The 42,720-nt window shown below is 55.7% G+C and carries 26 protein-coding genes and 1 riboswitch; of the genes, 8 read left to right on the top strand and 18 right to left on the bottom strand.

Features of this window, described 5'->3' with window-relative positions; translation table 11 throughout:
- Window positions 1–117: 117 nt before the first annotated feature.
- The 7 genes from O3675_RS08695 to O3675_RS08665 all read right to left on the bottom strand — a co-directional run bounded on the left by O3675_RS08695 (window position 118) and on the right by O3675_RS08665 (window position 5,392).
- Entirely contained in the window at window positions 118–774 is a 657-nt protein-coding gene (locus O3675_RS08695; RefSeq protein WP_371572076.1) for a hypothetical protein, read from the bottom strand.
- 74 nt (window positions 775–848) lie between these two features.
- The gene (locus O3675_RS08690) at window positions 849–1,538 is read right to left on the bottom strand and encodes a hypothetical protein (protein WP_371572074.1); all 690 of its coding nucleotides are present in this window, start codon (window positions 1,536–1,538) and stop codon (window positions 849–851) included.
- Between the two features lie 89 nt (window positions 1,539–1,627).
- On the bottom strand, window positions 1,628–2,290 hold the full coding sequence (locus O3675_RS08685) for a hypothetical protein (protein ID WP_371572072.1): 663 nt from the start codon (window positions 2,288–2,290) through the stop codon (window positions 1,628–1,630).
- Between the two features lie 169 nt (window positions 2,291–2,459).
- Entirely contained in the window at window positions 2,460–3,119 is a 660-nt protein-coding gene (locus O3675_RS08680) for a hypothetical protein (RefSeq protein ID WP_294639573.1), read from the bottom strand.
- A gap of 214 nt (window positions 3,120–3,333) precedes the next feature.
- On the bottom strand, window positions 3,334–3,780 hold the full coding sequence (locus O3675_RS08675; protein WP_371572070.1) for a DUF4190 domain-containing protein: 447 nt from the start codon (window positions 3,778–3,780) through the stop codon (window positions 3,334–3,336).
- A 297-nt stretch (window positions 3,781–4,077) separates the two neighbouring features.
- A complete protein-coding gene (locus O3675_RS08670) occupies window positions 4,078–4,737 on the bottom strand; it encodes a hypothetical protein (RefSeq protein ID WP_371572069.1) in 660 nt (219 codons plus the stop codon).
- 172 nt (window positions 4,738–4,909) lie between these two features.
- On the bottom strand, window positions 4,910–5,392 hold the full coding sequence (locus O3675_RS08665; RefSeq protein WP_371572068.1) for a DUF4190 domain-containing protein: 483 nt from the start codon (window positions 5,390–5,392) through the stop codon (window positions 4,910–4,912).
- Between the two features lie 301 nt (window positions 5,393–5,693).
- Between O3675_RS08665 and O3675_RS08660 the strand changes: the two genes are divergently transcribed.
- From O3675_RS08660 to O3675_RS08650, 3 genes are all read left to right on the top strand, one after another.
- The gene (locus tag O3675_RS08660; RefSeq protein ID WP_371572067.1) at window positions 5,694–5,978 is read left to right on the top strand and encodes a pyrophosphorylase; all 285 of its coding nucleotides are present in this window, start codon (window positions 5,694–5,696) and stop codon (window positions 5,976–5,978) included.
- A 178-nt stretch (window positions 5,979–6,156) separates the two neighbouring features.
- Complete coding sequence (locus O3675_RS08655) at window positions 6,157–12,423, top strand: DUF6531 domain-containing protein (RefSeq protein WP_371572066.1); 6,267 nt, start codon at window positions 6,157–6,159, stop codon at window positions 12,421–12,423.
- Window positions 12,423–12,809: a hypothetical protein gene (locus tag O3675_RS08650; protein ID WP_371572065.1), complete on the top strand. Its 387-nt coding sequence runs from the start codon at window positions 12,423–12,425 to the stop codon at window positions 12,807–12,809. Before O3675_RS08655 ends, O3675_RS08650 begins: the two co-directional genes overlap by 1 nt.
- Before the next feature lie 112 nt (window positions 12,810–12,921).
- Here the strand turns inward: O3675_RS08650 and O3675_RS08645 are convergent, their stop codons facing one another.
- The 6 genes from O3675_RS08645 to O3675_RS08620 all read right to left on the bottom strand — a co-directional run bounded on the left by O3675_RS08645 (window position 12,922) and on the right by O3675_RS08620 (window position 25,823).
- Window positions 12,922–14,946, bottom strand: a complete 2,025-nt coding sequence (locus tag O3675_RS08645; RefSeq protein ID WP_371572063.1) for a serine/threonine-protein kinase — start codon at window positions 14,944–14,946, stop codon at window positions 12,922–12,924.
- Window positions 14,947–15,063: 117 nt separating this feature from the next.
- Window positions 15,064–19,452 carry an FtsK/SpoIIIE domain-containing protein gene (locus O3675_RS08640; RefSeq protein WP_371572061.1) on the bottom strand — a complete coding sequence of 1,463 codons (4,389 nt, stop codon included), beginning with the start codon at window positions 19,450–19,452 and terminating at the stop codon, window positions 15,064–15,066.
- A gap of 118 nt (window positions 19,453–19,570) precedes the next feature.
- Window positions 19,571–20,848 carry a molecular chaperone Hsp90 gene (locus tag O3675_RS08635; protein WP_246823847.1) on the bottom strand — a complete coding sequence of 426 codons (1,278 nt, stop codon included), beginning with the start codon at window positions 20,846–20,848 and terminating at the stop codon, window positions 19,571–19,573.
- A 149-nt stretch (window positions 20,849–20,997) separates the two neighbouring features.
- A complete protein-coding gene (locus O3675_RS08630) occupies window positions 20,998–24,021 on the bottom strand; it encodes a chitinase (RefSeq protein ID WP_371572059.1) in 3,024 nt (1,007 codons plus the stop codon).
- Window positions 24,022–24,362: 341 nt separating this feature from the next.
- Entirely contained in the window at window positions 24,363–25,265 is a 903-nt protein-coding gene (locus O3675_RS08625; RefSeq protein ID WP_371572057.1) for a hypothetical protein, read from the bottom strand.
- Window positions 25,266–25,292: 27 nt separating this feature from the next.
- Window positions 25,293–25,823 carry a hypothetical protein gene (locus O3675_RS08620; protein ID WP_371572055.1) on the bottom strand — a complete coding sequence of 177 codons (531 nt, stop codon included), beginning with the start codon at window positions 25,821–25,823 and terminating at the stop codon, window positions 25,293–25,295.
- A 369-nt stretch (window positions 25,824–26,192) separates the two neighbouring features.
- On the opposite strand from O3675_RS08620, the gene O3675_RS08615 reads away from it, so the two are divergent.
- The 3 genes from O3675_RS08615 to O3675_RS08605 all read left to right on the top strand — a co-directional run bounded on the left by O3675_RS08615 (window position 26,193) and on the right by O3675_RS08605 (window position 28,234).
- On the top strand, window positions 26,193–26,855 hold the full coding sequence (locus O3675_RS08615; protein WP_371572053.1) for a hypothetical protein: 663 nt from the start codon (window positions 26,193–26,195) through the stop codon (window positions 26,853–26,855).
- A 237-nt stretch (window positions 26,856–27,092) separates the two neighbouring features.
- Complete coding sequence (locus O3675_RS08610) at window positions 27,093–27,332, top strand: transcriptional initiation protein Tat (protein WP_371572051.1); 240 nt, start codon at window positions 27,093–27,095, stop codon at window positions 27,330–27,332.
- Window positions 27,333–27,520: 188 nt separating this feature from the next.
- A complete protein-coding gene (locus O3675_RS08605) occupies window positions 27,521–28,234 on the top strand; it encodes a DUF6318 family protein (protein WP_371572049.1) in 714 nt (237 codons plus the stop codon).
- A 113-nt stretch (window positions 28,235–28,347) separates the two neighbouring features.
- On the opposite strand, the gene O3675_RS08600 is transcribed toward O3675_RS08605, so the two are convergent.
- Window positions 28,348–29,823: a glycoside-pentoside-hexuronide (GPH):cation symporter gene (locus tag O3675_RS08600; RefSeq protein WP_314361288.1), complete on the bottom strand. Its 1,476-nt coding sequence runs from the start codon at window positions 29,821–29,823 to the stop codon at window positions 28,348–28,350.
- Window positions 29,824–30,150: 327 nt separating this feature from the next.
- Here O3675_RS08600 and O3675_RS08595 point away from each other — a divergent pair, with 327 nt between their 5' ends.
- On the top strand, window positions 30,151–33,231 hold the full coding sequence (locus O3675_RS08595; RefSeq protein WP_371572047.1) for a glycoside hydrolase family 2 TIM barrel-domain containing protein: 3,081 nt from the start codon (window positions 30,151–30,153) through the stop codon (window positions 33,229–33,231).
- Window positions 33,232–33,379: 148 nt separating this feature from the next.
- Here the strand turns inward: O3675_RS08595 and O3675_RS08590 are convergent, their stop codons facing one another.
- The 4 genes from O3675_RS08590 to O3675_RS08575 form a co-directional block, all read right to left on the bottom strand.
- A complete protein-coding gene (locus tag O3675_RS08590; RefSeq protein WP_005507319.1) occupies window positions 33,380–35,362 on the bottom strand; it encodes a M13 family metallopeptidase in 1,983 nt (660 codons plus the stop codon).
- A 107-nt stretch (window positions 35,363–35,469) separates the two neighbouring features.
- The gene (locus tag O3675_RS08585; protein ID WP_371572045.1) at window positions 35,470–36,909 is read right to left on the bottom strand and encodes an MFS transporter; all 1,440 of its coding nucleotides are present in this window, start codon (window positions 36,907–36,909) and stop codon (window positions 35,470–35,472) included.
- A 527-nt stretch (window positions 36,910–37,436) separates the two neighbouring features.
- On the bottom strand, window positions 37,437–39,764 hold the full coding sequence (gene metE, locus O3675_RS08580) for a 5-methyltetrahydropteroyltriglutamate--homocysteine S-methyltransferase (protein WP_371572043.1): 2,328 nt from the start codon (window positions 39,762–39,764) through the stop codon (window positions 37,437–37,439).
- A 147-nt stretch (window positions 39,765–39,911) separates the two neighbouring features.
- Window positions 39,912–40,817, bottom strand: a complete 906-nt coding sequence (locus O3675_RS08575; RefSeq protein ID WP_371572041.1) for a methylenetetrahydrofolate reductase — start codon at window positions 40,815–40,817, stop codon at window positions 39,912–39,914.
- Between the two features lie 117 nt (window positions 40,818–40,934).
- A riboswitch (SAM riboswitch) is annotated at window positions 40,935–41,051 on the bottom strand.
- A gap of 347 nt (window positions 41,052–41,398) precedes the next feature.
- Between O3675_RS08575 and O3675_RS08570 the strand changes: the two genes are divergently transcribed.
- Window positions 41,399–42,720: ATP-binding cassette domain-containing protein (locus tag O3675_RS08570; RefSeq protein WP_371572039.1), on the top strand; the 1,322-nt coding region annotated here is incomplete at its 3' end.

Here is a 42,720-nt window from a genome sequence, read left to right as displayed (position 1 = left end):
TCAGGCCCTGCAGGAGGCCGCGTAGCGGCTAGTATTTAATGCGTCCAAGTTTCGGGGCGCAGTTCACTCTCGGCTGCGGGGGCTTTCCTGTGCTTGGTTCTCGGGGTTGATGCGGTGCTACATATCGACGTCAGCGAGGCCAGTGACCTTCTCCCGGCCCCTGAAATAAGGAATGGTCATATAGCCATTGTCCAGCTTATCTACCTGAGCTACATCAGTGGGATTATTCATGTCAGGCCAACGTTCTTGCTCAATCCTGAACCGTACGATTGCCATGAGCCGGTAATTCTTGTGAGTCAGGGGACCAAAAGCAGCAATCTGCTCACCTGATCGGGTGTAAAACCCCACCGTATCCTGGTCTTCAACATTCAGCGTTTCGTAATACACGACGCTGTCTATCGCATTAATGGGATAGCGGGTCGGGTTGGCTGACCAGACGCGCTGCTCAATACCCTCGGGGGAGAACTTCACGTAAGCGACAAAAACATAGCGGGCATAAAGATAGCAGAAAAATAAAAAAATAGTAATTGCTACATTCAACCAGATATTCACATTTTCACTTTGAATATTCGCTATAACAGAAAGACAAGGGAACACCGGAATGAATAGACAGAGTAACGTCTCAGCGCGAGTTACTCGCTTAATGTAAATTCCCTGTGCTTCTTTTTTCTTATCTTGGCGTCGATTAATCTCATACCTAATAATGATGTAGACAACAGAGATAAAGGACAGCACGAAAATAATTCCGGAGAAAATAATCAGGAAAATACGCATGGTGGGTTCTCGTTTCGTGTGGTTGGTGAATGGGGTTCGGTGTTTGGGTCTATCGTATCGGCTGCCGTGCGGCGCTACATCTTGATATCCGCTAGGCCGGTGATTTTGTTGCGTCGTCTGTACAGCTTCCTGAACAGGGGTCGGGTCCACTCGAGGCTATCCCACGTATCAACATACGCCAGATCCTGCGAGTCCCGCAGGTCAGGCCAGCGCTCAAACTCGAGCCGGAACCGTACGATTGCCAGCAGTCGGTGGTTCCTTCCAACGGGGTCTAGCTTGGCGATTTGCTTGCCTTTCTTGGTGTAGAAGGTGGCGCTGTCGGTCGCTTCCCCATCCCAATCCTCCACCTCCGCCGTACCTTGGAAGTAGAAAACCTGGTCGATAGCCCTAATCGGGTAGGGGGTCACGGTAGCGAACGGTGAGAGCTTCTGCTCCACAGTGTCGGGCGTGATTTTCGTGTACACCAGGTGAACGTGCAGAAGGTGGTAGAGGAAGACCAGCAGCAGGATGAACATCAGGAGGTTGAAGAGGATGCCGAGCTCTGCCTGCGTGTAGAGGTAGAACGCGAAGAAACCTGCCGGGAGTATAGGTGTGAGAAGGCTTATGAGTGCTTCACGGCGGGGCACGCGCGTAATGTAGATGCCTTCGTCGCGTAGCTGCCTGTCCTGGCGCAGGTGCCTATTATGCAGGACAACGACAATGATGGCGCCGATGATTGATGCGAGGGTGCAGGTGCCCCAGAGCAGAAGGAAAAAGGTGTGCATGATGCGTGCTCCTCTTTCGCGGTGGTGGTGGTGTTCGCGCCGGTTGTGGCTCTTCGGATGCAGGGGGTAGCCGGCGCTTATTGGGAGGGTTACATGTGGACGTCGGCAAGGCCAGTAACCTTCCCCAAATTTTCAAAGTAGCGCATCGTCTTCCCGGCACAATCCAAACGGTCCACCTGCGCCACATCATCCGGGTTGTCCATGTCAGGCCAACGTTCGTTCTCAATCCTGAACCGTACAATCGCCAGAAGTCGGTAATTTTTATGAGGCATCGGGCTAAACAGGGCAATCTGGGTGCCTGACTTGGCGTAGAACCCCACCATGTCATCGTCTTCATAATTCGATGCCTTGTAGAACACGACGCGGTTGATCGCGTTGAAGGGGTAGCGGGTCGGGTTGGAGAACCAGATACGTTGCTCGATGCCCTCGGCGGAGGTCTTCACGTAGGCGACATGCACATAGCGCAAGTATGCGGCAAATGGTACTGATACTAACAAGGCCGTTATGTCAATCGTTATCCTTGCTGATTCAGGGTCAAAAAATATATGACCTGCAAACATAAGGCACGGAAAAACGGGGGTAAATATCGTCATGAGAGCTTCGAGCCGCGTAACCCGTCGGATATAAATACCCTCACGTAGCCGTTGCTTATCTTTCCAGCGCTGCACCTCGTAATTGATGATGACGTAAAACGTCGCAACTGTTGTGAACGTAGCAAAGATACCCCAGAAGATAATCAGGAAAGTGCGCATGGCGGGTTCTCGTTTCGTGTGGTTGGTGAATAGGAAGGGTATGCACCCCACCCAAATTAGGCGGCGGTGCCTACGTGCTGAGGATACCAGCGCATGAGCCCCGAAAGCCCCGGGGTAGCACGGGGGTGAGCCGCGCATCCCCGGGAGCTTTCAGCCCGCAAACCGGGGGCTACATATCGACGTCAGCAAGACCCGAAATCTCTTGATTATTCATGAAATACGGAATGACTTCATAACGGTTATCCAGCTGGTTCACCTTATCCACGTCAGCCGGATTATCCAGGTCAGGCCAGCGACCATACTCAATCCTGAACCGAGTAATGACCAAGAGATAGTACTCATCATAATTCGGGTTCAACGGGTTAATACGTGCACGCGACTTAGTGAGGAACCACATCCGGCTTGGGGTATCTTCATCCTTGGACTCGCTATAAACAACGCTATCAATCGCGCCGATGGGGCAGATCCTCGACCCGCGAACGGGGGTGTGCATATTAATACCCTCAGAAGAAATCTTCATGTACGTGGCGTTGACGTGCCACAGGTAGAACAAGAGGAAAGCAGTCATGAAGATGTAAATACCCTCTGCATAGGGGTTAGTCTCGGGGCCATTGAGCGACAAAAAATAGCGGATAATCGGGAAGCCCGGGATAAAGACAATAACGTACACCAGTAGCGCTCGCAGACGACTAATGTAGATGCCTTCACGCTTCTTCTTCTCGTCGCGGCGTCGATTGATGATGTAAGCGGCAAGGGTAAAAATCGTGAAAATAGTTGTGATGATGGAGCATACGCCCCAAAAGGTAATAGCAGATTCTTGAGACATCATTTTAGCTATTCGCTCCTTCAATCAGGTAGGAGTTGGTAATGGTAGTGGAGTGCGCATCAAGGATGCGCTGCAGGTGCTCTGGGGCATACTTGTGGCCAGGTACATGGCGCCTCCAGAAGATATGGTTGAGGGGCGCTCGCAGGCACGGCGGCTACCGCGTGAACGAACGCCCCCTCCATCAGCGACGGCTAATCATGGAACCAAATAAACCGGTTTACTTATCCATCTCGTAGACCCAGCCGCCAGCATTGCAGTAACGCTTGCCGTCCTTCTCAATGATGTAGTAGCCGGGCTCGTGGTTCTCGCACTTCTGGATAACCTCGCGGGCCTCTCGGTTAGACTTTTCAAGGTTCGCGGCACGAATCTGGAAGAAAGCAAATGTAGCAATGTACGCCACCAGAACCAGGGCAAGAGCAGTAATAGCCATGCCCTTACCCTTGCCGGTGCCATTCTTGACCATGACCAGAGCAATCACCGCGAAAACAATGGTCGGGATGGTTAGGAACGAACCAATGACAAAGATGCCGGTCAGGGCGGAAATGATACCCAGGACCAGTGCGGTTACTGCCGCCCACTTCTTCTTTTTCGGTGCTTCGGCGGGTGCCTGCTGGGTGAATTGCGGCTGCTGCGGTGCGGCCGGCTGCGGGGTGTTTTCAGACATGAAAGTCCTCGTTTCGTATGTGGTTGGTGAATATCCGGAAGTGCACCACCTGCAGGTGGCGTACCTTTCCCAAGGATACTCTATGTGCATGAAAGCTCTGACAAGTAGAAATGTCGAGCACTTTGATGGTCTATGGGTTAGATGGCTAAAAAGTTAACTCGGCGCAAGGCTCGGGTGAAGACTGGGCGACCATTCACCGGCGGGTGGTGACGGCGCTCAGGTGAGTAACCGCTGGTATGCAGAAAGCCCCTGGGCTGAGAGATGGTCTCTCAGTCCAGGGGCTTTCTCTATGCGGTGCTACATATCAACGTCGGCGAGGCCGGTGACTTTCTCTTTTTCCCTGAAGTACGGGACTGTTTCAGGGCCACTATCTAGAGCATCCACTCGAGCAATATCACTCGGATTATTCATATCAGGCCAGCGGTCATTATCAATCCTGAACCGCACAATCGCCATCAGACGATAATTCTTGTGAATAATCGGGCAGAAGGCGGCAATGAGTTTTCCGGATTTACTGTAGAAAGACACAAGATCCTGGTCGTCTGTAGAGGTTGCCTCGTAGTATTCAATGCCGTCAATAGCATTAAAGGGATAGACGGTCGTGCGTGCTGACCACATGCGCTGCTCGACGCCTTCAGGGGAAATCTTCACATAGGCAATGTGTACGTACCAGGCATACATCATGAGCCCGATTGACAGAAATATCCCAAGGAGTTCATAAAAGGCACCTGGAGACCCCTCGTCTATAAGATGAGCAAAGAGATAGAGGCACGGGAATCCAGGGGTAAATATTGTTAGAAGAGCCTCTGCCTGATTGACTCGTCGGATGTACGCGCCTTGGCGGCGGCGCTCCATATCCTTCCATCGCTGAATCTCGTAATTGATGATGATGTAGAGCGTCCCGGTTACCGAGATGAAAGCCAGGATACCCCAGATAATAATCAGGAAAATGCGCATGGTGGGTTCTCGTTTCGTGTGGTTGGTGAATAGGAAGAGCACGTGCCCCACCCAAACTAGGCGGCGGCGCCTCCAGAAGATACGGTTGAGGGGCGCCCGCAGGTGCGGCGACTGCCGCACACGCGAACGCCCCCACCCGTCACATCATCGGTCAATAACCGAGACGGTCGGTCTACTTGTCGTCGTCTACAGGGTAGAGCCAGCCGCCGTATGCGCAGTAGCGCTTACCGTCCTTCTCGGTGTAGTAGGCGCCAACAAATTCCTTGCTCTCACACTTCTGGATTGCTTCCTGGGCTCGTTGCTTAAGCCTTGCATCCCTCTGAGCGCGCACATTGTTACCCAGAACGAAGGTGACCATCGCAACCGCTACCAGTACGAGCGAAATGATAGCCATGACCTTGCCCTTGCCGGTGCCGCGCTTGACCATGACCAGGGCAATAATTGCGAAAATAACGGTCGGGATTGCGGTAAATGCGCCCAGGATAATGAAGCCGGTCAGGGCGGAGATAATGCCCAGGACTAGTGCGGTTACTGCCGCCCACTTCTTCTTTTTCGGTGCTTCGACGGGTGCGCCGTGGGCAGGCTGTGCGGCGGGTGCCTGCTGGATGAATTGCGGCTGCTGCGGTGCAGCCGGCTGCGGGGTGTTTTCAGACATGAAAGTCCTCATTTCGTATGTGGTTGGTGAATATCCGGAAGCGCACCACCCGAAGGTGGCGTACCTTTCCCAAGGATACCGTAGCGAGAGAAAACCCTTGATGAGAGTAGATAAATGTATATGCACGCACTGCTGTGCAATGTCTACTATGAGAAATTTTTCTCACAACAGGGCGCAGAGGGTGCGCTTTGCCGCGAAATAGTGTAATGTTCGAAGTGGTGCAAAGCACTAACGGTGCGTATTTGATATTCGCGTATCTAATGCACATCTTCCGGCAACTCAACGACGAAAGAGGAACATCGTGTCCGATCGCGTACTCTCATCGCAGGCAGCCAAGGATGCCATTACTGCTCTCCAGAACATCATCAATGGCGGTCTGCAGAACGAAATCAACAACCTCAACCAGCAGGGTAACCAGCTGAAGGACCCCAACAACTGGGACGGCCCCCTGGCTGAGCGTTTCCGCAATGACACCTGGCCCAGCGTAGAAAACACCCTGCGTAACCTGACTCAGGAACTGACCGACCTGCGCGAGCAGCTCAACCAGATTTCTACCGATATCTTCCAGGCAGGTGGCGGCTCCTAAGCCTTCCCTGGTAAACGCCGTTTACCGCCCCGCCCCCCGGCTACGGGGCGGTGAGCGGTAGGCGGCGTTTTCTGCTAATTGGCTTGAGTACACGTTATTCCCAGGCATGGCAGCATGCCTGCTTAGACTTGTTTAATCACCACACTTCCGTACTAACCACACCGAAAGACAACAGAGCATGAATCTGAATACTGAAGAAGTCAAGTACGATGATGCTACGTCGGATGCCCTTGCTGGCGCTTGTCGCACCGTTGCACAGAATATTGACAGTGCACTACCCCCTCTTAAGAACTCGCTGACGACTGCTTTGGAGGACTTCGTAGGTCACTACGCCGATATTGCGGCGGCAAATATTGATACCACCATTAGCGATGGTCGTGATATCGCCAATGTCTTCCGCCAGCTGGCTGATGTGGTGGACCGTCTTAAAGAGGCCGCCCAAAAAGAAAAACGAAACCGTGAACTCATGCGTGAGTACGAGAAGAAATATGACGATAACTGGGGCGGTTTCCGCAAGTGGTGGGATAGTATTTTTGGAGAAGGGGCCCCGAGTCCCGAGTCGTACATTCCGGATACTACGATTGACACCACTTCCCCAGGCCAGCGTGAGAGCACTGGGACTCGTTCGGGGGGCATGACTGTTTCTTCGGCGCGACCTTCGACCGTGCGTGCTCTCTCTAATACTTTGGCAAACCTTGGTACTAGCTTTGATGCTGAGCCGGGTAAGCTCCGCAGTCTTGCTTCTGAGTTTGCGGCTAAGTGCCAGTGGGGAACCATTGATGCTGAAAATCTTATTAGCACGTTTGAAGCGTGGAATAAGTCGAACGCTAATGATAAGACTTGGCTGGGTATCGTAGCCGATACCTTTGAGCAGTACGGTAGCTCGGGTCAGATTATTACCGTTGCCAATTCGACTCTGGAAGGTGCAATCAGCGCAGCCGGTGTTAGCACTGAACGTCACGAGTTGAAAGTTCCGGCCCCTGCTGTTGTGGGTAAGTCTACTACCAGCGGTTATGTGAATGACCCCGTGAATGTTGCAACCGGTAACTTCATTGAAGAAGAGACCGATATGGCATTCTCGGGTGCGGTTTCTGCTTGCTCTGTAACTCGTATGTACAACAGTGTGGCTGTGTTCGGTCAGCACGCTGTATCCGGTGTGTTCGGTGCTGGTTGGTCCTCAAATATTGAGAGCCGTGTGCAGCTGAATGCTGAGAATGCTGTCTGGACGATGGCTGACGGTCGTGAGGTTACCTTCGACCGAATGATTCGTGAGGACGGCACCCACGGCTATGCTCGTGCTCCCCGTGAAGCATGGTGGCTTGAAGAACTACCCCTCACCCAGCTGATGGGTGAAGAGGGTTCTATTGCTGACCCCTCCCTGCGCTATATTTTGCACGCTACGGGCTATGAAGCTTCGTCCCTGCTGCGTATCTCCGACAACTCTGGAACTCAGCACATTTTTAGCCTCACCGGTGTTTACCTGGGTATGAGCGCTGGAGCAGGTACTGCTGTCGCGTACCTGCGCGATGAAGAGGGTCGTGTCGGTGCTATCGTGCATCAGCGCGGTGCACGTATCGACGTGGAGTACACCGAGGACGGCCTTGTCGGCGCTATCCATTCTTCTCGCGGCCAGTCGGTGTGTTATGAGTACGTCACTCTTGATGGTCGTACCCATCTGTGCGCTGTGCACGGTGACGCCGGTACCCGCCGTTATGAACATGACGCTGCCGGTCTGATTCACCGTGTGGTAGCTAGTGCCGGCACTGTTGAGGTGACGAACTACTACGACCCGACCGGCCGCATTACCGAACAGGACACCGAATACGGTCGTCGTGTTCGCTACCGCTATCTGCCGAACGGCATTACTGACGTTGCGAATGAGGATGCCTCCTACACGAACCTGTGGATTAGTGACCAGTACGCACGCCTGACCGCTATTGTTGATGCGGAAGGTGGGCGTAGTAGCTATGCCTACGATGACTTTGGCAACCGTGTGAGTGTGGTAGACCGCGATGGTTCTCGCATTACCCGCTACAGCGATGAGCGCGGCCGTATTATTCGTGAGGTCACCGATGAGGGCGCTGAAACCCTCTTTGCTTATGACGAGCAAGACCGCGTAGTCTCCGTGGCAATGAGCGCTATTGAGACGGATCCGCGCGCTCGCCGTGCCGCCCGTTTGGCTCGCCGTGCCCGCCTGGAGGCTGAGGCTCAGGGCAACACCCTCGATGAGGCTACTTCGGGGCAGGAGTCTGCCCAGAGCCCTGCCGTAAGCCCCATGACTACGGTGACTTACGAGTACGCCAACGATTTTGAGCGTAACCCTTCTTCCATGACCGACGGCAACGGTCATGTGACCCGTTTTGAGTGGGCTGACGGCCTGCTACAGCGTGTGGTGAGCCCTGAGGGTGTTACTGTCTCCTTGGAGTATGACGATTTTGGTCTGTTGACCGGTATTCGTAACGCTGAGCAGCAGCTGACCCGTTGTGAGTACTCTGCTGCGGGCCACCTGGTGAAGATTGTTTCTGCTCTTGGGCTGGAGACTGAGTTCACCTATGATTCTGCCGGTCACATGGTGTGCCGTCAGGATCCGGATGGTTCCCGCTGGCGTTTTGAGTACGCTGCTGGCGGTCGCCTGGTGGCATCGGTGGATCCCGCTGGTGCCCGTACCGAGTACGAGTACGGTCCGAGCGGTGACATTGTTGCCGTGGTCGACCCGCTGGGCCGCCGTATGGAGCGTTCCTTTGATACGAACGGCAATATTGACCGCATTACCCTGCCGGGTGGCGCGCAGTTCAACTACGCCTACGATGGTTTAATGCGCCTGGTCCGCACCATTGACCCCGCCGGTGGCGTGTGGACTCGCGAGTATGATGCCGCAAGCACCCTGACCGCGTTGATTGACCCGACCGGCGTGAGTGTACGTACTTCCGTCGATTCCTCGCGCAAGACCTTCACCACTAACGATGGTGTTGACCGCGTGCGTATCTCGTGTGACCACCTGGGCCGCCCGGTACGCAGCGAGGTTCTCTCTGAGGATTCTGGCCCGCAGGTTAGTGCAGATGCTGACGACCCGACTGTCTCTACGATGGTTTATGACGGCGCGGGTAACCCCGTGCAGGTACTGGACGCTGAGGGCGGTCTGAGCCGCTACGAGTACAACGGCTCGAACCAGATGGTGCGCATGATTTCCCCCGCGGGTCGTGCGACCGAGTACAGCTACGATGTGTGCGGTCGACTGGCTGCAACCTATGAGGCTGCCGGTACTCCTGAGCAGTCCGTGACTCGCTACGAGTACGACGCTGATTCCCGTCTGATTCGCCAGGTGTACGGTGACGGCTCTGAGGCGCGCGTTCGCTATGATGCATGCGGTCGTGTGCTGTCCATTACCGGTTCCGGTGTGGCTTCTCCGGTGTTCTACACCTGGGATTCTTGTGGCCGCGTGAAGAGCATTCGCGATAACAAGTGGGGTACTCGTTCGTTCACTTATGATGCCGCTTCTCAGGTGGTTGCGGTGACTAATGGTGCTGGTGGCGTGACCCATTACCGTTATGACGAGGCGGGTAACGTTATCTCCGTGATGGACCCTGCCGGTCGTATTACCAGCTACGAGTATGACCTGATGGGCAATGTTCTGGCGGCAACCAATCCGCTGGGTGTGCGCACTACCTCTACCTATGATGCTGCCGGTCGTCTGCTGACCAGCACTGACGGTAATGGTGCTGTACATTCCTTCGGTTATGACCGTGACGGTGTTCCCTGCTCCCATTCGGTGAATGGCTCTCTGTTGTACCGTATGGAGCGTGATTCTGCGCGCCGTACGATGACGACTTATGATCACGCGGGCGTTGATGCGTTTGGTGCTCCCGTAGTGACGGTTGAGTCTTATGACCGTTTGGGTCGTCTGGTTCGTCAGCGCCGTGAGTTTGGTGCTCAGATTCCGGAGTCTTTCCGCACCGCGTACATGGACGAGACTGGCGGCTATGAGCTGTCCTACGATTACGATGCTGATGGTCTGCGTACTGAGTTTGTGCACCCTCTGGGTTCGAGCGCTTATGTGTATGATGCTGCTGGCCGCATGGTCAAGCAGACTGACATTACCGCGTACCGTCTGGATGGAACCGCCGTTACCTCTGAGTCTCGCGTGGAGTCTTCTTTCGAGTACAACGCGGTAGATGCGCTGGTGCGTGCGCAGGTGTCTGATTTGGCGGGTACTTGGGTTCGTGAGTTTGGTTACCGTGGTGCGCACATGACCTCTGTGACCGAGCAGCCCGCTGAGGCAGACTCTTCTGAGGCTCTGCACACTGAGATTATTCGTGATGATTTGGGTCGTATTAGCGGTGTGGATTCGCCTGCTGGTCTGGTCATGTACACCTACACTGACGCGCAGATGCTCTCTTCTGCCGTTCGCGGTACTGAGACTCTGCGTTGGACCTATGATGCTGCTGGCGCGCTGGTGTGTGTTGAGTACTTTGATAGCGCCCAGCCGCAGAATGCTTGGGTGAAGGTGCTGGTCACTGATGAGGGTGCCCGCGTTCGTGCAGTATGCGTCTACGGCGTGCAGGATGAGGCGAAGTCTGGCTCCCAGTCGGCTGAGTTTGCCTCTGCTGTTGAGGACGCTCAGGCGTGGCTTCCGCAGTGCCCGGAGTCCGTGGAACTTGAGGGCGTCACTTTGGTGCCGGTTTCGACGAGCGTGTTCTCGTATGACGGTAATGATTCGCGTCTTCTGCAGGTTTCTTCGGATGGTTCCGGCTCGTCCCTGACCTATGGTGCGGCCGGGTTCGTGAACTCGGTGGCGTCGTGGGGCTCTGCTGAGGATTCGGCTGTGTCCTTCTCCCTGCTGTGTGCTTCTACTGATGGTCGTGTGCTTGCCGCCGGTGGTGCGCCTGCTGGTGCACCTGAATTTGGCGTACCCTCAACCGGCGCTCGTACTAATGCTGGTTCTGTGGCTGGTTTTGATGCTTCGGTGATGCACCCGCTGGTGTGGGATGAGAATTCGTTTGTTCCGCGTGTGCTGGGTGTGGCTGGCTCGTCGATGCCTTCTGTGGGTTCGTTGGTTCCTGGTGCTGGTTCTGGTGCCGGTCTGTTGGACCCGTACGGTTGGGCTTCTTTGGGTGTTGTGGCGCCTGCTGTGCCTTCTGCTCAGGGCGCTTCTGCTACTGGTGGTGTACCTGTGTTGCCGGATTCGCTGGTTGGTGTGTCTGCGGCTTCGGGCGTGGTGCTGGGTTCTTCTGGTTTTGAGGTGTTGGGTGCCCGCGTGGTGGATTCGCGTGTGGCTCGTTTTACTGCGCCTGATCCTTTGGTTGCGCCTGTGGGTGCTGGTTGGGGTGCTGATCCGTTCTCGCTGGTGGGTGGTAACCCGGTTTCTTTGGTGGATCCGTGGGGTTTGTCGCCGGTGTCGGTGGAGGAGTTCGAGAAACAGAAGGCTGTTGCCGCCTCTGTAAGGAATGTCTTGGAGTACGTGGCTGGCGGTGCCATGGTTATTGCTGGTGCTGTGATTGGTGCTGTTGGTGCTGGTTTGGGTCCTCTGGGCGGTGCAGTACTTGGTGCCGCATCAGGTGCTTTAATGGGTGCTGGCATGTCGGTGCTCGAGCAGAAAGTTAAGGGTGAGCCAGTAGATTGGTCAAAGGCTGGTATGGAAGCTGCTAAGGGAGCTGTCAGCGGTGCTGTCGCTGGTGCCGTTACCGGCGGTTTGGCTAGCTTGAAAAAAATTGCTGATACTGCATCAAAGATGACAAAGCTAGAGAAAGCTGCTGAAGCTGCTAAGGCTACTAGGAACGCCAAGAAGGCTGCTGAAGCAGGTGCTCTTGCGTCGAAATGGCATAAGGTAAAGACTGCTGTAGCTACGCAAAGCAGGAACCTGGGTGCTGGTATGAAGGAATCAAAGATTGCAGAAGATATGGTGAGAGAGACGCTGTCCGGCGGTGCTAATAACGTGACGGCATATTACCAGGATGATACTGTGAAGGATAAGAATTTGGCAGGTGCTGTCGGAATGTTTATTTCTGGTGCTGCAGCTTCTGCAGTTGGTGCCAATATTAGTGGATCTATTAAGAGCCGTATGCGGGTTTCGGGGTATAGTGGAGATATAGCTCGAGTGGGTGCCCGAGGTCGTGCTACGGATGTGGCATATGGTGCCATCGCGGATACGATCGGTGGTCTTGGTAAGAATTCACTTCAGTACTATACTGATAATACCCTCTTGGGTAAGCCTTTGGAAGAAAAAGAGTATCGGAAAAAACTCATTGTAGGCGCTATTAAAGATTCTTCAAAGTCTTCGATAAAGGGAACTGTGAAGATGGATGCAGATGTTGCTGGAAGATATCGAAATAGAATTGTTTATCCTATGTATCAGGCTGCAGAAGCGGCTCGGAATCCTGCAGGTGCGGTGGATAAATTACTTAGCAATATGTTTTTAAACAGTGTTGTTGTGAAAGCGATTAAATAATGTTCTCCTGGTTAAAAAAGAAGTTCAATCCAGAATTAAGATTTTTCATTAGTCTTGTTCTGGGCATGGGGTTATTGTTTACATATATACACTACACTGACCACTTCGAAGATAAAAATTGGTACGCCATATGTACTGTAAGCGTAGCTAAAATTGAAGCTATTGGAGGTCAGGCATCAAACTACACTGTATTCTCTCCCAGGGGTGTTTTTGAGACAAGTGAATGTGGTGTTGTTAAAATGTATGACGCTCCAGATGGCAAAACTATTCGGGAGTATGTTTCCCAAATTCAGGCGGGAAAGAAATATAAAATGTATAAAACATTAGATACAAGAAATGATACCGTGAATTTCAATACTATTCGCCTCGAGGAAATAAAAGAATAACCACCGTTCAGTCAATAAATCATCGTATAGAGAAAGCCCTTGGGCTTGAGAGATGACCTCTCAGCCCAGGGGCTTTCTGCATGCCGGTGGCAGCTAGCCTAGAGCGCCACCGTTAACGGGTGATAATCGCGAAGTCGCTACTGGACAGGTTCGTGAAATTACCAATCTGCGCATTCAGGCGGCACTTAGACGTCACCGACAGCGCCGTCACCACCCGCTGATCCTCAGACACCAACACATGCCCCGAACAACCATCCGAAAAACTAATCATCTGAGCATCCGGAGAAATCGCCTGAACCAGCGTCGAAAACTCACCCGTACGCGGCAAAACCATCAACGGATTCAACTCATCCGCACCACTGGGCCACACCGGAACCACCGTCACCGGCAAAACACTCTGATTCACCACACGAGAAGGAACCCGCAACTCAATCGACCGCAAACGCTGAATCGGGTACGCCGTCGAACGAACCTCCCTGTCAGAAATAGCCTTCGACGTCTCAGAATCAATACGGTTCACCCACTCCTCAAAAGCACGCGAATCCTTAAACTCAGCAGACACATTCGCCCGAACCTGCACCACACCATTAGCCGGGATGCTCACCCCAGACAGATTCCACGAACACGGAACATCCACCGCAGTCACACTCGACTGATTCTTCGCCACACCAGAAGACGCCTGACCGGCATCCCACGTCACCGAAGCACACGAACCACCCTCAACACCGGGAAGCACCTGCAAAATATCGCCCCGAAGAGCCGACTTCTGCGAGGAAAACTCAAACGTCAGGCGGGCGCTCTTATCCCGCGGGTTATACGTACCCTCAATACGGGTACCCAAACCACTCGGCAAAGACGCCGAACTACGGCTCGAAGCAGACCACGACTCAGCCGTCTTAGACGAACCCTTACCGCCGCTCAAACCCACAAAAGCGAGCACACCCACAAGAATCAAAGAACCCAGGATGGCGCCCCACACCAGCGGGCGGCGCAACGGCGAACGGGCAGGCTCCTCTTCCTCAACAACCTCATCAGGAACATATACCGGCTGCTCCACCACAAAAGGAGCGCGGATAACCGTCTCATTCTGCGCCTGACCCAGTGACGGCATACCCGCACCATACAGCTCCGTAACATTCTGCCCAGGCACCGCAGAAACCGCAGGCCCAGCACCGTGAACCACCGTAGGCGTGTACCCCACAGCACCCGAAGACACCTCAACCCAGCGAGGAAGCACCGTATCAGCCGCGAAACCCTCAGCCAAAAGACGCAGCTTAGCGGCAGCCTCAGCTGCCCCAGGACGCTGAACCGGGTTCTCCGCCAACATCCTGTGAAGAACCTCAGCAACCTCAGCCGGAATCTGCGGCGACACCTGCACCGCACCACCACGCGCCGGAAGAGGACGCGCCGCCACCAACAACTCATGAAGAGTCACCGCGCACGCATAAACATCAACCGCCGGAGTAGCCACACCATGCGCAGAACGCTCCGGAGCCATATACCCCGGAGTACCAGAAAACGAACGAGAAGCCCCCGAACCCGCAGAGCCAGTAAAAGAAGCAATACCGAAATCAGCAACACGAACCTGCTGATCCAGGGACTCCCCCAAAACACCGCTCAGCAGAACATTCTCCGGCTTAATATCCAGGTGCATCACGCCCTGACGGTGAGCAAACTCCACCGCATTCAGAACCTGCACCATCAGACTCAACGCCAAACGAACCGGCAGTGGACCCTCAGAATCCAGCTTCTGACGCAACGAACCGCCATGCTGAAACTCCATCACCAGAGCCAGCACGCCACCCTCAACCACCATGTCCGTTAACGGCACAATATGAGGATGCGACAGCGCCAATAACACCGAACGCTCACGCACAAAAGACTCAAGAACCACAGGATTCTCCGCAAGCTCCGGACGCAAAACCTTCGCCGCATACAGAGCCCACGAGCCGCTCATCGTAGCAGCCCACACCTCACCGACCGCACCAGAACCCACCCGGCGCACCAAACGATACGAAGAGCCAAGGGGAGCGCCCGCAACCAAGCCCCCCGCAGGCTGACCAGTAGCCTGCGGGGTAGGATGAGCATCACGACGCTCCGAGCCGGAGTACTGCGGCGAACCAGCAGGTACAGTCACGGGCTAACTCCTTAACATCAACTTCACAACAAGCAGGAAGACTCCCCAGACGGGGCGACCCCTACAGCAAAATAGCCGGTAAAGTTACACGATACCTCACCACACGCCAAACAAGCCCTACAGCCCGCCACGGTGCTGAGAATCCTCAGGGCTCATCAGCTGCACCAGAACCGGCGACCCGGCAAGGAACGCGTAGCCACGACCAACGCTCAGCTGAACCGGGGCGCGCCTCGGAATAGAACCGAACATGTCCATATCCGTATCAACATTCGGCTGAACCACAGCACCAGTACGGAACTTACGAATAGCCTTCGTCCAATGGCTATACAAAGGACGCAAATCAGTCGGCTTACCCGTAGCAATAATGTGAACGTCCGGGAAATCACCCTTCACAATCGCATCAAAAACGTTCATCGGGTCATCCACACGGTCACCATCATCAATCAGCAACAGCACCGGGCCCGCGGCATCCTGCAAAGCCGCCTGCACCTGAGCAGAAGCATTCTTGCTCTCAAACACCCGGTCAAAAACGCCCTCCGGCGCATTCACCAGACCGGAACGCTGATCAAATACAGCCCAAACCTCCGGAACCTCAGCGGCATCCATGCGTGCGTTCTCCGCCGCGGTAGCGTCACCAGATGCCAACGCGGCAGACACCGCCTGCTCCGCCGCTGCCCTCGCCCGAGCAACCAGACGAGCAAACGCAACCAGCAGAGAAGACTTACCCGAACGCGGATTACCCGCAACCATGGCGTGCTCACCCTCATACAGCTCAAAAGCGCACGCCTCCAACGTAGCCTCCGCAATACCCACAGGGATACGCCACAGGCTCGGAGAAAACTCGGCAGCAGGCATGCTCTCCCACGAAACCCACGACGGCAGCTGACCAATCACATCACGCTTAGCAGGAGCCTGCGGGAAACGCTCACGAACCATAGAGACAGCCTCCTCCACGCCAACAGCGGGAGTAGCCACCTGCATCTGACGCAGACGCTTCGGATCAACACAACGGCCGGGAACCGCAGCCGGAACATTCGTACCGCGAATACCATGCGAGGAATAATCGTGAATATCGCTCAGCTGGAAGAACCACGTCTGCAACGAAGCATCAAGAATCTGCGAGGGAATATTCTTCGCGCGGCTCGTCGACACCACGCAGTGAATACCAACAGCAGGACCATCCGCATACACGCGGTAGAAATTTGCCAACAAGTCCATGCTCACAGCGTCAGAGAACTCATCACGCAGCGTCGCAAAACCATCCAAAACAATGAAAAGAGGCTTACGGCGTGACGCATCAGCGCGGCGAGCATCAAGCTCCGACTTCACAAAACGCAAGAAACGAGCCTGACGCTCCCTAGCGCCCTGACCGGTACCCACAGCAGACACAACATGCGGCAAAGAACCCAACGGCAACAAGCCATCAGCGCCCATATCCACTAGAACAATATCGATGTCCTCCGGCGAATAATGCTGAGCCAAACCCAGCACCACAGACTGAATCGTCGTGGTCGTACCACTACCGGCAACACCCACCAGCAGCAGGTTGCTCATCTCAATATTCCAGCCCATAGGCACCTGACGCTGCAGCTCAGGCTCATCACCCAAAGTGCACATCAGAACACCGTCCCGGACACCACCCACAGTGGGAAGATCCGGATCGGGGAAGCCACGCACACCAAAATCAGCCAAATCAACATACGAACCCAACGGCTCAGGCCACACCTTACGAGGAGCAACCGCACCACGAGCCGCATGAGCCGCCACAACAGCATCAATCAGCAAATCCAGGTCATTCGCATCACTCGACGACACCTTCGGGCGCGCACGCTCTGAACGAGGAATACCGATACTATCGGTCGCGCGAACCTCCAGAGAAGTCACCACCTCAGTGCCACTCTGACCCGTCACCAGGGCAGTCTGCACCGGCGAAATATCATTCTGGCCCAGCTTCACATAGGCGCGACCCATCTGCGAACGCGAAATCTCCGAAGCATCCGGAACACCAATCACGTTCGAAGAATCCTCACGGCTCTGCACACGCAACGCCACACGCAAGTTCGTATTCGCCAGAATATCGTCATTCACCACGCCAGCAGGACGCTGAGTCGCCAAAATCATGTGCACACCCAGGGTACGACCCACCGCACCAATACTCACCAGCGACGACAGGACATCAGGGAAGTCCTTCGCCAGCATCGCAAACTCGTCAATCACCAGCAGCAAGCGAGGCATCGGCTCCGGCGGGTTCGTCGCCAAATAATCCTTAATGTTGTCCACACCCTCGCCAGCAGCCGCAAACAGGCGCTGACGACGATCCATCTCCGCCTCCAACGACTCAATAGCGCGGTGCGCCAACTGAGCATCCAAGTTGCTCAAAGTACCAATCGTATGCGGCAGACGCTCACACGTCTTAAACGCCGCACCACCCTTAAAGTCAACCAGAATAAAGTTCAAACGGCTCGGATCATGGTGAGCAGCCAAACCCGCCACCAACGAACGCAAAAACTCACTCTTACCCGAACCAGTGGTACCACCCACCAGACCGTGAGGACCATCCTTCACCAAATCCAGCGTGAACGCGCCAGAGTCGCCCACACCAATCTCAGTACTGAAACCATTAGCCTGCGACCAAAACGCCTCAATATCCTCAGCACCCGGAGGTGTCGGCAAACCAACCAGCTCAGGCAGCTTTACCAGCTGCGGCAAACCGCCGCCCAGAAGCAGACGCTCAGGGTCCTCATGATGCGCCAAAGTACGCGCCACATGAAGAGCATCCTCAGCGCTCACACCGGCGAGCACACCGTCAGTGACCGTGTAACGGCGGCGAGGCTCCGAATAGGTCATAGAAGCCTCCTCACCAATCTCCACGACCGAAGTACACGACGCAGGAAGGCGATCAACAGAAGAAGCCAGCACAATACCGGCAACACGGCGAGCGCCCGCAGCAGCAGTCTTATTCGCCATCAGACGCACTTCATCGCCGTACGCCAAAAGGTCGCGTGCCGGCGACTCACGGCCCTCAGTGAGGGTATCCGAATCAACGACCACGCACAGGCCGCGGGTCGGAAGAGACTCAATGTCGTTGTATAGAGAGCGCAGCATCTGATCCGACTGCTCCTTACCAGAAGCAAACCAACGCATCTGCTGGTTCTGCGCCATATGCATGTGTGGAAGCCACGACGTCCACACCCAGTCCTGCGAGCGCGCCGAATCAGCACAGACCGCAATCGTCATATCAGCAGGACCCGTGTGGGTCGCCGCCTGCAGCACCAGGCTACGCGCCAGGGCAAGAGACTGCTTACGCGGACCCACAATACCGATAGCGCCACCCTCACGCAGGTCAGCAACCAGCGGGGCATCCCATAGGGTATTGTGCTCAAGAATATGCTGAACCTCAGGCTCAGGATTGCTCGGCTTCGTCAGCTCAGGAGCCCAATGAATATGCCCAGTACCCACATGGAAAGTCAACAGGTCAGGGCTGGTGCTCCGGCGGCGCCACAGCGTCATTGCAGGAAGAAGCGCCCGCAGCTGAACGGCATCCGGTGCCGGGGCAAGGTCGTGAAGACGCTCAATTTCCTCACGGTTACTCAGAGCGATACGTTCCTTGAACTTCTCCATTTCCTGCTCAAAACGCACACGCTCCTTCACCTTATCCTTAGCGTGACGACGTTTCTGCTCCACCCACATGCCAATACTCAGAATGGGGCTGAGCATCGCGAAAAGGGCGTAACGAATTTCCTGCATAATGGCGACCATTGCCGCCGCCATAATAATCGGACCCACTGCCATCGCAATATTGAACTTTGGCGGGTCAGAAACGTTCTTGCGGGTAGGTGCCTCCACCTTATCCGGGGCGCTCAACGCACCCTGACGCGGCGGACGGTTAAACGGCGCAGTACCCGATGCGCTCACATTCGGGGCGCTACCGGGGCGAGGCGCAGCCTTCTCCTGAGGAGCAGGCTGCAGAGTCAGAACACAATCCCCAACATGGATAGTGGTGCTCTCAGAAACAGTCAGACCCTCCTCAGGGATTTTCTGACCGTCCACAAAACTACCGTTCGTAGAACCCGGGTCAGTGATGCGCACCTTCTGAGTGTTTGTCGACTCATCATGAACCACCTGCAGGTGCAGATGCTCCCAGGACGCGCTCGCCGTGGGCAGCACAATATCGGCGTACGGGGAACGACCCGCCACCAGAGGACGCGAAGAAGGGATAGGGTGCGGCAGGGTAACCGTCGAGCCGCCGCTCAAGCAGACGCTCCAGCCCTGCACCAGGGAAGGGTAGGAGAGCGGTGCTCTAGAGATGCGCATACCCTCCATCGGCTTGACCTCCGCCAGAGTGGAGGATGCCGTCACCGGGCGGTTATCGCAATACAGCGGCTCGTCGGCAGGCAAGGAGGGACCACCGGTCGCCTGGATGAGATCAGCGATGGTCGTCTCAGGCTGCCAGGAGTCTAGTTCATAGCTCCCGTTATGCTCTTCAAGATCAAGGAAAAAGCGCATAAGGTGTTCTCCAAAATAGATAAATCGTGAGCCCCGCTGGTGGACGGACTAGAAGTAATACCCGAAAGCCGGGGTGTGATGGGCTGGCTCTGTACGGATTAGGCTTTGCTCGGAAAAGCTAGTCGCGAGATTCTGAGGTGAACGTGCGAAGCATCCACACCGGCGGATTCACCGCATCCGTTGAGGAAGACCCGCCCTGAATCATCGAAGTTTCCGCGGTCGGGTAAAGAAGACCCACTTGCCCGCCCGCAGCGTAGGAAGACGAAAAATCCAACGGATACGCGACCGTAGAATCTTTAGCGTCCAAACGAAGGGTTCCTAGAACCCGTCGAACCGCCTCGGGAGTGTATTCACGAACCTGGCTCGTGGCATACGCAAAAGCCAAAAGCGCGTTATGGGAGGGAGCATCCGCCCACGCTGCCGATTTCGAGAACGACTGTTCGCCTGACAAATCCTTGAGCGAAGAATCGTTCTTCATACGTTCCACAGTTGAGACAAACGCCGAAGAAGCACGACCGGCATCATCAGCACTCAACGCCGCAGCACGTGCCTGCACACGCCCCACAACGCGAATATTGTCAGTCAAGGAACCGCCGTTCTCCAGAAGAAGGCGCATAAAAGGCTCCGTCAAAGCTTCCTCACCCGCAATCACCGGAGAAGTAATACCCGCCCTCTGAAGAGAACGAAGCACCTTCGCCTGAGTCGACGCTGAACCCGTCAAAACCAGAACAGGAGAAGAGCCCGAAGACTTGTCCCCCAGAAGGCGCGTCAGCTCCTTGAGAGTGTCCTTCATGCTGTCTTCATCAGCAGAAACCTGAACGCGATTCGTATAGGGAAGGTCCGGCGCAGAGCCCTCACCCGCATCCAGCAGGATGGTGCGCACACCATCAAGCTGTTGCGAAGAACCCGTGCTAGATGCACCGGCAAGCGAACGAATAGCAGTCGTATAGACCTGCTTCTCCCGCTCAGGGTCCAGAGCAAAACTCCATACCCCATCGCCAGCATCTACCCGGTCATACGCCTCAATCACCGCAACATTGCGTTCCTTAGCAGCAGCCGTAGCACCCCGAAGATGCTCACCCCGAGAAGCAAGCACAATACCCAAAGCACCCTCAGAAGAGAGCTTCTCTACCGCCTCACGGGCACCCTGCTCCGTTCCCTTATCGTTCGCATAAAGAACCTTCACAGAAGAATTGCCCAAAGCCAGACGGTACTGCGCAACACGAGCACCCTGAGCATTCAGACGCCACGCAGACCCCTCAGCATCATCACCAAAAGTAGTAACAACACCAATAACAGGCTCACGACCAGACGCAGGAAGAGAAATAGCCTGCTGAACCGTCACCGCAGATGCAGGGTTCGTACCCGTACCAAGCGGCAAAGGCTGAGGAGTCACAGCGCGCACGCCATACCAGATCCCCACCACCGCAAGGCTAAACAGCACACACAGACTGACACACCACACCACGGTGCGCTGAGTGAGCCGCTTGCCGTCGCGGCGGTGAGGACCTGAATCAGAGCCCAAATGAGGGGAAAACCCCACGGCTAATCACCAATCTGGAAGGTGTACACCGTCTTCACCTCTGCACTGCCAGCATTCGACAGGTGGAAGGTCGGCAGCGAACGCAGACGCTGCAGGGACGCCTTGAACTGCGCCTGACGCTTCTGCAGAGCAGCAATATCCTCAGAACGGAGGTTCGTGTAACCCTGAGCATTCTGCATCGCCAAAGCAAGCTGGTAATCAGCCGCACCAGCCTTCGCGCTATTGCTCTTGAGCGCACCCAAGAGACCAGCACCCTCAGCGTTGCTATCGCCCAAATCGAGCATGAGCTTCGACAGGTCGTTATTCAGCTGAACGGATGCACCAGCCAAATCTCGGGTGGCGTTCTCAGCGCGGGTGCTCAGAGCCACCAGAGAACGCTCAGTCACCGAATCCAGAGACTGACGCAGACCCTCAATACGATCATTCATATCCTTGTGCTGAACCTCGATGGACTCACCAGCCACCTGAACCACAGTATTCGCGGTATCAGTAATGCCAGCAATCGAAGCGGAGAACGCCTCCTTAGCAGCCGAAGCGCTAGAAGAACCATCATTCGAAACCTTACGAATCTCCTCGCTAATCATGCCCGTCAGGCTCTCGCGAGTCTCATCGGCAGACTCCTTGAACGCTTCCTTAATAGCGGTGGAGAGGTCAGCCTGCATGTTCGTCATATCCTCAAGGTTCTTACCCAAAGCATTGACGGCATCCGAAGCTGAATGGATACGATCACGCAGAGAAACCTTAGCCTCATCAGTAGGCTCTTCCTTCTTCTCCGCGTCCTGGTTCTGCGCGTTTGCGGCATCGTTCAGGGTCTTCTCAACCTCGCCCAGGGCACCATCTACCGCGTTCACAGCATCGTTAAGGTCCTTGGCGTCGCGAGCCAGACCCTCCTTGGGGTCATCCATCGAAGTAGCGGCAAGAACCTCATCCCACGCAGCTACCGCGGCAGCAATACGCTGCTCCATCGGAGTACGTGCGGCAGGGGTGTTCGAAGTGTAGGTACGCTCATTCGCGTTCTCCACCGTAATGACGCGAGTATTACCTTCCGTGGCAGTAGGCTCGGCGGAAGGCGCCTCAGAAGAGGGAGCAGCGGAAGGAGCCTCAACCTTCTTCGACGGCTCCTCAGAAGGAGTTGCAGAAGCAGACTCAGACGGCGCAGGGCTAGGAGCCTCAGACGGCGCCTCAGAAGACGGGGAAGCAGACGGCGAAGCCGCGCCACCACAAGAAGAAGCCGTCAGGTATCCACGCAGATGCTCCACCTGCTCAGCAGACAGAGAACCGCCACGCTCAGTAGACAGAGCACAAAGCTGCTCCGCCAGTTCCTTATTCTGAGCGCTCATAGAACCAGAACCGTCCACCAGCTCCGCACGAGCAGAAGCCGCACGAGAATGAACGTTCTTGATGCTCTCAATCAGACGGCTCGACGTTTCCTTCATCTGATTCACGTTCTGACGAGCCGCACTAACCTTCTCACTCAAAGAACGCACAGCATCAGCATCAAGAGAAGACGGGTCCTTCTCCATCTGCGCAACAAGCTCATCCATCTGACGCTTCAACGCCGAATAGTTGTTGTTCGCACCCTTCAAATATTCCGGCTGCAGGTGATCCACAATCTTCTCACCGGTAGCAACCAGTGCAATCAGAGAGCTCTGCACCGTCACCGATGCACCGAACAGGGCGCAGGTCACCGAACCGTTAGAAGAACAAGTCTCAGCGGTCGGGTGTTCCGGGCCGACAATCTCACGAATCGAAGCCGTAAGATCCTGCTGGCAATCCGAACTTGCCTCCGCATACGCATTCAGAACAGCAGATAGCTGAACCAAATTACCGTACACGCTACGGCTACTCGCACCCTCCTCACGATGCACAACACAACGACCGCCGCTATGCGAAACAGACACATTGGGGCGCGCCGTCGTATCACCCAGCATCGAGTGAAGAGCAGCAACAGTACGCTCCAACTGAGAAATCAGCTGAGAATTATTAGTACGCGAAGCCTCAGAAAGATCCTTCTGCAGGCTCTCAATATTCGCCTGCAGACCCTGCATAGTCTTCGTCAATGATTCATTCTGAGTCTTCAGATGCTCGGCAGTGTCCTTACCCAAGGTCGCAGACGTATCATCCAGGCTCTGACGCACCTGAGCAACCTGCGAACTAGCGCTAGTCAACGTCGTATTAACCTCGTTGACCGTATCAATAGTGCGTTGCAGAAGCGCCACCTGAGACGCATCCTGAGAGGTGAAACCGTTAGTAATGATTCCCGCACCAGACAAATCAGAAGCAAAACCAGGCTGCACCGAAATGTTGAAGGTAGGCGCACTAAAATCCTTCGCCTTGACCTTCAACACAAAAGAAGAGGAACTAGCAGTCACCGGAGGCGCCGAAATAGCACCCCACTGAACAACCGCCTTACCTTCATCATTGGTGCTCACCACACCATTCGTCGACGAATCAGCCGCGTCAGGGGTCGTAATAACCTGAGTAGGAGAACCCGAAAGAACAGTAGAAGCAGCAATAGAGAACGGAGTACCAACCGGTGCGGGGCTAGTACGGCTAGTACCGGATGCATCATAGGTGACGTCCTCAGTCTTCACCGTCAGGTTCTCGACCGTAACCTTAATCGTGATTTCGCCGCTGTAGCCGTTCAAATCATTCAGGTTAGTGCCGCTACCGCGCTCAGTAGAATACTGCAGGCTCACACGCACAGGAAGGTCATTGACGACGTCCTTCGGCTTGAACTGTACGTTGCTCGAGGAGCTCGTACGATCCTTGTCATTAACGTAAATGTTGGTCGACTCAATCGACGAAACCTCGCCGTCACGACCCATCTGAATATTCACGTTCTGCAGAACATTAGTAGCGTTCTCTACCTGGCGGGGACTCTGAGAAGTAACAGTACCCTTATCGGAAGGGGCACTGTTATTGTTCGTGCCCGTGGAGCAAGAAGAGAAAATAAGTGCCGTCGTGACACCCAAAATCAAAGGGAAGCGGAGTAGACGCTGACGCGCTGTGGTGTGGTTGGTCATGATGATCTTTTCGTTGAGTTATATACCGTGCAGACACATAACAGCGACAAGTCTGAAACGCCACTGTATAGTGCCCACCTGAGTGGATAGGGTCAGGGGTAAAGCCGGAAAGAGAAAAAGCCCCGTACCACTTTATCAGTCCAATATGGGAAGGTTGATATTTTTTCCTCCTAGTCGGTGCCTCATCAGGATATTCAATTCAACCTTGAGGTGATAGTTAAAGGTATTTTTCATTTCGTTTCAACCTAGTGCACTTACCGAACTCTGTTTGACATAGAAAAACCCCGCGGCTGAGGTCATCCCTCAACCCACGGGGCCTTCTCTATGCGGGGTTCCACGGTTTAGCTTGCAGCAGGTTCAGCCTCCGGGTCCTCCTCATCTTCCTTCTCGGGGATAGCAACACCCACGGTCACGTACCTCTTCACCAGCAGGTACGAGGCGATCACCGGCACCACATACACCAGCGACAACCCGCTACCGGACTGCACAACATCAGCAGTAAGACGGACCGCCGCCAAACATCCGCCCAAACCCACCAGGGCTACGCAGAAGCCACGCAACACGCCATACCCGGCAGTGCCCTCCTCAAAGGTCGCCGCCCACAGCTTGAACAGGGTGCGGCGCACAAAAATCAGGAAAACCGGCACCAGGCACAACACCACTGAAACACCCACAGGCTCATAACCGGCAGCAGCGAACGAAACCACCGGAATAACCAGGCAGAAGAGCACCATCAGGGCGCTCACACCCAGCACCACGGTGCGCACATACCGGTTGATGCGCTCCATACGGTGCAGGTTAGGGATCTCCTCGCTCGGCTGCGCGGCATTGTAGAAGAACAGCAGCAGAACCAGTGCGGACGCCACCACATACCAGGGCGCGAAATTGATACCGTCCACCTGCGGGGTGGAGGCAACCGGCGGGACACCCGCCAGGGAGAGAGCAGCGAGCAGAACAATCGCGGCAACGCAGAACGTGCCCACCGTCAGCAGAAAGTAATGGTACGCGCCGCCGTTCTTTGCATCCTGCACACCGTGCTCACGCGTGCCGTCAATCATCACGACGGAAAACAGCATCGTGGAGATGGATAGGATGCTCCACGCGTACTCGCCCGTCATGACGGGGACAAGTATGAGGAGCACGGATGCAGAGAACAGAATCCACAGGAGCACTCGCTGCAGGGTGGGTGAGGATGCGATGGCCTCTCCAATAAAGTCGATGATAAATTCGCCGATAAAGCTCACGGTGGGATCCTTTCTGCGGGGGAGGGGTTACTCTTTGATCTCTTCAAAGCGGAGGACGCTGAAGTCGAATTCATCGTTTCGGGTATCGAAGGACTTGTACGCCCTATATTTCTTGCCCGTCTCAAAGTTCTGGAGGTATTTGCGGATGGGGATACCATCAGGGGATTTGCTTGATTTGATGATTCCGCACTCTTCCGTTTCGAATTCGCCGGAGATTGAGTAGGGGTCCTCATGCTCAATGATTTCGACTGAGGTAACAGTGCAGATAGCGGATTCATTGCCCGGGTTGTAGTTGGTCATAAAATGTAAGGACGCGAAGAACCCTAGAATGACTACTACGGTTATGATGGAGCCACGTGCATCCCATACATCTTTTGCTATGTCGCGAAGATACTCTATGAAGTCGACTTTATTCTTCTTTTTCTTGACGTACCTCTTTTTGTTAATCTTCTTTGAAGCCCCAGTTTCGGTAACGTAATTTACCTCTGGGTAACTCTTTTTCTTTGGGGTGTTCCTTTTCTTTGAAACGTTCTTTTTCCTTGGGGAGTTCTTTTTCACTGCTCTTCACCTTCTTTCTGGGTTGTGGGCTGTTATTCTGCGCTAGGTTTCTAGGCTTTCGTTGCCTTGTGCGCTTCGCTGCTTACCTTGGTTGTGCTCATGGTATGTACGTCCTTGTGCGGTAGTGGTTGGTGAATCGTGCTCGCCCCGGTGGTGACGGGCACATCCTTAGCCTATCGCACGGTATCTGACCAGAAGGTTAACTGGATGCAAGGCTCGGGTGAAGACTCGGCAACCACTCCGCGGATAACGCAAATCTGGGCTTAACCACCCGATTTCGTTAGCTACTCTGAGAACGAACCCGCACCCTCCGCACCGTTGCCGGAAGGCTGCCGGTCACCGATAAAACAGAAAGGGTAGTTGACCACCATGATGATGAACTACACCATGATTGCCCTCTGGGGCGTAGTAAATGTCCTACAGGCGTACAAGATATTCCAGTCCATCATTGTCTACGAAATCAACCGACGCCGAGACAAGAAGCTGTACGCCAAAAACATTTACATTACTCGAAGCGACCGCTCCGAAATAATTGTGCTTGCCGTCGCGCTTCCCATGACCCCTGCTCTGATGTTTATGGTGCATCTGCTGGGCGATATAGGATTCCATTTTCTATATGATGTCGGAGCTTTCCTCTTCACGTGCTTTCTTCTATATGTCTTTAACGAAACCGCTGGTTCTTACACCAAAATCTCGCCGGAAGGATTCGAAGAGGACAACGGGCACGACAATAAAACCTTCTACCCGCTCAACGCGATCGATAAGGTCACGTATACGCAGAGTTCCGACAGTGAAATTTCAGACTCCGTCTCCTTCGACACGAAATCGGGTAAGCGCATCGCGCGTTTCGGGCCCATCTATGAGGGCTACCCCCTCCTCGCAATGACCCGATTCAAGATGGAAAACGACCGCTGGCCAGACATGAACAACCCCGAAGAAGCCGCACAGGTCAAGGCGTGGATGAACTGGAGCTCCACCATCCCGCACATCAAGGACAAGGAAATTTCGGGCCTCGCCGAAGTAGACATGTAGCCCGCGATTCAGCCCGTATTGAGTGCGTGCCCGGCGTGTTTCTCAACCAATATTTCCGCAATTTTTCTGCCGGAAAAACGTTGACTAGCCCGCATGGTCTAACCCTCAACTAGAAGGTGCACTCTGCGCGCAAAAACATTAACGTTGAGGCTTACAATAAGAAATGGTTAATGCACAGCCGCACGCCGTGCACACGCCACGTCACTTCACAGAAACACCAACCCCGAAAGGCATATCATGGCCACCAAGAAGTCCGCACGCCTCACCCGCCGCGCAGCACTCGCCGCCGCAGGCGCAGGCGCAGCAACCGCCCTCGGCGCACTGCTCACCCCCGCACAGGCAACCACCTACCGCCCCACCGTGCGCCGCACCCCCTACAACGGCTACTACTCGCACCGTTACGGCCGCCGCGGCCGCATCGTCATCAGCGACTACTACGGCAGCTCCTACAGCCACTACTACTATTACGGCGGCTAAACCCCGACCATAACCCCGGATGCGCCGGGGAACGGCTGGGCGGCTGAGAGGGCGACCCGGCGGCACCCCGCCACAAAACATATACTGGAAGACGGCACTACACCCCGTGTAGTGCCGTCTTCCCGTTAGATGCCGCAGGCATCACCCGCACCACGGTGCGGAAAATGCACCACAGATAGAGAGAACCCATGAAGAACGTAACCCGCCGATCCGCCCTCGGCCTGCTCGCAGTAACCGGCGGCGCAACCCTCCTCGCAGCCTGCGGTGCTCAGCCTCAGGCAACCAGCGGCAACGCATCCGGTAGCGCATCTGCTTCCGCGTCGGCATCTAAGACCGCACGCACCGACTACTCCGGCGTTGCAGTCCTGGAGGGCTACACATCCAAGCCTTCCGACTACCAGCCCGCAACCCGCACCGAGCCGTCCAAGAACGCCCCCGTGCCCGTGAAGCCCGCCGTTGCCAACGAGAACAGCGTCGAGGGTCTGTACCAGTCCATCGCGTTCTTCGGCGCAGCCATTGAGTACTACATGCGCACCGGTAAGACCGAACCCCTGCGTGAATGCGCGGTTGACAACTCCGAGCTGAAGAACATGCTCGAACCCGAAGAAGGCACCCTGGGTGCTGGCCTGCAGCAGGGCAAGATTTGGATGCAGGACCCGTCCGTCACCATCACCATGCTTACCGCTCAGCCCGAGCGTGATGGCGACGCCTACAACTGGGATATCCGCCTGACCATGGACAGCGGTGAGTTCATCGCAAGCAAGGACCGTGTGGAGAACGCTTCCTCCGATTCGGACCGTAAGAACGATGTGGAGCGCACCCTGCACGGTGTCTACGAGAACGGTGCGTGGAAGCTGACCGGTATGCGCACTTCCTCTTCGTCCTCGGCTTCTGCTTCCTAAAAGCTTCAGCCTAGAAGCGCGTAGCTTCTACACCTAAAAGGCGCCCGCCCCGTGGAATAAACCCACGAGGCGGGCGCCTCTCTCATGCGGTGAAGGACTTACCCTGCTTTTACCTATGCAGAAGCAAGCTTCTCCTCAAGCTCCTTCACAATCTTCGCGTGTTCCTTCTCAGAGATAGAAACCTTGAAGAAGAAGGCGAGGAACGAGCACACAATAATGGCCAGCGGCACATAGAAAGCAGCCGTGTTGAACGTCTGAATGTTCTGCGCGGTGAGGCTATTAGGATCTGCACCGTTAGTCATAGCGGCAGCAACAGCAACCGCACCCACGATGCTGTTAGAGAGAGCACCAGCGATCTTGTCGAGCATCGGGCGGACGGACAGGGTAACTGCCTCGTTGCGCTGACCGGTCTTCAGCTGGCCGTACTCAATGGAGTCGGTCAGCGCCAAGATAGCGGTCATCTGGATGAAGGTGTTCGGGGTGTAGAACAGGACCAGTGCCACGTAGACCAGAGCCAAGTTCTGCGGGAAAAGAATGAACAGAATGTAGGCGACAATCATCATGGCCAGGCCGCTCAGGTACAGGTAGCGACGCTGGATGAAACGGTTGATGGCCGGGTACAGCGGAGCCAGCACAAGACCGGTAATGAACGCGATAAGACCAACGACCGAGTACTGTTCCTTGTCACGGATGATGAAGATGAAGTGGTACAGCAGGAAGCCGGTGGTTGCCACGTTTGCAATGGAGAAGAGCAGGTAGCTCAGAGAAATCCACAGGAGCTGATCATTCTGGCCGATGGCCTTGAATGCCTGCAGCAGGTTACCGCCCTCTTCAGAGTGGGTACGCAGGTCGCTCTCCTGCTCGGTGGTACCGAAAGCCACAGCCAGTGCGGTCACAATACCCAGGATGCAGATGATAGCGCCGAAGGCAGTCCAACCAGCCTGCGAGTTGGACTCTGCACCAGCCATACCGCTGAAGAAGCCCAGGATGGGGACCACGGTGGTGGTCACGCCGTTGTAGCCAATCGAACCGGTGAAGGTTGCCAAGGAAGTGAAGATACTGCGCTCGCGCGAGGACGACGAAAGCGCCGGAATCATACCCCAGTAGGAGATATCACGCAGGGAGTAGAGAACATCCAGGAGGATGAAGACGATGATGAAGACGATGATGAACAGAGTTTTGTCGGTGTTCACCAGACCAAAAAGACCGGTGAAAATCGCAAAAAGGAGAATTGACGAAGTGACACCACCGACAACCTGCCAGGGGTGGAAACGGCCCCAGCGAGTTTTCGTGTTATCGACGAGGTTACCCAGCAGCGGGTCAATGAAAATTTCTGCAATACGAATGATGAAGACAAGAAGCGTAATAATGCCAATCATGGCGGCTGCTTCATCTTTTTCGTAGCTTGAGAACAGAGTCTGTGCAGCATAGTACGTCACAAAGTAAGTACTCAAGGCGTTGTAGTATGCTGCCTGGCCCAGGTTACCGAGTGCGTATGAGATTCGCTGAGTCAGCAAGCTCTTTGGCTTGCGTTTTGGGGCGGAGTGTTCTGCAGTTGCGGAAGCTCCGGAGTGATTCTGGCCCGCCATCACCTTCTCCTTCGAGGTCGATATGGATTATGTGGAAAGCAATCGTAGCTCACACGCGGATAAATGTGTTTTATACCTTATCCGCGTGATTATTGATTATTCTAAGTATAGCGATTGCGGAAAAACCGAGAAGGGTTTTCACGAATATTTTTTTATTGATAGATAAGCCCTTCATAAACCCCGAGCAGTAAATGTCAAAATGCATTTTTTGCAGGTCAGCGCATTACGCGTAATTTTATTTTGAACGCCCTATAACCTTGTTTTCATCATCGCCTTCCGGCATCCTTAAAGGGACCAAACAAAGATGTATACGAGAGGAAGGAAGACATGTCTTCCACCGAACAAACGACTCCCGTAGTCTCCTCCCAGTCACCCTCAGCAGCGTGGCTTGATGACCCCACTGTGTACGCTGTCAACAGGGAGGCAGCGCACTCCGACCATCACTCCTCAAACCCCCAGCAGAGCCTCAACGGCACGTGGGCTGTCCGCACTGCATGGGCCTCAGACATTGATGTCACCACCGCAGAATTCGCCGCCCCCGCCCTCGACGAAAGCGACTACCAGAGCATCCCCGTCCCCGCCACCCTGGAAACTGAGGGACTCTGGCGCCCCGCCTACGTCAACATCCAGATGCCCTGGGACGGCCACGAAAACCCCGAAGCTCCTCACATCCCCGAGAAGAACCACGTAGCCCTCTACCGCAAGCACTTTACCCTGGATGGCGACCTCAAGAAGATGCTGAGCGAATCGGGCCGCATCGCGCTCGCCTTCGAAGGCTTCGCAACCGCAATTTACGTGTGGGTTGACGGCACCTTCGTCGGTTACGCGGAAGACGGTTACACCACCACCTCCTTCGACATCACCGATATCGTCAGCAAGGACGCAGAAGGCAACCACACCCTGACCGTCGCATGCTACGAATACTCGAGCGCTTCATGGCTGGAAGGCCAGGACTCGTGGCGTTTCCACGGCCTCTTCCGTGCTGTGAACCTGGTAGCCCGCCCCGCAGTCAGCATCGCCTCCCTCACCGTTGAAGCAGACTACGACGCACCCACCGGCGAAGCACACCTGGACGCTCTCGTCACCCTCAACGGTGAAGAAATCAAGGCGTACACCCTGCAGGCCAGCGTCCTTGACAGCAACCATGTCATCTGGTCTGGTACCGTCGCCGCCGAAGACGCATCCGTGCGCATCTCCTCCGACGCCCTTGAAGGTATCGCTCCCTGGTCGGCTGAATCTCCCTCTCTCTACACTCTGACGGTGAATCTGCTCCACGACGGCAAGACCGTAGAATCCACCAGCCAGCGCGTCGGATTCCGTCGCTTCCGCATCGAGAACGGAATCATGACCCTCAACGGTCACCGAGTCCTCTTCAAGGGTGTCAACCGCCACGAGTTCCACCCGCGTACCGGCCGCGTCCTGACCGTTGAAGACATGACTTCAGAGATTCTCTTCTGCAAGCAGCACAACATCAACGCTATCCGCACCAGCCACTACCCCAACGATTCACGCTTCTACGCCCTGGCTGACGAATACGGTATCTACCTGGTTGACGAAGCAAACCTGGAAACTCACGGCTCCTGGTGCACCCCCGGTGACATTCCCACCCCCGAGACCACGATCCCCGGCTCCCGCATGGAATGGGAAGGCGCCTGCGTTGACCGCGTAGAATCCATGATGCGCCGCGACTACAACCACCCCTCCGTAGTAATCTGGTCGCTCGGTAACGAAGCGTACGGCGGCGAAGTATTCCGCTCCATGTACCGCCGAGTCCACGAACTGGACCCCAACCGCCCCGTACACTACGAAGGCATCACCTGGCACCGCGAATTTGATGACGTCACCGACATCGAATCCGGTATGTACACCCACGCTGACGTCGTTGAAAAGTACCTGTCGAACAACCCCCAGAAGCCCTTCATCATGTGCGAATACATGCACGCAATGGGCAACTCGGTCGGCGCTATCGACGAATACGTCGCTCTGGAACGCTACCCCCACTACCAGGGCGGTTTCATCTGGGACATGATCGACCAGGCACTCTGGCACCCCGGTGAGAGCGAAGGCGCCCCCGAATACCTCGCCTACGGTGGCGCATTCGGCGAACGCCCCTGCGACTACGAATTCTCCGGTGACGGTATCCTCTTCGCCGACCGCAAGGTAAGCCCCAAGGCTGCTGAAGTGAAGGCAGTGTACTCCAACCTGCGCATCACCCCCGACCAGAAGGGCGTGACGGTTGTCAACGACAACCTCTTCACCTCCACCGCAGACTACACCTTCAAGGCTAGCCTGCTGGTCAACGGCGTTCCTCAGTGGCAGGAAGACTACTTCTTCGACGTAGCCCCGGAATCCACCCACGAGCTGGTAATTCCCTGGCCCCTGGAAGAATACGCTGCCGACAACGCAGAAGTAACCCTGGACGTCAGCCTCGTGCTCACTGAAGACGCCGCATGGGCTCCTGCAGGACACGAAATTGCCTTCGGTCAGTACGTCATCCCCGCATCGCAGGCTGAAGCAAACACCGCTGAAGACGCAGCAGATGCGACGGTGACCGTCGGCCGCTGGAACGTCGGTCTGCGCAACAACCAGGCTGAAGTTATTCTGTCCCGAACCCAGGGCGGCATCGTCTCCTGGGTACACAACGGCACCGAGCATGTTATTCGCCCCCCGAAGCTCACCACCTTCAGGCCCCTGACCGACAACGACCGCGGCGCCGGACACGGTTTCGAACGCGCCCAGTGGACCGTTGCAGGCCGCTACGCCCGTTGCGCTAACGTTGCTGTCGAGCAGCCCAGCGATGACAGCGTGGCAGTGACCTACACCTACGAGCTGGCAACCCCCGCTCACACCGCTGTTACGGTCCGCTACGAAGCACAGAGCACCGGCAACGTGCGAATAACCATCGACTACCCCGGCGAGAAGGACGCACCGTCCCTGCCCGCATTCGGTCTGGAATGGGCACTGCCCGGCGAGTTCTCGCACCTGCGTTACTACGGCCTCGGCCCCGGCGACTCCTACCCCGACCGTTGCAGCGGCGTCCGCCTGGGCGTGTGGGAAAGCACCCCCGAGCAGGACTACGCACCGTACCTGGTACCTCAGGAAAGCGGCAACCACATGGGTGTCCGTTGGGCTGAAGTGACGAACGACAGCAACCACGGCTTCCGTGTCCGCCAGCTGCAGACTGCCGGTGACGGCCTGCACGTATCGCTCCTGCCCTACTCCTCCTACCAGATTGAGGAAGCTTCCTACCAGTGGGAGCTGCCCGAGAACAACCGCACCTACCTGCGTATCCTGGCAGGTCAGCTCGGCGTTGGTGGAGACGACTCGTGGGGTTCGCCGGTACACAGCCAGTACCACATCGATGCAACCGAGCCGCTGCACATGGACATTGCGCTAGAAATTATCTAACGCAACGCTCGGCACAGTAGCAGTAGATGCCTACCTTCGTGTAGCGTCCACAGCTCTCTAGAAAAGAGGCGTCCGCCTCGTGGTTTTTAAGCCACGAGGCGGACGCCTTTCTTATATGCGCAATAAAGCATATACCCTTATCGGGGTGCTACCAGATGCGCACGCGCTGCTCCGGAGCCAGGTACAGTGCATCGCCCTCAGAGACACCAAACGCCTCATAGAACTCATCAATATTGCGCACCACACCGTTCACACGGAACTCATCCGGCGAATGCGGATCCACCGAAATCATCACCTCAGCATGCTGCGGGCGGGACTTCGTGCACCAGCCGCGAGCATTCGAGAAGAAGAAACGCTGAATACCGGTCATACCGTCAATCACCGGCGCGTCAGCCAGCGACTCAATGCCCTGCTTCTTCAAAGCCAGACGGTACGCCTTCAACGCAATAGACATGCCAGCCAGGTCGCCAATGTTCTCGCCCAGAGTCAGCTCACCGTTCACATGGAACTTCGGGTCCAGACCCACCGGAACGTACGCGTTGTACTGCTCCACCAGCGCGGAGGTGCGCTCCTTGAACTTCGCGTAATCCTCCTCAGTCCACCAGCTCTCCAGCTTGCCGTCACCGTCATAGCGGGAACCCTGATCGTCAAAACCGTGACCAATCTCGTGACCAATAATCATTCCGATATTGCCGTAGTTCGCCGCATCATCAGCATCCGGGTTGAAGTACGGCGGCTGCAGAATCGCTGCCGGGAACACAATCTCATTCGCCGGCGGCATGTAGTACGCGTTCACGGTCTGCGGAGTCATCAGCCACTCCGACTTATCCACCGGCTGACCCTTACGGGCAATCAGCCAGTCAGCATCAAACGCACCGGTACGGCGCAGGTTCTCGAACAGGTCACCGGGAACGAGCTCCAGTGCGGAGAAGTCACGCCACTTATCGGGGTAACCAATCTTGGTGACGAACTTCGACAGCTTCTCCAGCGCCTTCTGACGGGTTGCCTCAGTCATCCAGTCCAGCGACTCAATAGACTCGCGGTACGCCTCCAGGAGGTTGCCGACCAGAACCAGCATCTTCTCCTTGTGCGAAGGCGGGAAGTGCACAGCCACGTACTCCTGGCCAATCTCCTCACCCAGAGCCTTCTCCACAGCGCCCACGCCGCGCTTCCAGCGCTCACGAATCTGCTGAGTACCAGAAAGGGTCTTGCCGTAGAAATTGAAGCTCTCCTGAACCAGATCGTCGTACATGAACGGCGCACGCGAACGCAGAACAGTCCACACAGCCCACAGCTTCCAGCTCATCAGCGGGATGGAGGTGAACAGCTTAGCCGCACCCTCAAAGAAGGACGGCTGGCCCACAATAACCTGACCCAGGGTCTCCGGGTCGGCACCCAGAGCCAGCAGCCACTGCGAGAACGGGAAGCCGGGGAACTTCTCGTCCAGCTCGGTCGCCTGGTACGGGTTGTAGGTCGCCTCAGCATCACGGTTCTCCACGACGTTCCAGTGCAGGCGAGCCAGCTCCGACTCGTGAGTGAACACCAGCTGAGCCGCCTGCTCCGGAGTCAGACCGAAGCCCTCAGCCAGACCGGTCAGCTGGAACATGCGGGCAATATGCTCAACATACGCCGCGCATGCAGCCTCGTGCTTCTCTTCACGGTAGTAGGATTCATCCGGCAGACCCAGACCCGACTGGTACAGGAAGAACGTGTAATTCTTCGGGTCCTTCGGGTCGTTGCTGGTGTACCAGGCGAACAGCTGCGGCAGACCCGCACGAGACAGCAACGCCAGGGTCACAGCCAGGTGGGAGGGGGTTGCCGAGTTCAGAATCGGGGCGATTTCCTTCAGCAACGGCTCCAGGCCGTCCGCCTCAATCTTCTCAACATCCATGAAGGAGTTGTACAGCGCACCAATACGGGACTCCGGCTGCTCCTTCGCGATCTTCTCCACCAGCTCACGCACGTGCTTCTCTGCGTTATCGCGGAGGGTGTACAGGCCGCCGTCCTTGGGGCGGTCCGCCGGGATTTCGTGGGTGGCAAGCCACTTACCGTTGACGTGGCGGAAGAAATCGTCGCCCGGCTTGACGGTTTCATCCACCCATTCTTTAGTGATTCCAGAGTTAGTAGTCATGGTTCCATTCTAGGTTCTTAACGTAAGAAGCCACACGATTACCGACAAGCCACCATATGGTGACTCACCAGCAAACGTGTGGCTTCCCTACACGAAAGACCGGGTAATTATGCCTGAGCCGCCAGCTTCTCTGCACGCTCAGCCATCAGACGCTTCTCAGCACCATTGACCAGCAACAGGAACAGAACCGCCAGACCCGAGCACACAATCATGAAGACGAACGCGGTGCTCCAACCCCAGTGGTCAACAATAATGCCGATACCGGCAGAAGCCAGGGTCGCACCCAGAGCGTAACCGAACAGGCCGGTGAAGCCCGCAGCGGTACCAGCAACATGCGAGGGGGACAGGTCAATAGCCTGCAGACCAATCAGCATGACCGGGCCGTAAATCAGGCCACCAATCAGAGCCAACGCAACGTACGCAATCCACAGCGGCGCATCCGAAGAAGGCAGCCAGTACAGCAGAATCGCGCCAACGGTCGCGATCAGGAACAGGATACCCGCGGGGGAGCGGCGACCCTTGAACATGCGGTCAGAAACGTAACCGCACAGGACGGTACCACCAATACCGGCAAGCTCCAGAATCGAGAAGCCCGCAATACCACCCTCAAGGGAAGCGTGGCGCACATCGTGCAGGTACTTCGGCGCCCACACCAACACGCCGTAACGCAGGGTGTACACGAACACGTTCGCCAGAGCCAGGTACACCATGGTCGAGTTGGTCAGCACGTGCTTACGGATGGTGGTCCAGGTGGACTCTGCACGGTCCTCAGCGGTGGACTCAACCTTGTGCGGGTCGTTGCGGTACACGTCAACGGTGGGCAGACCCTCAGCCTCGGGGTTGTCACGAATCAGCAGCCATGCGACGAAGGCCAGAACGAAGCTGATAACAGCCGGGAACCAGAAGGCAACTTCCCAGGTCTTACCGAACATGGAGAAGCCCCAGGCCACCAGCAGACCGGACAGCGCACCACCAACGTTGTGGGCGGTGTTCCACCACGAAACCTTCGCGCCGCGCTCGCTGGTGGAGAACCAGTTCACGAGCACACGACCCGAGGGAGGCCAACCCATGCCCTGGAAGATGCCGTTGAAGACCATGATGGTCGCCATGATGGAGGCGATAGCGGCACCGTAGCCTGCCGCACCCGCGCCTTCACCCATGTAACCGGTCATTGCCAGCAGGATGTTTGCAACACCCGAGAGCACCAGACCGATGGGCAGGAACAAACGCGCGTTCGAGCGGTCAGAAATCATTGCGGTGAAGAACTTGCTGAAGCCGTAAGCCAGCAGTAGCGCCGTGGACAGTGCACCAATTGCTGCGTTGCTGAAGCCAAGTTCCTTGGTCAGAATCGGGGTGACCAGCGGGACGTTGTTACGAATCAGGTAGAAGGTCGCGTAACCGATGAAGATACCCATGAAGACCTGCAGGCGCATGCGTGGGTACTTTGCATTAACTTCAGCTTCGCTGAGCTGGGGCTTGGGTGCCGGAATAGCGAGCCAGCGGGGTGTAGAACCCTTCTTCTTCTTTGATGAAGTGGTAGTAGTCATGCTGGAATTCTAAAAACGGCGGCTTATAAAAATGCTAATCTGCTGGAAAAGTTTTCAGTAGAATGTTCACTATGGTGAACAGATATTCAGAGTGATTATTCTATTAATACTGTTTTTACCCTGGAATTACAGGGAAGTGCTAAATCTGTGTGATGTATATCTGTCTACTGGGCAACAGTGCCACAAGTGCTACAGTGAATATAAATACTTTCCTTGTTGAGTAAGTATGTGTTTTGGTCAGACCACACTTAAATTTAGAGTAATTTATACCCTAAGTTCAAAAAGAAAACCACTTGAACACCACAAAATCGGTGCCCAAAAACAGCACAGAAAAGCCCGCCCGCACGGTGCAGAAGAAAAACCGTACGGGCGGGCCTGTTATCTATCCCCAAAAGCTCGGCATACAGTCGGTACGCATACCGGCACGAAGCCGAACAGCCGCCACCTGCCGCAGGTTACCGCGAGCAAACCATCATCCGGTTAACCCGCAGCAGGCAGCGGAACCTAAAGCTCTCCGGGTGGGAAACCTAGAGAGAAGCGCGAATCGCCTTGGTGGCGTCCACCAGGTGACGCAGAGACTGCTTGGTCTCCTCGTAATCACGAGTCTTCAGACCACAGTCGGGGTTCACCCACAGGTCAGCAATGGTGCCGTAACCAATCGCAGCCTTCAGCAGGGACTCAATCTCATCCTGCGAAGGAACACGCGGGGAGTGGATGTCCCACACGCCCGGGCCCAGACCGGAAACGAAGCTCTCCGGAATATCAGCCAGCAGCTCCATGTGCGAACGAGCCGCCTCAATGCTGGTCACGTCAGCGTTCAGAGCGTTAATCGAGTCGATAATCTCGTTGAACTCCGAGTAGCACAGGTGGGTGTGAATCTGAGTGGAATCCTTCACACCGCTGGTAGCCAGGCGGAAGGAGTTCACCGACCAGTCCAGGTACTGCGGCTGCTCATCGCGGCGCAGGGGCAGCAGCTCACGCAGAGCCGGCTCGTCCACCTGAATGATGCGGATGCCCGCCTGCTCCAGGTCAGCAATCTCGTCGGCAAGAGCCAAAGCCACCTGGTTAGCGGTCTCGCGACGCGGCTGGTCGTCACGCACGAAGGACCACGCCAGAATCGTCACCGGGCCGGTGAGCATGCCCTTGACCGGCTTGTCGCTCAGCGACTGTGCGTGGGAGCTCCACGGAACGGTGAACGCCTCACCGCGCAGGCCCTCACCGTGACGCTTCACGTCACCGAACAGGATCGAGGGGCGGGTGCAACGCGAACCGTAGGACTGAACCCAGCCGTGGCGGGTGGTTGCGAAACCGTCGAAGTTCTCAGCGAAGTACTGAACCATGTCGTTACGCTCGGCCTCACCGTGAACCAGCACGTCCAGGCCCAGCTCCTCCTGCAGCTTGATGACGGAGGCGATCTCGTCACGCAGGAAGCCGTTCAGCTCCTCAGCGGAAATCTTGCCCGCACGAGCCTCCGCACGGTGGCGGCGAATCTCAGCGGTCTGGGGGAAGGAGCCGATGGTGGTGGTCGGCAGCTTCGGCAGGTTCAGGTCAGCCTGAGCCGCGCGGCGAACGTCAATGGTCGGGCGGTCGAAGTCCTCGGGAGTCACAGCTGCGGCGCGGGCACGGATCTCGTCGTTGTGCTTGCGCGGGTCAGCGGCGAAGCGAGCCAGCGCCTCATCAGCAGCCTTCAGCTCCGGCTCAACAGCGGCCTCACCCTCAGCCAGGCCACGAGCCAGCAGAGCAATCTCAGCGACCTTCTGATCGGCGAATGCCAGGCCGTCCACGGGAACCTCGGCGGGGTCTTCCAGAGCCAGGTCGTGCGGCACATGCTGCAGGGAGGTCGAGGAAGCCACCGACACGGCACCCTTGGATGCGCCGGGCAGTGCTTCCAGAGTCTTCAGGGCGGCACGAACATCAGCACGCCACACATTACGGCCGTTCACAACACCGGCAACCAGGTGAACACCAGCGGCAGAAACAGACTCCAGCTCAGCCTTCGAGTACACACCGTGCACCAGGTCAAGATGCAGAGCCTCAATGCCGGTACCCAGCAGTGCCGGCAGGTTCTCACGCAGAGAACCGTAGGGGCTGGTCACCAGAATCTGCGGGCGCTTCTCGCCGGCAGCCAGGGCACGGTAGGTGCGCTCAGCCAGCTGCGCAACCTTCGCGTTGTCGGCACGGTCCACGGTCAGGCCCGGCTCGTCCAGCTGAACCCACTCAACACCGCGCTCAGCCAGCTGCTCCAGCACCTGAGCGTAAGCGGCAACGAACTCATCCAGACGGTCGATGGGTGCGAAGTCCTCAGCGGAACCCTGCTCAGCCTTAGCGCCCAGCAGCAGGGTCAGCGGGCCAACAATCTGCGGGCGAACCTTCACGCCAGCCTGCTTTGCCACCTCAAGCTGCTCGTCAATAGCCTCAAGGTTCAGCTTAATCTCGGTGCCGGCACCAATCTCGGGCACCAGGTAGTGGTAGTTGGTGTCGAACCACTTAGTCATCTCCAGAGGAGGCAGGGTCTCGGTACCGCGCGCCAGTGCGAAGTAGCCGGGCAGATCCAGCAGACCGCGTGCGTCCTTAGCCTCAGCCAGACGCTCGGGAACCAGGGTGAACAGGCGAACCACATCAAGCACCTGGTCGTAGTAGGAGAAGGTTGCCGGAATCGAGTAGTTATCAGCCTTCAGGCCGGCGGCGGTCACGCGCTCGAAGTAGGTGCGCTGCACGTCAGCGGCGGTGTCCTGCAGCTCCTGCAGGGTTGCCTTGCCCTTCCAGAAAGCCTCCTGAGCCTTCTTCAGTTCGCGGAAGCGGCCCACGCGGGGGTAACCAACAATGGTTGCGGCGGGGAATGCGGTGTTCGACATAGTAATTTTTCCTTTACTGGGGATAGATGTGGGAGTTAGTTCCGGTGTTTCGCCGCCCAGCGGTGGGCGGTGAAACGGGGGTCATAACTCCCGGAATATTTGTGGGGGAGATTGTGGAAACGCATCCGACAAGGAGCGCTATGGGGGTTAGGCGTATTCCAGTTCGCTCAGCGGCTGAGAGAAACGGTTGCTGTATCGGGGTAGGTCCAGCTGATCCAGAACGTCCAGAACCGCCGCATGCTCGTTGAAGGTGAAGAAGTGCAGACCCGGTGCGCCCGCATCCATCACGGTGCGGCACTGGTTCAACGCATACTCAACACCGATGCGGTGCAGCTCAGCGCTACTGGTTGCCGTTTCTAGGGCGTAGGCGAGGTCCGCCGGGACCGCCATGCCCGCCATCTGGCAGAGGTTCCGCAGGCGCTTCAGTGAGGTCACCGGCATGATGCCCGGAATAATCGGAATATCCACGCCTGCCAGGTGCGCCGAATCGACCAGGGCACTGTAGCGCTCGTCCTCAAAAAACACCTGAGTAATCGCGAAATCCGCGCCGGCACGCTGCTTCGACAGCAGAATCTCAATATCCTGCAGCAGGGATGCGGACTCGGGGTGCTTCTGCGGGTATGCCGCCACACCAATCGACACCTTGCCAGCTGCCAGGTGGGCGAAATCTTCACGCTCCACGCGGCGAATCAGTTCCACCAGGTAGCGGGCGAAAGGAAGTTCAGAAACCTGACCTTCCTGAATATCACCGCGAAGAGCCAGGAAACCGCGCACACCCAGACCCAGAATCAGGCGGACTGCACGCTCCAGCTCGTGCACTGAATGGCCTGCGCAAATCAGGTGAGCCAGCGGGGTGAGGGAGGTTTCATGCACCAGGTGGTCGAGCAGCGCCAGGGTCTTCTGGCGGCGCTTCGCGTCACCGGCGTAGGTGACCGATACGTAGTCGGGGTTGGTGCCCTCAAGCTCGGCAATGGTGTGGAGTAGCGACTCGCAGCTTGCGTGTGAGCGGGGTGGGAACAGCTCAAAAGAAAGAGCCGGGTGAACTGTCGTCATAACCTTCCTTCGTGTTCACCCGATAGATACGCACCGGGAGGGTGCGTGAATTCTTCTGCAGGATGCGCTGTACCGGTTTGCGAGTACGACTCATCAAGGGGTGCCGAAGGGTATTCTTCTCTATCGGTTCTGGCGGGAGCACCTTGTCCGTACCCTGCACCGTGACGGTGGGGGATACTGGCGAGGTTGCTGCGACGTCGACGAGCCAGATCTCTCGGTCGCTCTTGATAGATAACGCTTTCACTTTACCCACCGCCTCCGAGGGCGTGCAAGGGATGCGGTGGTTGATGTCCTAATATTTCTGGACATGACATTGGGGCGAAATATGAACTTAATATGACTGACTATGACGAAGGGCGGCTGGGGGTGTTGCGGGTAGGGCTGTCGGCTGACCCATGGATGTCCGGAACTATCGCAGATACGTCTGCTTAATATTCTTGGACACGCACGAATATATGTGTTTTGAATTTCATTGCGGGGTAAGGTAGCTAGTGAGGCACGGGTAGTGTTTCAATGTCCGCTCATCGAGGAGTTTCAGGGCTCAAAGATGAGTTCAATATGACTTTGTGAGCGTGGTGAGAATGAAAAAGCTATTTTCTTCTATACTCTGGTCCTTCCGCCTAGCATGGAAAACCTGTCCCACAACCCTGGTGAGCGTCGCCCTATCGCTAGCCGTCATTGCCTGCATTCCCTTGAGTCAGTCCCTGCTGATTGGTAATACAGTATCAGCCTTGAGCGGTTCAAATGGTGGCGCGGCCTGGATTTATATCGTTGCTCTTGCCCTTGTTGTCGGAATTAATATCATTGCTAAACGCTGGGTCATAAGTAACATGCTCATCCTCAAATCAAAGGTGAACTATCGGGTTCACTGCATGTTAAATAACAGGTTATCTACATTTCCGTTGTCTGATATAGGTAGCACAAAATCACAGGAAGATATACGTGCTGCAAGAGAGGCAATATCGAAACAGGAATTGCAGGTTCACACCATGTCAGTTATGACACTGGTGAGTTCCTTTGCGATGGTTTTCCTCCTCTGTTTTAATATTGCAAACGTCAGCATGGTGGCAGCAATTTTTGCGGCACTGTGTTCACTACCCCTATCTATTGCAATGGTAATCCTCGCTAAACGTGATTACGCTATATACACCCTAATGTACGAGGACTATCGGGTAGAGAACTACTATCTAGACAATCTGATGGCTCAGAGTCGCGCCCAAGAACTTCACCTCATGAGAGCCTCCCGATTTTTCTCGCAACGCGTAGCGTCCTGGCGACGCCGGGCGGCCGGTAGGGAATTGAGCCTTGAAAGTGTTAGAGGAATCATCTCCATAGTTGCAGGGCTACTCTGCTCTGTCTTACTTTTTGCGTCCCTGTACTTCCTTGTGGATTCAGGAGCCGATATATCGTATGTGGCCGGATCGCTGATTGGAATCATTGCCTGTGTTAACGCGACCCAAGAGGTGGGATATTCATTCGGCCAGATTATTAATGGAGCATTATCTGTTCAGCAATTCCGAAGGGTATGCGACTCTGATACTTACGACCATGCTTCTGAGATAAAAACTTCTAACCCTAACCGTGAAAATATTTCAAAAATTATATGCAAAGATGTATCCGTTCAGTATGAGGGCGCGTCGTCTTTTGCACTTAAAGATATTAATCTTGAGCTGATGAATAATCAAATGATTGCAGTAGTTGGTGCCTCGGGTGCGGGAAAAACAACGCTAATAAATGCAATTCTTGGAATTACACCAATTGCCCAGGGGAGCATAACGTATAAGGGTGCTTCTTCTGAGAGTAAATACAACATGTTGGCAAATGTGGGTTTGGTGAGTCAAGACTACGGCCGTTATGAACTGACTGTGCGTGAAAATCTTCTTCTGGGTTTGCCGCAGGCGGC

The organism is Rothia sp. 27098_8_27 (assembly GCF_041432805.1).
Taxonomy (GTDB): Bacteria; Actinomycetota; Actinomycetes; order Actinomycetales; family Micrococcaceae; genus Rothia; species Rothia mucilaginosa.
This window is presented reverse-complemented; position numbering and strand designations above follow the sequence as displayed.

Excerpts from the sequence above, each read along its gene's own strand:
- O3675_RS08695 (WP_371572076.1), bottom strand. The coding sequence starts at position 774 with ATGCGTATTTTCCTGATTATTTTCTCCGGAATTATTTTCGTGCTGTCC.
- O3675_RS08690 (WP_371572074.1), bottom strand. The coding sequence starts at position 1,538 with ATGCACACCTTTTTCCTTCTGCTCTGGGGCACCTGCACCCTCGCATCA.
- O3675_RS08685 (WP_371572072.1), bottom strand. The coding sequence starts at position 2,290 with ATGCGCACTTTCCTGATTATCTTCTGGGGTATCTTTGCTACGTTCACA.
- O3675_RS08680 (WP_294639573.1), bottom strand. The coding sequence starts at position 3,119 with ATGATGTCTCAAGAATCTGCTATTACCTTTTGGGGCGTATGCTCCATC.
- O3675_RS08675 (WP_371572070.1), bottom strand. The coding sequence starts at position 3,780 with ATGTCTGAAAACACCCCGCAGCCGGCCGCACCGCAGCAGCCGCAATTC.
- O3675_RS08670 (WP_371572069.1), bottom strand. The coding sequence starts at position 4,737 with ATGCGCATTTTCCTGATTATTATCTGGGGTATCCTGGCTTTCATCTCG.
- O3675_RS08665 (WP_371572068.1), bottom strand. The coding sequence starts at position 5,392 with ATGTCTGAAAACACCCCGCAGCCGGCTGCACCGCAGCAGCCGCAATTC.
- O3675_RS08655 (WP_371572066.1), top strand. The coding sequence starts at position 6,157 with ATGAATCTGAATACTGAAGAAGTCAAGTACGATGATGCTACGTCGGAT.
- O3675_RS08650 (WP_371572065.1), top strand. The coding sequence starts at position 12,423 with ATGTTCTCCTGGTTAAAAAAGAAGTTCAATCCAGAATTAAGATTTTTC.
- O3675_RS08640 (WP_371572061.1), bottom strand. The coding sequence starts at position 19,452 with ATGCGCTTTTTCCTTGATCTTGAAGAGCATAACGGGAGCTATGAACTA.
- O3675_RS08630 (WP_371572059.1), bottom strand. The coding sequence starts at position 24,021 with ATGACCAACCACACCACAGCGCGTCAGCGTCTACTCCGCTTCCCTTTG.
- O3675_RS08615 (WP_371572053.1), top strand. The coding sequence starts at position 26,193 with ATGATGATGAACTACACCATGATTGCCCTCTGGGGCGTAGTAAATGTC.
- O3675_RS08610 (WP_371572051.1), top strand. The coding sequence starts at position 27,093 with ATGGCCACCAAGAAGTCCGCACGCCTCACCCGCCGCGCAGCACTCGCC.
- O3675_RS08605 (WP_371572049.1), top strand. The coding sequence starts at position 27,521 with ATGAAGAACGTAACCCGCCGATCCGCCCTCGGCCTGCTCGCAGTAACC.
- O3675_RS08600 (WP_314361288.1), bottom strand. The coding sequence starts at position 29,823 with ATGGCGGGCCAGAATCACTCCGGAGCTTCCGCAACTGCAGAACACTCC.
- O3675_RS08595 (WP_371572047.1), top strand. The coding sequence starts at position 30,151 with ATGTCTTCCACCGAACAAACGACTCCCGTAGTCTCCTCCCAGTCACCC.
- O3675_RS08590 (WP_005507319.1), bottom strand. The coding sequence starts at position 35,362 with ATGACTACTAACTCTGGAATCACTAAAGAATGGGTGGATGAAACCGTC.
- O3675_RS08585 (WP_371572045.1), bottom strand. The coding sequence starts at position 36,909 with ATGACTACTACCACTTCATCAAAGAAGAAGAAGGGTTCTACACCCCGC.
- metE (WP_371572043.1), bottom strand. The coding sequence starts at position 39,764 with ATGTCGAACACCGCATTCCCCGCCGCAACCATTGTTGGTTACCCCCGC.
- O3675_RS08575 (WP_371572041.1), bottom strand. The coding sequence starts at position 40,817 with ATGACGACAGTTCACCCGGCTCTTTCTTTTGAGCTGTTCCCACCCCGC.